The organism is Lutibacter sp. (genome assembly GCF_041562875.1).
Classification (GTDB): Bacteria; Bacteroidota; Bacteroidia; order Flavobacteriales; family Flavobacteriaceae; genus Lutibacter.
This window is the reverse complement of sequence record NZ_JBFFOE010000014.1, coordinates 1-43,096: the sequence shown is the minus strand read 5'-3', so window position 1 is coordinate 43,096 and position 43,096 is coordinate 1. Positions and strand designations below refer to the sequence as shown.

Below are 43,096 nucleotides of genomic sequence, written 5' to 3'. Positions count from 1 at the left end.
ATTTTTAAGATGAAAAGTTTTTGGTAAAATATTAGTTAAGCGTTGATAATAAGTTTCAGGTGAATCTGTAAAACGAGTAATCATTTTATTAAAGGTGTCTCCATCCCAAGTTTCAGTATTAAAAAATGTTTTCAGTTGTTTTTCTAATGCTTTTTTTGGTATTAGTAGTGCTCCAGCAAAATAAGAAGCTATAAAATTATTTAAAACCTGATCAAAAGATTCAAATTTAACCCAAGGAAATGTATATAATCTTTCATTTATTTTTAAGTAATTATAAGCTATTTCTTTAGCTAAAATAAATGCTTTTTGAGATTCATCAATTGTGTTATTTAATAATAACACCTTTGGTTTAGGTATAAAAATGCAACGTAATTCTTTTAGATTAGGATACAAATGAAGTTTATCATCTAAAATTTTATAATTAAATTCTTCTGTTAAAATTTCTTCTAAATCTTTTGAATTTATTTTTTCTTTTAAATTAATGTGATAGGCTTTTGCAAACTGTTCTACACTAAGTTCAATATCTTCAAAATAATTATTATGTGCTTCTTGGTAAGAGCGTAAAGCAGCTAAGAAGAAACTTTCACGAGAAAGGTTGTAGTTTTGTGCAATTTCAATTAGAGTACTTAAAAATGCACTTACCTTTGCTGGTGCATTTGAAATAATATCAATTAAATCAGCTTCTTGTATTCCAAATAAATCTAAAGGGATTTCTTTTAAAATTTTGGATTGTAATATTTCACCTAATGGTGCTAAGTTTTTATCTAATTTTAAGGAAACCATATTATCATAAGGAATATCTAATACTTGTGATAAAAGTGCAATTTTATCTGTTTTAGGATATTTTTTTCCTTTCTCAATCTCGTTAAGGTATGATTTTGAGATGTTTGTAAGTTTTGAAAGTCCAAATAATGACAAGCTTTTCTCTGTTCTAATTTGCTTTAGCTTCAATCCAAAGATCAATTTTATGTATTCTTCTTCGATATTCATAAAACAAAGGTATGTTTTTTAGCGAAATAATAAAAATTAGCATTATTTGTTTATTTAGCGAACGTTCGCTTGTTTTATAAAAAACTTTAATTTATGTTTGTCCTCATAAAAATAAGCCAATATGAAAAAATTTAACGAAACAACAATTCACCCAGTACATTTTTCAGAAGATGTTAAAAATTCTTATAATGATATTTTGACCAATGAAGCTATGGATTTTTTAGTGCAATTACACGAAAAATTTAACAGCGAGCGTTTGGAATTATTGGAAAGAAGAGTAATGCAACAAAATTATTTTGATAAAGGAAATTTTCCTGAGTTTCCAAGAGAAACATCTTCTATAAGAGATGAAAATTGGATTGCTGATCCATTACCAAAAGATTTGTTAGATAGAAGAGTAGAAATTACTGGACCAGTTGAACGAAAAATGATTATTAATGCATTAAACTCAGGAGCTAAAGTTTTTATGGCTGATTTTGAAGATAGCAATTCTCCTTCTTGGGAGAATTGTATGGAAGGTCAGCAAAACTTGATGGATGCTGTAAATAAAACTATTTCATTTACAAATGAAAATGGTAAGGAATACAAGCTAAATACAAATGTTGCCACACTTTTAGTTAGGCCAAGAGGTTTACATTTGAATGAAAAAAATGTACGAATTAATGGAGAAGAAATATCAGGCTCTTTAGTTGATTTTGGATTGTATTTTTTTCATAATGAAGAGCAGTTATTAAAAAATGGATCTGGACCATATTTTTACTTACCAAAACTTGAACATTATTTTGAAGCGCGCTGGTGGAATGAAGTTTTTGTTTTTGCTCAAAATTATATGGGAATTAAACAATCAACTATAAAAGCTACAGTTTTAATTGAAACAATAACTGCGAGTTTTCAAATAGATGAAATTATTTATGAATTAAAAAACCATATGGCAGGATTAAATTGTGGCCGTTGGGATTATATTTTTTCATACATCAAAAAGTTTAGAAACCATAAAGGTTTTGTTGTGCCAGATAGAGATCAAGTAACCATGGCATCACCATTTATGGAGGCTTATTCTTTGCGTGTAATACAACGATGTCACAAGCGAAATGTTCATGCAATTGGCGGAATGGCTGCACAAATTCCTGTAAAAAACAATGAAGAGGAAAATAGAATTGCCTATGAAAAAGTAAGAGCAGATAAAGAGCGTGAAGCTAAAAATGGACATGATGGTACTTGGGTTGCACATCCAGGATTGGTTGCTGTTGCTTTAGAAGTATTTGATAATTATATGCCTGAAAAGAATCAGATTTCAAATAAACGAGAAGATTTGAACATTACAGAAGAAATGCTGGTTGAGCAACCTAAAGGTACTATTACAGAAAAAGGAATTCGTAAAAATATTAATGTTGGGATTTTATATATGGAATCGTGGCTTTCAGGTAACGGAGCTGCGGCCTTATATAATTTAATGGAAGACGCTGCAACAGCAGAAATTTCAAGAACGCAATTGTGGCAGTGGCTACATAATAATTCAATACTTGAAGATGACAGAATTTTTACTGTTGAACTGTATATTGAATTGCTGGAGTCTGAAATTCAAATAATTAAAGAATTGGTTGGAGAAGAGGCCTTCAAAAACGGAAAATTTAACTTGGCCATCGAATTGTTTGATTCACTGGTTATTTCAGAAAAATTTGAAGAATTTTTAACCTTAAAAGCTTACAATTACCTATAAAAAAACCACCCAAAACCGCGAAATTAAAGGGTGATTCATATAAATAACTATAAAAATTAAATACAAGACAAAATTATGAAAAATTTAGCACAAAGTAATTATAGTTCTGCTTTACAAACTGTAAGAGATCTTAAAGCAAAGTATGGAAATACTTGGAACGCAATAAATCCTGAAACTGCAGCTAGAATGGTTGCTCAAAATCGGTTTAAAACAGGTTTAGATATCGCTAAATATACTGCTGCCATTATGAGAAAAGATATGGAAGAATATGATGCAGATGTTTCAAATTACACGCAATCATTAGGTTGTTGGCATGGTTTTGTTGCGCAACAAAATATGATCGCTGTTAAAAAGCATCATAAAACAACAAGTAAAAGATATTTATATCTATCTGGTTGGATGGTAGCTGCATTACGCTCAGAATTTGGACCATTGCCAGATCAATCTATGCACGAAAAAACAGCCGTTCCTTTATTAATTAAAGAAATTTATGATTTCTTACGACAAGCAGATGCAATTGAGTTAAATGATTTGTTCAGAAGACTTGAAAAAGGGGAAGATGTACAAGATCAAATCGATAATTTTGAAACACATATAGTTCCTATTATTGCTGATATTGATGCAGGTTTTGGGAATGAAGAAGCTACTTATTTGTTAACGAAGAAAATGATTGAAGCCGGCGCTTGTGCTATTCAAATTGAAAATCAAGTTTCTGATGCTAAACAATGTGGTCATCAAGATGGAAAGGTTACTGTGCCTCATGAAGATTTTATTGCCAAACTGAATGCTATTAGGTATGCGTTTATAGAATTAGGAGTAGATGACGGAATTATTGTTGCAAGAACAGATTCTGAGGGTGCTGGTTTAACGCAAAAATTGCCAGTTAGTAATGAGCCAAGAGATTTAGCTTCTCAATATTTAGCTTTTGTAGAAGCGGAAGAAATTGACATAAATGAAGCTAAAGAAGATGATGTATTTCTTAAAAGAGATGGTAAATTAGTGCGTCCAGTAAGATTACCAAATGGGTTGTATAAATTTAAAGATGGATCTAATATAGATAGAGTTGTGTTAGATTGTATTACGAGTCTTCAAAATGGAGCAGATTTACTATGGATTGAAACTCCAACACCAAATGTGAAGCAAATCGCTATTATGGTAAACAGAATTAAAGAAGTTGTGCCAAATGCTAAATTGGTTTATAATAACTCGCCATCTTTTAATTGGACATTAAATTTCCGTAATCAGGTATATGAAGAAATGCTTTCTGAAGGTGAAAATATGACAGACTATGATAGAAATAATTTAATGGATGCACAATATGATGATTCGCAATTGTGCTATCGTGCTGATGTGAAAATTAGAACGTTTCAAATAGATGGTGCAAGAGATGCAGGTATTTTCCATCACTTAATTACGTTACCAACTTATCATACAACAGCACTTCATATGAATGATTTAACTGAAGGTTATTTTGGCGAAGAAGGCATGTTGGCTTATGTAAAAGATGTTCAGAGACAGGAAATTCGTAAAGGTGTTTCTTGTGTAAAACATCAAAGAATGGCAGGGTCAAATCTAGGTGATGACCATAAAACATTTTTTGCAGGAGACAAAGCCTTAAAAGCAGGAGGCGAAAATAACACATCCAATCAATTTGAAGTTATTTCTAAAAACAATAAAGTTGAAGAAAAATTAGGTAGGGTTGTATAAAAAAATTAAACAAAAAAAACTGAAACAGCTCATTTTTAAGACACTAATTTTTAGTTTTTAATATAAACGCTCTCTTTTTAAGAGAGCGTTTTTTATGGATTTCATTTTAAATTTACGATATTTGCAGACTATAAATTTTTAGATAATTAATATTAAAGCAAATTAAGATGAATAAAAATACAGTATTGGCTTGGGCTACAGCAATTATGATAATTGTTGGGCTATCGCTTATAGCTCTAGGAGCATTTAGATATGATGATGTTGCTGGATGGGGGTTTGCAGCTGTTGGGATTGGTTTTTTTGCAATTGCGTGGGTATTTAATGCTTTAAAAGGAAGAGTTTAAAACTTTTTACATTACAAATAACAATTAACATTTATTAAAATAAACTATGGCTGACGATAAGAAAGTTATTTTTTCAATGTCTGGTGTAAGTAAAACATACCAAGACGCAAATAAACAGGTTTTAAAAAATATTTATTTAAGTTTTTTTTATGGAGCTAAAATTGGAATTTTAGGTTTAAATGGTTCTGGAAAATCAACCTTACTTAAAATTATTGCAGGCTTAGAGAAAAACTATCAGGGAGATGTGGTTTTTGCACCTGGTTATTCTGTTGGGTTTTTATCGCAGGAACCTCAATTAGATGAAACTAAAACTGTTTTAGATATTGTAAAAGAAGGTGTTGCTGAAACAGTAGCCATTTTAGATGAGTACAATAAAATAAACGATATGTTTGGCTTGGAAGAAGTATATTCTGATGCTGATAAAATGGATAAACTAATGGCCCAACAAGCCGTTCTTCAAGATAAAATTGATGCAGCGAACGCTTGGGAATTAGATACTAAATTGGAGATTGCTATGGATGCATTAAGAACTCCTGAAGGTGATACACCAATTAAAAATCTTTCTGGTGGAGAACGTAGAAGAGTAGCATTATGTAGATTGTTATTACAAGAACCAGATGTTTTATTATTAGATGAGCCAACAAACCATTTAGATGCGGAGTCTGTACATTGGTTGGAACATCATTTACAACAATATAGTGGAACTGTAATTGCAGTAACACATGATAGATACTTTTTAGACAATGTTGCTGGGTGGATTTTAGAACTAGATAGAGGTGAAGGTATTCCTTGGAAAGGAAATTATTCATCTTGGTTAGATCAAAAATCAAAACGATTAGCACAAGAATCTAAAACAGCTTCTAAGCGTCAAAAAACATTAGAACGAGAGTTGGAATGGGTGAGAATGGCTCCAAAAGGTCGTCATGCAAAATCAAAAGCACGTTTGGCTAACTATGATAAATTAATGAGTCAGGATCAAAATCAATTGGATGAAAAATTAGAGATTTATATTCCAAATGGTCCACGATTGGGAACTAAAGTTATTGAAGCTAAAGGAGTTTCAAAAGCATTTGGAGATAAAATTTTATATGAAGATTTAAATTTTAATCTACCACAGGCAGGAATTGTTGGTATTATTGGTCCAAACGGTGCTGGTAAAACCACAATTTTCAAAATGATAATGGGTGAGTTAGAGCCAGATAAAGGAGAATTTATTGTTGGAGATACTGCAAAAATAGCTTATGTAGATCAAAGTCATTCAAATATTGATCCAGAAAAAACTATTTGGCAAAATTTTGCCAACGAACAAGAATTGGTTTTAATGGGGGGAAAGCAAGTGAACTCTAGAGCTTATTTAAGTAGATTTAACTTCTCTGGAAGTGAGCAAAATAAAAAAGTAAGTACACTTTCTGGGGGTGAAAGAAACCGTTTGCATTTAGCAATGACGTTGCGTGAAGAGGGAAACGTTTTATTATTAGATGAGCCAACAAATGACTTGGATGTAAATACTTTACGTGCACTGGAAGAAGGTTTGGAAAACTTTGCGGGTTGTGCAGTAGTAATTAGTCACGATAGATGGTTTTTGGACAGAGTTTGTACACATATTTTAGCTTTTGAAGGTAATTCTGAAGTGTATTTCTTTGAGGGGTCATTCTCTGATTATGAAGAAAATAAAAAAGCAAGGCTTGGTGGTGATTTAATGCCAAAACGTATTAAATATAAAAAATTGATTAGATAAACTATTTAAAAAAATCCCAGAATATATTCTGGGATTTTTTTATTCACACTATACTTTAATAAACCATTTTCCATCTATATTTAGAAGATCAGCATTTTCATTATCTGTGTCCCCATTATTAAAATGAATAATGAATTTTACTTTTGCAGATTTTCCATCTTCAGCTATTATTTCTTCTGTTATTTCAACATTTTTAATACCATCTTTTTTCTCATGTTGCTCAAATGCCATTGCAACTAAACCTTCCATTTTTTTTACTTCTGCTTCTGTGAATACTTCACCTTTTTTACCAACGTATAATTTTGCAGCTTTTTCAAATTGTTTGTTATTCATGAAATTATAAGCTTTTACAATGGCATCACCAGGTGCTGAAATTCCACTTGAACAAGAGTTTAAATTAAATGCTATAGCTAATACTAAAAGGATTGCGTAAATTTTTAAATTTTTCATAATTACAGTTTTAAAATTAATATTTATTTAAATTAAATTATTCTAGTAAAAAATGGGGCTTTCGTAAATTCGGATGGAAAAATAATGAAGTGTTTCCCAATTATATAGTTTAATTCTTTTGACTTTACTTTTATAGTAGCGCCACAAGTATTAAATGCTTTTAAAACAAGTTCAGTGCAATACAATTTTGTGTTTGTGGTGAGATCATATTTGGTGTCAAATTTATATTTGTTTATATAATAGCTGTTAGCGGTCTTTACAACTTTATCTAAATAAACTTCATTGAAATTACTTCTATAGATGGCAAATTTGGAAGTGCTTTTTGAATTTATAAAGGTGAATAATACTTCTTTTTTAATTAAGTTTGTTTTGCTTGGAACTGCATGAATTACATAAGGTATGCCGTTTTCTATTGAAATAATACCAATATGTGTAAATTCAGAATTAGCATCAGCTAAATAAACAGCAAAACTTTCTGTAGATCGTCCACAACGCAAAATTAAATCGCCGTTGTGAAGATTCTTAAAATTACTAGATAAAGTTGCTTCGTTTTTAAAATTAAATTTCAAATAACTAAATACTACTAAAGTAATTATTGCTGGTAAAACGATAAATAAAATAGTGAAATATTTTTTTAAAACTAGCATTGTGTAAAAAATTAGTTGTTTATCCAATACTATTTGAGCTGCATTTTTTATTTAGAGAAAATAAACTAAAAACAATTGGAATGATTATTTCTAAAAGGGTATCATTTGAATTCTTAGATTTAGCAATAAGTACATTTAAAAATAAGGGAAGTTCAGCTAATATAATTACATTCTTAATCATAACACAGAGTTTTAATCTGGGGGCTGGTTTCTTCTTATGATTAATTTAGAAAGTAGTAATTCTAAATTTAATAAAAAATGTTGTTATTGGCAAGTTTAAAATGCAAAAAATATTTATAATAGTATAAATTCTATAAATATAATATTTTTTAAAATATTAATATTCAGGATTCTAATATTAATGATATTTAAATTTAAACAAAATTATCATTTATATTTTGCCTTTTAAAGTGTTTCTTAAATTTACTTTTTGGAAGACTATTCCTCAAATCATGAAGAGAATATAAACGTTAGTTTTGGAGTTGATTTACTGTAAGAACGTATTAAGTATAAAATAATCAAAGAAGAAATTCTGAGTTTATGTAATCCAAAAACAATCAATATAGTCGGTAAGCATGTGAAATAATAATCCAATAGCAATAATTCTTGTTTTTAAAGGAAAAAGAAATAGAGTATATAATAGAATGGCATAATAGGAGTGAAGTGGATGAAAATTAATGCTACATCGTGTTGCATCAAAAAGTGGTGTTGCAATTAAGTGATCTAAATCTACTAACATAGTTAAGATAAACAAAAGCCATACTTTTTTCCAATTGTTTTTAAAAAATAAATAGGCAATAACAGCAGGAACTAAAAAGTGCATTCCATAATGTGTTACGAATCTAATACTATCCAAAATTAAAAATTAATTTTTTGACTTTCTAAATAATTTAACGCATTAGGACCTTCCATAAATAGTAAGTCTAAAATACTTAAATTAGAAATAAAGCCATGATTTGAGTTAAATACTTGAAAATAGTGTTCTAAATTGAATACTTTTTCAGGTTTAGCAATTGCTAAACTGCGAGCATCTAAAAAATCGAATTCTTTATGATATTCTGTAGTTTTTGAAGTTGAGACTTCCAATTGTAAACAATCCATCACAAATTGATGGCACTTTAAATTTAAATCTAATAAATAGGTGCTTCTTTTTTTAAATATTGGTTGTAAATCATCAACGTAAAATTCAAAAAAAGGTGATGAACTGTAGGCTGTTTCTAATGTTTTTAATTGAATTTTATGCCAATCATCCTTATAATCTATTTTTATATCTTTTGTTTTTTGTTTGATGCCTTTACTATGTTGAAAGGGAACAGTTAATGAGTGTTTACCATCAGCTGTGTTAATATAACAGCGATTTCTATAGGTCTGTTTTTGAAAATTATCTTCAACTTCAAATATAATTTCTTTTGAATTTGCAATTGCAACATATTGAATTATTGGCGAAAAATATGTTGGTTGAAGTAAGGTCATTTCATATGATATTTAAAAATGACAAACATTATTCCACATTTTTACGTTTTCTATAAGAGCTATAGCCAAACCAAAGTACAAGGGCTCCTATAAAATAATACAAGTATGAAACAGGTTTTCCACTTCCATGAACCGTTGTAAAAACACGTTCCCATCTGATTTTTTCTCCTAAACCTTGTCCATTAGTATCCCAACTAAACCAAATAAATACGGGTTTACCAACCACATGGTCAAAAGGAACATATCCCCAAAAACGAGCATCTTCAGAATTGTGTCGGTTATCACCCATCATCCAATAATAATTTTGTTTGAAGGTGTAATTAGTTGCTAATTTCCCATTAATAAAAATTTCATCACCATTAATGGTTAAGTCATTATTTTCATAAACCTCAATAATTCGTTTGTAAAAAGGAATAGATTTAGCATTTAATTCAACAGTTTTACCTTCTTCAGGAATATAAATTGGACCATAATTATCTACTGACCAAGGGTATTTGTTATTGTGTGGAAATATTTTATTGTCAAAATTTCCTTTAGGAGTAAGATCTTTTATAACACTAATAACGTATGGATTGTTTTTAAGATTTTGTGCATTTTCATCAGTAAGGTTTACAGTAAAAATACCATTAGTACCACCACCTAATTCTGTAGATCCATATCTTGAGATTAAACTATTTGGATTAAAACCTTCTTTTACAGTTACAGTATTAAAATATTGTGGTTTAGCTCTGTCTGGTAAAACAGTTTGTTTCCCATTAATAAAAATATAGCCATCCTTAATTTCTAATGAATCACCTGGAATACCAACACAACGTTTTACGTAGTTTGACTTTTTATCAATAGGCTTATCTATATGAATATTAGAGTGATCTCTAAAAAAACGAACAGTATCTACTGGCCAATTGAATACAACAATTTCATTTCTTTTAATATCCTGAAAACCTGGAATTCTGAAATATGGAAGTTGAGGAGTTTTTAAATAAGATTTAGCCTTAATTAATGGTAAAGAATCGTGTACCATAGGAGCTGCAACTGTTGTCATTGGAACTCTTGCGCCATAATGAAACTTGCTTACAAATAGAAAATCACCTACTAATAAAGATTTTTCCAAAGAAGATGTAGGTATTGTATAGGGTTGCATAATATAAGTATGAACCAATGTGGCCGCAATAATTGCAAAAACAATTGAGCTTACCCATTCACCTAATTCAGTTCTAGATTTTAAACTTCTATCTTCAATATAATTTACGTTGGTTAAATAATTTATGTAGTAGGTATAAAACCCTAAAGTTAAAACAGCTAAAAATGAATCAATTGTAGAATTTTTACCAAAACTTCTAATAGTTTCAATCCAAACTACTGGGAACATTAATAAATTTATAATAGGGATAAATAATAAAATCACCCACCAAGCAGGTCTGTTTATTATTTTCATTAAAATAATTGCATTGTAAATAGGAATTATTGCTTCCCAAGATTTTCTCCCAGCTTTAATGTAAAGTTTCCAAGTTCCAACAAAGTGAATTACTTGAATTATTAAGAAAAATATAAACCATTGAGTCATTGTCATAATTAGTGATTTTTATATTATTTTAAACCTAAAACGTCTTTCATAGTAAAAACACCTGTTTTTCCAACTAGCCATTCTGCAGCTATTACTGCTCCTAAAGCAAAGCCATCTCTATTATGTGCAGTATGTTTAATATCAATTGTATCTACATTCGATTTGTATTCTATAGAATGAGTTCCAGGAACACCAGCGATACGTTTTGCGACTATAGGTAATTCGTTTTCGTTATTTGTTACATTTAAAGACCAATTATTTTTATTGGTATGTTTTATAATTCCTTCAGCCAGTGTAATAGCTGTTCCACTTGGTTCATCTAATTTTTGAGTATGATGAATTTCTTCCATTGAAATTTGATACTGGCTTAAGTTGCTCATCATTTTTGCTAAATATTCATTTAATTCAAAAAAGATGTTTACACCTAAACTAAAATTTGAAGCGTAAATAAAACCACTTTTTTTCTTATTGCAAAGTTCTATCGCTTCATTAAATTTATCTAACCAGCCAGTTGTTCCACTTACTACAGGAATATTGTTATTAAAGCAGTTTGAAATATTGGTAAAAGCTACTGTTGGAATACTAAAATCAATGGCCACATCGGCTAATGTAATATCATAATTTTTAGTGTTTTCATCAACTATTAATACAATTTCGTGACCTTTTTGTAAAGCAATTTGTTCAATTGTTTTACCCATTTTTCCATAACCTAAAAGTGCTATTTTCATTTTAAAATTTGAAATTAATTTGTGCCCCAACTATGGTTCTGTTATTAGTTGTGTTTTTAATTAATTTAGGATTAATTGTTAAACTATTGTCTACATTATGTTGTAAAAGATGTGCATTTGTACTTGCTTCAATTATTTGTAAAATATACAATCCGGCAGTTACTAATAATGCTAAATCTTTATCCTTTTTATAACCTTTTTGAGCTGAAATTAATGCAGCTTCAGATAAAAATGGTTTACCATCCAAACCATCAAATTCATCAGGCTTGCCATTTGTTCTTAATTTAAAAGCGGTTCTTGCTCTATTATAATTATTGTTATTTAATGTATAAATGTAAACTCCAGACCCTAGGGCTGCATAAACAAATGGAATTTTCCAATATTTTTTATTGTATGCTTGTCCTAAACCTGGTAATACTGCTGAATAGAATGCTGCTTTTGAAGGCGATAGTGGATTGTATTCTGCGGAATTTCCAAATACAGTATCTTTAATTTTTAAAACATTTTCTTGAGAAAAACCTCTAAAAATGGTTAAACCAATAACTAAAAAAAATATGTATAACTGTTTGTTTAACACTATTCTAATAATTTTTTAAGTCTATTAAAATCTTCTTCTGAATGAAAAGGTATTATAATTTTACCTTTATCTTTACCTGCTAATTTTATGTCAATTTTATGCCCAAAATATTCACTAAAAGTTTTTGCACCGTTTGAAATAAATTTAGGAGTTTCAATGGTTTCTGAAGTTTTTTTAGTTGCTATTGAAGGTCCTTCTTTCAAATTTTTAACTAATAATTCAGTTTCACGAACTGATAATTTTTGTTTAATAATCTTCTCATAAATACCTAATTGTTCTTCAGCATTTTCAACGTTTATTAATGCTCTACCATGACCCATTGATAAAAATCCATCTCGCATTCCTGTTTGAATAATTGGGTCTAATTTTAACAATCGTAAATAATTACTAATTGTTGAACGTTTTTTTCCAACGCGTTGACTCATTTCTTCTTGCGTTAAATCAATTTCTTCAATTAATCGTTGATAAGAAAGAGCAACTTCTATTGGATCTAAATCTTTACGTTGTATGTTTTCAACCAATGCCATTTCAAGCATTTCTTGGTCATTAGCAATTCTTATATAGGCAGGTATTGTAGTATTTCCTATTAATTTGGAAGCTCTAAATCTTCTTTCTCCAGAAACTAGTTGAAATTTATTTCCTTCTAATTTTCGAATGGTAATTGGCTGTATAACACCTAATTCTTTTATGGAGCTTGCTAATTCTTGTAGTGCTTCTTCGTTAAAGTAAGTTCTTGGTTGAAATGGATTTACATCAATTAAATCCATTTCTATTTCAATAATAGAACCTACAATTTTTTCTGCATTTTTATCATTTGCAGATGTAATATCTGAACTTGAATCATTTAATAAGGCAGATAATCCTCTTCCTAGTGCTTGTTTTTTAAATGCTTTAGCCATCCTTATTGTTTAATTTTAAAATTTCATTAGCTAAGTTAATATAATTAACAGCACCTTTACTTGTTGCGTCATATGCGATAATACTTTCTCCAAAACTTGGAGCTTCACTTAACCTAACATTTCGTTGAATGATGGTTTTAAAAACCATATTCTGAAAATGCTTTTTAACTTCTTCTACTACTTGGTTTGAAAGGCGTAAACGAGAGTCGTACATTGTAAGTAATAAACCTTCAATATCTAAATTAGTATTGTGTATTTTCTGAACACTTTTAATGGTATTTAATAATTTTCCTAAGCCTTCTAATGCAAAATATTCACATTGGATAGGAATAATTACAGAATCAGCTGCCACAAGTGCATTTAACGTTATTAAGCCAAGTGAAGGAGCACAGTCAATTAAAATATAATCATAATCATTTTTTATTTCTTCAAGTGCTTCTTTTAATTTATATTCTCGTTTCTCTTTATCAACCAATTCAATTTCAATTGCAACTAAATCAATATGCGCTGGAATAATATCTACATTTGGTGAATTTGTAGGTACAATTGCCTCTTTTGCGGTGATAGTATGTTCTAATAATTGATAACTTCCCATTTCTACTTCTTCAACTATAATTCCAAGCCCTGAGGAAGCATTTGCTTGAGGATCAGCATCAATCAATAATACCTTATTTTCTAACACACCTAAAGCGGCGGCGAGGTTAATAGTTGTTGTAGTTTTACCTACACCACCTTTTTGATTTGCAATTGCAATAATTTTACCCATGAAAGAATATAGTGTTAAAATAAGTTGTAAAAATACAATTATTTATGGTTTTAAAAAGGGAATAATGTTAACAAAGAGATAAAAAAAAAAGAGGTTGAATAATCTCAACCTCTTTTTTTTGTTAGTTTTTAGTAGGAATATTTTCTAATATTGAGAGTAAATATTTCCAGAATTTTTGAGCTGATTTAATATTAGCTCTTTCATCGGGTGAATGAGCACCTTGTATTGTTGGTCCAAATGAAATCATATCCATATCAGGATAATTTGTTCCTAAAATACCGCATTCTAAACCAGCATGACAAGCTACAACAGCTGCTTTACTACCAAATAATTTTTCATAAGTTTCAGTTAAAACATTTAATATTTGAGAGTTTACATTAGGTTTCCAACCTGGATATGAACCAGAAAGTGTTACCTGATAACCTGCTAATTCAAAAGCAGATTTTAAGGTGTTTACTAAATCTGATTTTGAAGTTTCTACAGATGATCTTGTTAAACACATAATTGTAATTACTTCATCTTTAACAATTATACGCGCTACATTATTTGAAGTTTCAACTAAATTCTCCATATCATTGCTCATTCTAAAAACACCATTGTGAGTTGCGTAAATAGTATTTAATAGTGTAATTTGGCTAATGGTAGTCATTACTTTTTTTGGAGCAATTGTTTCAGTAACGGTAATAGTTAAATTAGGATCAACTGTTTTAAGTTCCTTTTTAATTTGAGTTATAGTTGTATTTATTAACTTTAAAAAAACATCTTTTCGAGAACTATAAACTGAAATTAAGGCAAAACTTTCTCTTGGAATAGCATTACGTAAACTACCTCCATTTATTTCAGAAATTCTTAGATGTTCTTGAGCTACATATAATAAACGGTTCATTATTTTATTAGCATTTCCAAGCCCTTTATGAATATCCATTCCAGAATGCCCACCATTTAAACCTGTCACAGAAATTGAGAAGCCAATACTATTTATAGGTGTGTTAACTTCATGATACACATTTTTTGCTGTAATATCAATCCCTCCAGCACATCCAATATCAATTTCATCATCTTCCTCAGTATCTAAATTTAGTAATATTTCTCCTTTTAAATAACCAGCTTGTAACCCCATTGCACCAGTCATTCCTGTTTCTTCATCAATGGTAAATAAAGCTTCTACAGCAGGGTGTTTAATATCTTTAGATGCTAAAATGCTCATTATTGCAGCAACTCCTAAGCCATTATCAGCACCAAGAGTTGTACCATCAGCTTTAACCCAGCCATCTACAACTTTCATTTTAATACCTTCCGTATCAAAATCAAAATTAGTATCAGAATTTTTTTGATGAACCATATCCAAATGACCTTGCATAACAATGGTTTTGCGATTTTCCATACCTTTTGAGGCTGGTTTTTTTATAATCACGTTCCCAACAGGATCAATAATAGTTTCAAGGTTTAATTTTTTTCCAAAATCAACCATAAATTGTATTACTTTTTCTTCTTTTTTTGAACCTCTTGGAACTGCATTTAAATCTGCAAAATTATTCCAAAGTGTAGTAGGTTCTAGTGCTCTAATATCTTTACTCATTTCTAAATTATTTTTATTATTGTATTTCTAATACAGTTTCGTTAATAGGTTTTCTAACTTTTTTCATTCCAATCATAACATCATCTTCAGCTCTATAGCCAACAGGTAACATTAGAACAGATTTTAAATTTAGGTTTTTTAAATTTAATAATTCATCAATTTTTTCAGGCACAAAACCTTCCATTGGGCAAGCGTCAATTTTTTCTAAAGCACAAACAGTCATTAAATTTCCTAGAACAATATAGGTTTGATAAATTGCAGATTGCTGTTTTTCTTCTAGAGTTTTAGATTCATACATTCCAATAAGTTGCTTTCTGAAGTTAGAAATTACTTCTTCTTCAACTTCTCTTATGTCTTTTTCCAAATCGAAGTAAGCATTTATATTTTCAGTAGTTGTATCCTTTTCAATACATAAAACTAATAAATGTGATGCGTCAGCAACCATTCTTTGAAAGTAAGAATGTTCTACAAATTTTTCTTGAAGTTCTTTATTTGAAATCACAATCATTTTTATAGGTTGTAAACCAAATGATGTTGGTGTTAAATTGAAAGCTTTTTTAAGAGTTTCAATTTGTTGATTTGATAGTTTTTTTGAAGGATCAAATTTTTTCGTTGCATATCTCCATTCAAGGCTTTTAATTATATTCATTTACATAAATTTTTCCTTACAAAATTAATTCAAAAATACGGAAATAGACTTAAATTAAGGCTTGAATTTTCATAACTAAAAGATAATATTTACTTTTAAGGAGATTAAAAAAGCTATGAAAGAAAATTTACTTCATTTTATATGGAAACTTAAGCTGTTTTCATATAAAAATTTACAAACAACGAACGGCGAAAATATTGAAATAACTTCAGTAGGAATTGAGAACAGTAACACTGGGCCTGATTTTTTAAATGCTAAAATTGTAGTAAACAAGCAACTTTGGGCGGGTAATGTTGAAATTCATATCAATTCATCAGATTGGTATGCTCATTATCATGAAGTAGATGAGAATTATGATGCTGTTATATTACATGTTGTTTGGGAACATGATGTTGAAATTTTTAGAAAATCAAATGAAGCAATTGCTACTTTAGAATTAAAAAATTATATATCGAAGGATTTACTTAATAAACACGAACAGCTTTTTAGTATAACAAAAAATTGGATTAATTGTGAGCAAGATATTAATAAAATAGACACATTTGTTCTCTCGCATTGGTTTGAACGACTTTATTTTGAACGATTAGAACATAAATCTGAACAAATTCAGGAAATATTGACAAAAACTAATAACAGTTGGGAAGCTACTTTGTTTGTTTTGTTAGCAAAGAATTTTGGGTTAAAAATTAATGCAGATGCTTTTATGAGTTTTGCAAACTCCTTTGATTTTTCAATTCTAAGAAAAGTTTCATCTAGTAAGGAGCAACTGGAAGTATTATTCTTTGGTCAGGCAGGTTTGTTATCTAACAATTTTGAATCAGAATATTTTAGAAAATTAAAAGAGGATTATGATTATTTAAAAGTAAAATTTAAATTAAGTCCAATTTCAAATAATCAAGTTCAATTTTTTAGATTGCGTCCAAATAATTTTCCAACAATACGGTTGTCTCAATTAGCTTCATTATGTTATAATTATCAAAATTTATTTTCAAAAATTATTGAGATAAATACTATTGAGGAGTTTTATGATTTGTTAAATGTTTCAACTTCTAAATTTTGGGAAACACATTATACTTTTGAAAAAGAATCTAAAAAATCGACAAAGAAACTCACAAAATCTTTTATTGATTTATTACTAATAAATACAATCATTCCGCTAAAATTCATGTATTTAAAAAGCTTAGGGGAAAATGATTTAAGCTCAGTAATATCAATTGTTGAACAAATTAAACCAGAAAAAAACACGATTATTTCAAATTTTAATGAGTTAAAAATTAAGAGTAACAATGCTTTTAAAACACAGGCATTGCTTCAGCTTAAAAATGAATATTGCAATAAACAATTATGTTTAGAATGTTCAATAGGAAAAGAGTTGTTAAAATCTTAATTGTTTGGATACCATTTTAGTAAACGAACATCAATGGTGTTATTTTTTGAATTTACATTATTTTTAAATTCTTTCACATCACTAAACCCATCTTTCCCTCTGTAATGAAGCGGATACACAATTTTTGGCTGAAATTCTAAAACAGCATTTGCAGCTTGATTTATATCCATCGTATAGGGTAAATTCATACAAATAAAAGCAATATCAATATTTTGAAGCATTCTCATTTCTGGGATATCTTCAGTATCTCCAGAAATGTAAATACGTTTTTCGTCAGCAGTTAAAATATAACCATTCCCTCTACCTTTCGGATGTTTTGAATCTGCTACTTCAGGTAAATTATACATAGCAATGGCATTTATAAAGAAGCCTAATCTATGAATACCTTGTCCGTTGTTTAAAACTATTATTTTCGATTTGTATTTTTCAGGCAATTTTGAAGCAGCATCTTTAGGAACAATAAAAATAGCTTTAGAAGTATCTATTGAGTCTAATGTTATTAAATCTAAATGATCTCCATGAATGTCAGTTATAAGTATAATATCAGGTGATTTTAACCCTAGATATAATTTTTCTCCACCAGTTGGGTCTACATAAATTGTTTTATTATTATAAGTTAATATAAAACTACTGTGTAAAATTGGTTGAATTTTGATTTCTCCGTTTTTAGTTTTATGAACCTCAATTGTTGAATTTTGACACCAACTAAGGTTTGAAATTAGCAATACTATAAATATTGAAATTCTTTTTAATTTCATAAATAACTGATTATTAATAATAATTTAAATAATATTAATTTTGTTTAGATTTTAATTTCTTTATAAAAATCTTTTACCCAAGCAACCATTTGATTTTCGGTTAATAATTTTGAATTAGAAACTCCAATTAATTTATTAGCAAGTTGCATATTGCTTTTAAGTTCTTTTTCAAAAATAGTTTTCATTTTTGAAGGCCCAAATAAAACTACAGAATCACAATTTTCAACTTCTTTTAATAAATTTTTTACGTACTGATTAGTTTGTTCAATTTTACGATTTAATTTATTTTTTTCATAAGTCATAAACTGTCCTCCAAATCTACCGTATTTTTTTGATTCTCCATCAATACGTTCTCTAGTTTCAATATTTGATTCAATTACTTTAACAGAATGGGTGTCATTTAAAAGCTTAATAATTACAGCTTGTTTTGTATCAATCCAAATTCCAATGTTTTTTTTCATAATTGTTAATTTTAAGTTTTAAACAATAGAGGTAGAGGTAAGTGTTAATTATCTACTATAAAATTACAAAAAAAATCATCAAAATTTTAGTGATTAATAAAAAAAACTGTAACAATATTGTTACAGTTTTTTAATGAATACTTAAATAAAATCTAAGTTAAGTTTAGAAACAATATTTGTTTTCAGCAATAACTTTAGAAGCAATTATTTTACGTAGCGCAATTGGGTTTGGGTTATTCACGTATTTAGTAAATCGTTTTAAGCCCATAAGCATCATTCTTTGTTCATCACCTTCCGAAAAGTAAAGGACGGCTTCTTTACCAAAGCTAGTTGTTTTTTCTACAGCATTGTATAAATTTAATTTTGCCATTGCTATTTGAATTTCACCTTCTTTCTCTGAAGTAAGTTTTGCTATTTTTTCAGCTTTTAATAAAGCAGATTCAGCCATATAAATTTCAATCATTATTTCTGCAGCAGCCAATATTAATTGTTGGTGATTATCTAAATTCATTCCATAGGTTTGAACAGCTTTTCCGGCAATCATTAAAAAAGCATTTTTTAATTTAGTAATCATTGCTTTTTCTTCTGATAATAATTCAGAAAAATCAGGTGTGTCAAAAGAAGGAATTCCCATTAAACTATTTCCAACTTCTGTAGCTGGAGTTATTAGGTCAATTTCACCTTTCATTGCTTTTTTAAGCAACATTCCAACAGTTAAAAGCCTATTAATTTCATTGGTTCCTTCATAAATTCTAGTGATACGAGCATCTCTCCAGGCACTTTCCATTGGTGTGTCTTTGGAGAATCCCATTCCTCCAAATATTTGAATACCTTCATCAGATACAAATTGAGAAACTTCAGAGCCAAATACTTTTATAATGGCACATTCAATAGCATATTCACTAAAAGCAGTTAATTCTGCTTCTTGATGAGATTTACCTTCTGCTAATAACTCATCAATCATATTTTGTATGTCTTTAGCTGATCTGTAACAACCAGCATCAAGAGCAAAAGTTTTAGCACTCATTTCAGCATATTTTTTCTGAATAGCACCAAAATTAGAAATTGCTGTTTTAAATTGGATACGTTCATTTCCATAATTAACAGACTCAGTAATAATTCTTCTGCTAGCATCTAAACAAGCTGCACCTAATTTAATACGGCCAACATTTAATGAGTTTAAAGCAATTTTAAAACCTTCACCTCGGCCAGCTAACATATTTTCAACAGGCACTAAAGTATCATTAAAAAATACTTGTCGTGTTGAGGAAGATGTAATTCCAAGTTTGTTTTCTTCTTCACCTAATGTTACACCATTTGGATTGTTTTTATCAAAATCTAAAATAAAAGCTGTGATGTTTTTATCTTTTTCAATACGACCAAAAACAATGAAAATTTCTGCAAAACCTGCATTTGAAATCCACATTTTTTGTCCATTAATTTTATAGTGCTTTCCATCTGCAGTTAATTCGGCAGTTGTTTTACCAGAATTGGCATCGCTACCTGCTCCCGGTTCTGTTAAACAGTATGCACCAAATTTTTCACCAGATGTTAATAATGGTAAATATTTTTGTTTTTGTTCTTCAGTCCCATATAAAAAAATTGGCATAGTTCCAATTCCAGTGTGCGCACCAAAAGCTGTTCCTAATGATCCTGTAGCAGATGAAATATAATCAGTTACTAACATTGTTGATACAAATCCCATTCCAATACCTCCATATACTTCAGGAATTGAAACACCTAAAAATCCCATTTCACCAGCTTTACGCATTACTTCCTCAGTTAATGCATAATCTTTCTTTTCAAATCGTTCTTTATGAGGCCAAACTTCACGGTCAATAAATTCAATAACCGCATCTTTCATCATTTTTTGTTCTTCACTAAACTCTTCTGAAATAAAAATATCTTCAGATTTAATTTCTTTGATTAGGAATTCTCCTCCTTTTATTGTTGCCATTTTAAGTTACTATTTAGATGTTTTATTTTAATAATTCGTAAACTCCTGCTGCGCCTTGCCCTGTTCCAACACACATAGTTACAATACCATATTTGTTTTTACGTCTTCGCATTTCGTTAAATAATTGTACTGAAAGTTTTGCTCCGGTACAACCTAGCGGATGTCCCATTGCAATAGCGCCTCCATTTACATTTACAATGGCTTGGTTGATATCTAATTCTCGCATTACAGCTAATGATTGTGAAGCAAAAGCTTCATTTAGTTCAATTAAATCAATATCATTTAACGTTAAGTTTGCTTGTTTTAAAGCTTTTGGTATTGCCTTTACAGGTCCCATTCCCATGATGCGTGGCTCAATACCAACTGCAGCAAAAGAAACCATTCGAGCTATAGGCTCAATATTCAATTCTTTTACCATTTCTTCACTCATTACTAAAACAAATGCTGCGCCATCACTCATTTGAGATGAATTACCAGCAGTAACACTTCCTCCATTGGCAAAAACAGGTCTTAATTTAGCTAAAGCTTCAACCGACGTTCCTTTTCTTGGTCCTTCATCAGTAGATACTGTATAATTTTTTGTTTGTTTTTTACCATTTTCATCTAAAAATATATTTTCAACAGTAATTGGAACAATATCATCATTGAATTTACCTTGAGCTTGAGCTTCTAGTGCTTTCATATGTGATTTAAAAGAAAACTCATCTTGATCTTCACGAGAAACTTTAAATTGTTTAGCTACTGCTTCAGCTGTTAATCCCATTCCCCAATAATAATCTTCATGCCCTTCTTTAGCCGATTTATAATTTGGAACTGGACGATAACCACCCATTGGAATATAACTCATACTTTCTACACCACCTGCAATTATACAATCTGCCATTCCAGATTGAATTTTAGCAACTGCAATACTTACAGTTTCTAATCCTGATGCACAATATCTATTAACGGTCATTCCAGGAACATCTTCAATTTTTAATCCCATTAATGAAATTAATCGTCCCATATTTAAACCTTGCTCAGCTTCAGGCATGGCATTTCCAACAATTACATCATCAATTCTTTTTTTATCTAATTGTGGAAAATCTTTTAATAAATGTTCAATTGTTTCAGCAGCCAATTCATCAGGTCTTTTAAATCGAAAAACACCTTTTGGAGCTTTACCAACTGCGGTTCTATATCCTTGTACTATATATGCTGTTTTCATGTTTTTAGTTTCTTAAAGGTTTACCTGTTTTTAACATATGTTCAATTCGCTCTAGCGTTTTTCGTTCGCCAAATAAGCTCATAATTGCTTCACGTTCAATGTCTAATAAATATTGTTCAGATACATATGTTGGTTCAGACAAATCTCCACCAGCCATTACATAACCCAATTTGTTTGCTATTTTTTTATCATGCTCAGATGCATAATGTCCTTTTTCTAAACTGTCAGTTCCAACTAAAAACATACCTAAAGCTTGTTGTCCATATACCAATACTTTTTCAGGAGCTGGTTTAGTATAACCATCTTCAAGCATCAAAATTGCGTGGCGCTTTGCAGTTGCAATTTGACGGTCTTTATTAACAACAACAATGTCTTTGTGTTTTTTAAAGAAACCTAAATCGAATGCTTCGTGTGCAGATGTTGCAACATTAGCCATAGCTACATTTATAAAATAATCACGTAGTTTATTAAGTTTAACATCATCTTTCAATAAACCATCAGAAGCTCTTTTTGCCATTTCTTTTGAACCAGCTCCACCAGGAATAATTCCTACTCCAAATTCAACTAAGCCAATATAAGTTTCAGCAGCAGCAATTACTTTATCTGCGTGCATACTCATTTCACAAGCACCACCAAAAGTGTATCCGTGTGGAGCAATAATTGTTGGACATGATGAATAGCGTAAACGCATAACAGTGTCTTGAAAATATTTTACAGACATATTAAGTTCATCATATTCCTGCTCAATAGCCATCATAAATGCCATTGCTAAATTTGCACCAACAGAAAAGTTAGGAGCTTGATTTCCTAAAATTACTGCGTCGTATTCAGTTTCAGCTAAATCTATTCCTTTATTTATGGCTTGTAAAACTTCGCCACCTAATGTGTTCATTTTAGATTGAAATTCTACGTTTAAAACTCCATCACCTAAGTGTTGAATAGAAGCACCTGCATTAGACCAAATTGTTTTTGCTTCTCTAACATTATTTAGAATGATAAAACTGTCTTGTCCAGGAATTTTTTCTTGTTTTTTTGAAGGAATTGAATAATAATATTTTGCTCCTTCTTTTATAGTGTAGAAAGTCTTATTTTCACTTTTAAGCATTTCAGTTACCCAATTAGCAACAGGAATATTTTCGGCTTGCATTAGCTCAATTCCTTTTTCAATACCAATTGAATCCCAAATTTCGAAGGGACCATGCTCCCAACCAAAACCAGCTTTCATAGCATCATCTAAACGATACAACTCATCTGAAATTTCAGGAATTCTGTTTTGAACATAGCCAAACATTGCAGCAAAGTTCTTTCTATAAAATTCACCTGCTTTATCTTTTCCTTTTATAAGCACTCTAAATCTATCAATAACATTATCAATAGTTTTAGTCATTTCAAGTGTTGCAAATTTTGCTTTTTTATTTGGACGGTATTCAAGTGTATCTAAATCTAATGATAAAATATTTTTTTGACCGTTTTCAACAACCATTTTGTAAAAACCTTGCTTAGTTTTACTTCCTAACCAATTGTTTTCCATCATACTATTAATGAACGTTGGTAGTTTAAATAAATCGTGAGCTTCGTCATCAGGACAGTTTTCATATATTCCGTTAGAAACATGTACTAAAGTATCTAAACCAACCACATCAACAGTTCTAAAAGTTGCAGATTTCGGTCTACCAATCACGGGTCCTGTTAATTTATCAACTTCTTCAACCGTTAATCCTAATTCTTTAACTTGATGGAATAAACTCATAATTCCAAAAATCCCTACTCTATTTCCAATAAACGCAGGTGTATCTTTTGCTAAAACCGATGTTTTCCCTAAGAATTTTTCACCATACATCATTAAGAAATCTGTGACTTCTTGTTTACAGTCTGGCCCAGGAACCACTTCAAAAAGTTTTAGGTATCGAACTGGATTAAAAAAGTGTGTTACTGCAAAATGTTGCTTAAAATCATCACTTCTGCCTTCACTCATAAATTTTATAGGAATACCAGAAGTATTTGAAGAAACTAAAGTACCAGGTGTACGATATTTTTCAACTTTTTCAAATACTGATTTTTTAATATCAAGACGCTCAACAACAACTTCAATTACCCAATCAACATCTTTAATTTTAGAAATATCATCATCTAAGTTCCCAGTGGAAATTCTACTGGCAAATTTTTGATTGTAAATAGGTGACGGTTTAGATTTTAATGAAGCCATTAAACTATCATTAACTATTCTGTTTCGTACCACCTTACTTTCTAGTGTTAGTCCTTTTGTTTTTTCTACTGTATTTAATTCACGAGGAACTATATCCAGTAACAAAACTTCTACACCAATGTTTGCGAAATGACAAGCAATACCTGATCCCATAATACCGGAACCAATTACAGCTACTTTTTTTATTGATCTTTTCATTGTTTTGAGTTTATATTTTTATTTAGTCGAATTAATTCCAAAAATCATTTTGTTACTTATTAAATCATTTATTGTTTCAGTAACTTCAAAAAAGTTTTTTATTTTTTCAGCAGAAATATGTTCATTAACAGTTTGGTTAAACTTAATAACATATTGTTTTGATATATTTCTTTTCTCAATACCAAAATCTGTAAGTTTTATAAGAACTCCACGCCCATCTTTAGGGTTTTTTTCTCTATATATAGCTCCTTTTTCCTCCATGCTTTTTAAAATACGGGATAGACTTGTAGGTTCCATTCCCATTAAGGGACCTAAGGAAGTAGATGGCGTTCCTTTTTCTTTATCAATGTTTAACAGCACAAAAGCCATTGCCATGGTACTCTCATGTTTTGCGGCTTGTTCATTATACATTTTTGCTACCATTTGCCATGTTGCTCTTAATGTGTGATCGATGGTTTTTTCCTTTTGCATTCCCAAATATATATAAAAATACTATGCACGCATAATAAATTTTAAAAAATTATGTTGTTCTGTAACTTTTGTTTGTTTATTATCAAAAAAAAGAATAAGTTTAAAACATCAAACAAAATGTAAATATTATGGGAACCAGAGAGCTTATTGGAAAAATTATTATACAAGAGAATATTGATACCGTTGATGAAAATAAAATGCCTAAAACATTTGTTATAAATGTTCCTGATCCTTATAAAAATTATTATGGAAGATTTACAGAGGTAGAGAAACCAAACTCCATAATCTTTGTCACTAAAACACCTAATTCATTTGAAAAAATTTTACGTGTAACAAGTAAAATTAATAAAAAATATAATTTACAACTTCATGGAGCTAAATGTGAGATAACCATAAATGATCGTAAATTAAATGGAGTACGAGTAAAAGGAATAAATAGATATCCTGATATTGCTCAAATTCAACAATATTATTTTGATGAAGGCTATGATTTTGCTAAAAGTGAGAAATTTCATGATGTTGATGCATTAATTAGAATTAATAGATTTTTTAATATTGAAGAATTAGAAAAAGGAATCTATCATTCTAAAGATGAAGATAATACGTATTATGTTGAAGTTCCAAAATATATGACTTGGGAAAATTTTAGAAAAATAACTTTTGAAGTTAAAAATAATATTGCAGATAGAAATTATGATATAGCTAAAGGAATTTTATATGAAAATGATGGCATTACGGAAATATTACGTATTGTAAAACCTAAGGCAACAATTGAATTGTTAAAAACAATTCAGCAAAAATATATTGATAAACTTTAATAATTTTAGTAAAAGTTTAGCCCATTTCTAATAAATTAAAATTATTTTCGTTCACTGAATCAAAAGCTAAAGAATGAAAAATATTTTAACCGTTGAAAATGTATGTAAAAATTATGGAAATTTTGTAGCATTAAACAACGTTTCAATTTCAGTTCCAGAAGGAAGTGTATTTGGATTATTAGGTCCAAACGGAGCTGGAAAAACTTCTTTAATTAGAATAATTAATCAAATTACTCTGCCTGATAGTGGGACTGTATATTTAGATGGTGAAAAACTGCAACCGCATCATATTCAGAATATTGGATATTTACCAGAAGAACGTGGTTTGTACAAAAGTATGAAAGTAGGTGAGCAGGCATTGTATTTAGCTCAACTTAAAGGAATGTCTAAAGCCGAGGCAAAAAAGAAACTTTCATATTGGTTTGAAAAATTTGAAATCACAGATTGGTGGGGCAAAAAAATACAGGAACTTTCAAAAGGAATGGCACAAAAAGTGCAATTTATTGTTACTGTCTTACATGCTCCTAAGTTGTTAATTTTTGATGAGCCCTTTAGTGGATTTGATCCAATTAATGCAAATTTAATTAAAGATGAAATTTTACAATTGAGAGATGAAGGTGCAAGTATTATTTTCTCAACACATAGAATGGAATCAGTTGAAGAGTTATGTGATAATATTGCATTAATAAACAAATCCAATAAAATATTGGATGGTAAATTAAATGATATAAAGCAACACTATAAAACCAACCAGTATGAAGTTGGGCTTTTATGTGCCGATAAAGAAGCTGTTTTTAACCAAATTAATTCTAAATTTATTGTTGAAAACTCAAAATCACCTTCGTTTAATAATGATTTAAGACTTTTAATAAGTTTAAAAAATGGTGAAACTTCCAGTGATATGATTCAATTTTTAAATAATAAAGCACAAATAACACATTTCACGGAAGTTATTCCAAGTGTAAATGATATATTTTTAAAAGCAGTTGCCAATAATGGATAAATTAAAATTAATTATAAAAAGAGAGTTTTTAGCAAAAGTTAAAAATAAATCGTTTATCATATTAACAATTTTGAGTCCGCTATTGATGGTAGGATTATTTTCGTTAATTGTTTTTTTGAATGAGAAAAATAGTGAAGAAATACGTACTGTTGCTTTTGTAGACGAATCACATCAATTGGCTTCAATTTTTGATAATTCAGAATCTACAAAATATATAGATTTAACAGCCTTAGGATTAGAAGAAGCTAGAGCAAAAACAAAAGAATTTTACTACGGATTATTATATATCCCACAAAATGATAGTTTAGTGGATCTTTCAAGAGGAATTTCTTTTTTTTCTGAAGATACACCAAGTTTAAATTTATTAAGTGAAATAGAAAATAAGCTTGAGAAGAAAATTAGAGACTTAAAGATTGAGCAACTTCATTTTGATATTGATAAAATAAAAGCGACAGAAACTAATGTTGATATTGTTACTGAAAATTTTTCAGGAGAAAAATCATCAAAAATTGGTAGCCTTTTAAGAATGGCAGCTGGAGGAGGTTTTGGTTACTTAATTTTTATGTTTATTATTATTTATGGTACCTCAGTAATGCGTAGTGTTATTGAAGAAAAAACAAGCAGAATTATTGAAGTAATTATTTCTTCAGTAAAACCTTTTCAACTAATGCTTGGTAAAATATTAGGAAATGCCTTGGCAGGTGTTTTACAATTTGTTATTTGGGCAATTTCAGCAGGTTTAATATTAACTGCAATCACTTATATTTTTGGCATTGAAGCAGCAAGTTCAGGTTCAGCAATGTCTAAAATGAATCCAGAGATGTTGCAACAAGTACAAGAAACATCAACCAATGATTTACAATTAGTACTTCAAGAAATAAAGAATTTACCAATTCTTACCATGTTTTTCTCGTTTATCATTTACTTTTTAGGTGGTTATTTAATCTATAGTTCAATTTACGCAGCAATTGGTGCAGCTGTTGATAGCGAAACGGATACACAACAATTTATGATGCCAGTTTTAATGCCACTAATTATTGCTATTTATGTTGGTTTTTCAGTTATTGAAAATCCACATGGGCCAATTGCGTTAGGGTTTTCACTATTTCCATTAACATCACCAATAGTAATGTTAATGCGTATTCCATTCGGAGTTCCTTGGTGGCAAATAGTTTTATCTATGTTTTTGTTAATAATTACTTTTATTGCAATAGTTTGGTTTGCTGCAAAAATCTACCGAGTTGGAATCTTAATGTATGGTAAAAAGCCAAGTTATAAAGAATTGTATAAATGGTTAAAGTATTAAAAGATGGAAAAACTTAAGGAAATATTAAATTATTCGTTTCAGTTTAGTGACGATATTAAAATTTCATTGAAGGTAATTCTAGTTTTAATTTCAGGAATCATAATTACTAATTTTTTAATTAAGTTAACTAGAAAAATTGTTAATAAAAGATTAGAAGAAGAAGATAAAGGAAAGTTTAAATCTGTTTTCACCTTTCTAAGATATTTAATATATGTTTTTGTAATTGTAATTGTATTTGAGTCCTCAGGTGTTAATGTAAGTGTTTTTTTAGCTGGTTCTGCGGCTTTACTTGTTGGTATTGGTTTAGGGCTTCAAACGTTATTTCAAGATATTTTATCAGGAATATTTATTTTATTAGATAAAACATTGCGATTAAATGATATTATTGAAATTGATGGTAAAATTGGTAAAGTTTTTGAAATAAATTTAAGAACGACAAGGGCTATCACTATTTATGAAAAAGTTTTAATTATACCTAATCATGTATTTTTAACACATAGCTTATTCAATTGGACACAAAATGGGAAGTTAATTATAGAAACGGTTGATGTTGGAGTAGCTTATGGGTCAGATGTTGAATTGGTGAAAAATACACTTCTTGAAATAGCCAAAAAACATCCAAAAGTTTTAAATTCAAAAAGAATGGAAGTTTTATTTATAGATTTTGGAGATAGTGCTCTATTATTTAGGTTGTTATTTACAATTAATGATAGTTTTTCACATCCTAAAATTAAAAGTGATTTACGGTATGCTATTGATGAAAAATTTAGAGAGCATAATATTCAAATTCCTTTTCCACAAAGAGATGTGCATTTATTTCAGCATAAAAAATAAAAGATAAGATGTCAAAAATATTAATAATAGAAGATGAAGCTGCAATTCGCAGAGTATTAAAAAAAATAATTTCTGAAGAAAATGAAACCTATGAAGTTGAAGAAGCTGAAGATGGTTTGGTTGGAATTGAAATGATTTCAAAATCTGATTTTGATTTAGTATTATGTGATATCAAAATGCCAAAAATGGATGGTGTTGAAGTACTTGAAAAAATTAAAAACTTAAAACCTGAAATTCCAGTTGTTATGATTTCAGGTCATGGTGACCTAGATACGGCTGTTAATACAATGCGTTTAGGTGCATTTGATTATATTTCTAAACCACCAGATTTAAATCGTTTATTAAATACCGTTAGAAATGCGCTTGAAAATAAAGAGCTGGTTGTTGAAAACAAATTTTTAAAGAAAAAAGTAAGTAAAAAATATGAGATGATTGGCGAAAGTGAAGCCATATCTCATATTAAAGCAATGATTGAAAAAGTTGCACCAACTGATGCTCGTGTTTTTATTACAGGTCCTAATGGAACAGGGAAAGAGTTAGTTGCACATTGGATACACGAAAAAAGCGAAAGAACTAGAGGACCAATGATTGAGGTGAATTGTGCAGCAATTCCATCTGAATTAATTGAAAGTGAGTTGTTTGGGCACGTTAAAGGTTCGTTTACAGGCGCTAATAAAGATAGAGCTGGTAAATTTGAAGCAGCAAACGGAGGAACTATTTTTTTAGATGAAATAGGAGATATGAGTCTTTCAGCACAAGCTAAAGTTTTAAGAGCTTTACAAGAAAATACCATATCACGTGTTGGTAGTGATAAAGATATAAAAGTGAATGTTAGAGTAATAGCAGCAACTAATAAAGATTTAAAAAAGGAAATTTTAGAAGGAAATTTCAGAGAAGATTTGTATCATAGGCTTGCTGTAATTTTAATAAATGTTCCTGCCCTAAATGAAAGAAGGGAAGATATTCCACTCTTGATTGAATTTTTCGCAGAGCAAATTGCAAGTGAACAGGGAACAGCAGTAAAATCTTTTTCTCCACAAGCAATTAAATTACTACAGAATTATGATTGGACTGGAAATATACGAGAATTAAGAAATGTGGTTGAAAGACTTATCATTTTAGGTGAAAAACAAGTTTCAGAAAACGACGTGAAGCTTTTTGCAAGTAAATAATAAATAAAAATCCCGTCTTTACGGGATTTTTTAATTAGTAATTCTTAATACAATTTTTTGTATTTCATTGGATTTACTTCGTGCATAATAGCGTAAATACTTTCAAAAATATCTTCAGCATTTGGTTTAGAAAAATAATCACCATCGGTTCCATAAGCAGCTCTGTGTTCTTTTGCTGTTATAGTAATAGGCTTGCTATCTAAATAATCATAAGCGTTTTGCTTTTCTAAAATTTCATTTAGCAAATAAGCTGATGCTCCTCCAGAAACATCTTCATCAATAATAATAAGCCTATTTGTTTTTTGTATACTTTTTACCACATCATGATTATTATCAAATGGAAGTAAACTTTGAACATCAATAATTTCAATATCAATATCAACTTGTGCTAAATCATTTATAACATCTTGTACAATTTTTAAAGTTGAACCATAAGAAACAACGGTAACATCATTACCATATTTAATAGTTTCAACTTCACCAATAGGTGTTTTAAATTCCCCAAAATTGTTCGGTAATTTTTCTTTTAATCGATAACCATTCAAATTTTCGACAATTAGTGCAGGTTCGTCACATTCTAATAATGTATTGTAGAAACCAGCTGCTTTCGTCATATTTCTTGGAACTAAAATATTCATTCCTCTTAATGAATGTACAATTGCTCCCATTGGTGAACCCGAATGCCAAATTCCTTCTAATCTGTGCCCACGTGTTCTTATAATTAGTGGTGCTTTTTGTTTACCAGCTGTTCTATAATGAAGTGTCGCTAAATCATCACTTAAAATTTGCAAACCGTATAGCAAATAATCTAAATATTGAATTTCAGCAATTGGGCGTAAACCTCTTAAGGCCATTCCAATACCTTGCCCAATTATGGTTGCTTCTCTAATACCTGTATCTGTAATTCTTAGTTCTCCATATTTATCTTGAAGACCAACTAATCCTTGATTTACATCACCAATATTACCAGCATCTTCACCAAAAATAAATACATTATTATATTTAGAAAATAAAGTATCAAAATTATCTTTTATAATAATTCTTGCATCAACTAGCTCAGCATTTTCACTATAAGTTGGTAGCACTTCTTTTGAAAGACTTACTCTTTTATCAGTTTGGCTATATAAATGAGAGCTATAAGCTGGTTGTTTTGTTTTTATATAAGTAGTAATCCAATTTTGTAATTGAGTTTTTTCAATTAAATTTTCATCTCTAACATACACAATAATTTTTCTAGCTGTAGATAAAAGGTCTTTTCTTGAAGGTTCAAGAATTGAAATTAAGTCATTTTTAAGTTTCAATATAAAAGCTTTGTTTTTGCTTTTTTCTGAAAGATTATTAAGAACATTAATTAAAGTATTTTTTTCCTCTTTTATAGGATTTAAAAAAGCATTCCACGCATCTCTTCTAGCCTGACTTACTTCTTTTTTAACTTCTTTTTCAATTTTAATTAACTCTTCTTCAGAATCTATAAACTTTAGGGTATTGTTATTTTCATCTTGCAAACTAAATTCAATAATCCAATCACGCATTTTAACAATGCAATCATTTTGTTTTTCCCAAATTAAACGTTCTTTAGTTTTGTAGCGTTCATGTGAACCTGAGGTAGAATGACCTTGAGGTTGTGTTAAATCTTTTACGTGGATTAATACGGGAACATGCTCTTCACGTGCTATTTTAGAAGCTTTGCTGTAAACATCAATTAATTTAGGATAATCCCAACCATTAACTACAAATATTTCATAACCATTAACTTCATTTTCTCTTTGAAATCCTTTTAAAATTTCAGAAATACTCTCTTTTGTAGTTTGATATTTTGCTGGTACAGAAATACCAAAATCATCATCCCAAACATTAATAATCATAGGAACTTGTAATACACCTGCAGCGTTTATGGTTTCAAAAAATACACCTTCCGAAGTACTCGCATTTCCAATGGTTCCCCAAGAAATTTCATTTCCATTGTTAGAGAACTTACTGTTTTTTATTTCCAAAAGATTTCTAAAAAGTTTTGAAGCATATGCCAATCCTAGCATGCGAGGCATTTGTCCTGCTGTTGGAGAAATATCACTACTTGAGTTGTATTGTTCTGTTAAGTTTTTAAAATGTCCTTTTTCATCTAAACTATGTGTTGCAAAATGGCCTCCCATTTGACGTCCACCAGACATTGGATCAGCATTAATATCAGCATGTGCATATAAACCGGCAAAGAATTGTTGAGGTGTAAGTTCTCCAATAGCCATCATAAAAGTTTGATCACGATAGTAGCCTGATCTAAAATCACCTTTTTTAAAAGCTTTTGCCATCGCAAGCTGTGGGACTTCTTTTCCATCGCCAAAAATACCGAATTTTGCTTTGCCTGTTAAAACTTCTCTACGACCTATTAAACTACACTCTCTACTTAATACTGCAGTTTTATAATCTTGCAGTACTTCTTTTTTAAATTGAATAAAAGAAAGTGGCTCGTTTATCTTAGAAGGTATAACACTCATATGTTTTTGATTTTTTTAGTTTTGCAAATTTACAATTTTTAAATGAAATTTAAAAATAACTCTTAGAAGTTGAATTAAATTTAAAATTTAAGTTAAAAACATTAATAATTTTGAGAATTATTTAATGATATTTCAAAAATTGAATAATAATCTTTAATTTAATAAAACCCTCTTTTTACAAAATTAAATATTCTTTTGGGGTTTAGTACCAGTACAAATCTTATTTTAGAACTATAACTTGGTTGAGATACTTCCCAACCTAAATTAGAATGTAAGGGGAAATAGACTTCTAAGATATCTTGTATAAAATTAAAACGTATTCCATTTTCATGAGCAAAATAAACTTTTTGATTTCTGTTTTTTACAAAACCTACATCATTATAAACTTCAAGCCATCTCCATAATCCAATACTCGTGTTTATAGTACTTAACCATTGATTTCCGTAGGCGACAGGGAGTTTAGATTTAAAACCACCTTCATTAATAATAACTTGTTGGCTAAAAAAACCTGAAGTTTCTGATCTTCCTAAATAATCATATTGAAATAAATAATCACTAGGTCTATCAAGTGCAAAACTAAAAAAATCTGATTCAGTATTGTTACTTAGAAATGCACCAGCAAAAATTCTAAAATCAAATTGTCTATTTGTGTCAGTAAGTTTTCGGTAATGACCAGTTAATGAAATTTTACTGAATTTATCGGATACTTGAAGGTCAGTTGAAAACCTTATATCTTCAATAATTTCTGGTTTTGCATATCCATAACTTAAATTAAATACGTTGTATTTGTTTGATTCATTGTGTTCTATTTGATTTGGAGATTTTTTACGATCTACAAGTGTATAAGATGTTGAAATAGCATTACTACCTACATCTCTTAAACTTTTTCTTTTAAACTCGAGCAATGCAAAAGGTGTAACAGCAGTATAAGTTAAGTTCTCAGCATAATGAAAACTACTACCAGCAATTCCAGCTATTAATTTATTTACTTTTTCATTTTCTGGATGGTATTCATATTTTAAAGCAAAAGTTCCAGAAAGTGTTTTACTGGTTGTACCGTAGGAGGGTGTTAGTTTATAATTGAAGTTTTTATCTAAGATTGTTTTATTTGATAAGGCTAAACCTAAAACGGCTCCATCATAATAATTATACCTAAATACAGGCGTGTAAAAAAACTGATTGTAATATGGGTTCTCAATATCTTTCATAAATTTTAATTGAAAAGGTCTATTGAATAACTTTTTTTCTACGTTTTTCCAATTATTTCTCAAATTAAACTCAGGTAAAAGGGATTCATAATTTAGAGAGAGTTTATCAAATCCATCTTTAGGAATTGTAATTTTTGAAATTGAATCTATTCCCGTAAGCCATTTTGTAAATTTAATTTCTTTATCTTTAATTCCATAAAGTTGAATGGGAGTAGTGAAATTTCTTTTATTCAAGATAGTTACATCTAATGAGTCGTTATTTTTAGTTATTTTTTGAATTGTATAATCAACCTTTTTAGTTGTTTCTAAATACTCATTTTCAAACCAAGAAATATCTTTGTTTGTTATTGATTTAATATAATCAATAAACGATTTACTTTTAACTTTATTTCCAGAATTTTTACTAGAAAAATTCCAAATAATTGAAGACATAGTATTATCTTCTAAATAAGTTTCTAAATATTTAATTCCTAATCCAGCTTTATATTTATTAACAATTTTTCTATTAAAATTAGAAAGTGAATCAGCTTGTGTAGTTAGAGCTTGATCTATGTTTTTCCGTGCAGCAAACTGATAAACAAAAGGATATTTTTCATTAAATTTTATTTTAGCTAAATTAAAGCCTTTAATACCCCAAACCTCAGAAATATTACCAATTGCCTTAACTTCAGGATAATACATTTCTACATATTTAATCATTAAATAAGATTGTAAACCATCTGCTAACCAGTAATCTTCTCTTTTGTTAAACAAAAAAAGCTCATCAATATATTTTTTTGAAAGCACTTTAAACAGTTGAATGTCCCATTCAAAAGCATCACTATAGGCGGTTAAAAATGAAGGGAGTTGATTAAAGCCATACACAGGGTTTTTATCATATTCAATTTTATTAATCAATAATTTTTCATTCGGAAATTTTCCTAAAAAAGATTGAATAAAATAGAATTCTCTTTTTAAAATACTGTGTTTAAGATTGTAATCTAATTTTTCAGAATCTAAGTTTGTTGATATTAATGTTTTTTCAAAATTAAAATCAATAAAATCATTATTTTTAGTAATATTTAACTCAATATCTAATTTGTTTTTACCAACTAAAATATAATTGTTAAAATCATTTTCAGGCTTGTTTGAAGCTGTTAAGTTGCAATTTACAACATAATCTATAGGAACTTTAAGGTCAATATGATAGTTTGTAAAATCTATGTACAAATCATCTAAGTCTAAGTTATTATATGTTTGCCATGAGTTACTGAAGTTAGCTGGAGCTAAGTACCAATATCTTAAATTATAACTAAAATAGCTTGCACCATAATTAGTAAATTTATCATTGGGTATTTTAACAATATACGTAGCATTTATAATAACAGAGTCATTTGGATATAATGATTGATTTAAATTTACTTTTAAAATATCAGGATTTTCATCCGTAATTTCCCAAGTGGTATTATCATAATTTACAGAAATGTTGTTTATAGTTGTGTTCCCTCTATTTTTATTATTTGTAAAATGAAATGTTTTAGAGTAATTTTCTATAAAACGTTTAGCTAAAGGTGTCTTTTTATCCTTGTAAGCATTCGCCCAATTATGAAAATAGACAACATTTAAAATACTATCTGATTTATTATAAAAAGTGGTTTCTTGTTGAATTTTCAGTTCGTTTGTTTCAATATTTAAAGTTGCAGAAATATTTATATTATTAGTTTGTGCATACGTGTACAAACTAATAAAGTATAATAATAAAAGTATAAATAAATTCTTTTTCAAACGAATTATATTAGAAATTAGGACTTAAATTGTATTTTTTATAGAAGTTGTTTATAACCTCTATAACTTCTGATTCTGTATCAACAATTGAGATTAAATCTAAATCTTTTGGACTAATACTTCCTTCTTCAAGCAATGTATTTTTAATCCAATCCATTAAACCAGTCCAATACTTTCTTCCAACCAAGACAATAGGGAATTTTCCTATTTTTTTAGTTTGAATTAGTGTTATTGCTTCAAAAAGTTCGTCCAAAGTTCCAAAGCCTCCAGGCATTACAACGAAACCTTGAGAGTATTTTACAAACATTACTTTGCGAACAAAAAAGTAATCAAAATCTAAGCTTTTATCTGAATCTATATACGGATTGTCATGTTGTTCAAATGGTAATTCAATATTTAAACCAACTGAAATACCTTTCCCTCGTGCAGCGCCTCTATTACCGGCTTCCATAATTCCTGGTCCGCCACCAGTAACAACTCCATAACCATTTTGGGTTAATTCATAAGCAATGTTTTCAGCCAATTTATAATATTTATCATCTGGCTTTGTTCTTGCAGAACCAAAAATACTAACACAAGGGCCAATTTTACCTAAGCGTTCAAAGCCTTCAACAAACTCAGCCATAATTTTAAATATAGCCCAAGAATCGTTGGTTTTAATTTCGTTCCACGTTTTTTGCTTAAACTTTTCTCTTATTTTTTGATCTTCGTTGGGAGTCATATAATTTTAAATATCAATTTTGGTTGCTAAATAACAGTTTTTTTTATTAGTTTTCTAATTTAATTCTTTCTTTAAGAATTGTGCTGTATAACTTTTTTTATGTGTACTTACTTCTTCGGGTGTTCCAAAGCAAATTAATTGACCTCCATTTTTACCACCTTCCATTCCAATATCAATTACATGATCTGCTAATTTTACAACATCTAAATTATGTTCTATAACGAGTATGGTGTTTCCTTTATTGGTTAATTTGTTTAAAACTTCCATTAAAACCCGAATATCTTCAAAATGAAGCCCTGTTGTTGGTTCATCTAAAATATAAAAAGTATTTCCTGTATCTCTTTTAGACAATTCCGAAGCTAGTTTTATGCGTTGTGCTTCACCACCTGAAAGCGTGGTAGATTGCTGGCCAAGTGTAATATATCCTAAACCTACATCGTGAATTGTTTTTAGGCTTCTGTAAATTTTAGGGATGTTTTCAAAAAAATCAACAGCATCGTCAATGGTCATATTTAAAACATCGGAAATAGATTTTCCTTTGTATCTAATTTCCAACGTTTCTCTATTAAAACGTTTGCCTTGGCATGTTTCACATTCAACATGAACATCAGGTAAAAAGTTCATTTCAATAACACGAACACCGCCACCTTGGCAAGTTTCACATCTTCCACCTTTTACATTAAACGAAAATCTTCCAGGCTTATATCCTCTTATAGAAGCTTCACTTGTTTTTGCATATAAACTTCTAATTTCACTAAAAACACCAGTATAAGTTGCTGGGTTTGAGCGTGGAGTTCTACCAATTGGCGATTGGTCAATGGCAATCACTTTATCTATGTGTTCTAAGCCTTTAATAGATTTATAAGGCATTGGTTTTTTTACGCCTCTATAAATATGTTTATTTAATATTGGGTAGAGCGTTTCATTTATTAAAGTAGATTTTCCACTGCCTGAAACACCCGTTACACAAATAAGTTTTCCTAATGGAAAATCAACGGTTACATTTTTTAAATTGTTTCCTGTTGCGCCTTCTAATGTAATTGTATGTCCGTTTCCTTTTCTTCTTTTTTTAGGGACTTCAATTTTTTTAGTACCATTTAAATAATTCGCGGTTAATGTATTGTGCTGTTTCAGTTCTTCAAAAGTTCCTTCACTAACAATTTCACCACCATGATGCCCGGCTCCTGGGCCTATATCTATTACATAATCAGCATGTTCAATCATATCTTTATCATGCTCAACAACAATAACAGAATTTCCAACATCACGTAAAGCAATTAATGAATTTATTAATTTTTGATTGTCTCGTTGATGTAAACCAATACTTGGTTCATCTAAAATATAAAGAACACCAACTAGTTGAGATCCAATTTGCGTTGCTAATCTAATGCGTTGTGCTTCTCCACCAGATAATGATTTTGAGCTTCTATCTAAGGTTAAATAATCCAATCCAACATTTAATAAAAACTGAATTCGGGTTCTAATTTCTTTTAATATTTCTGAAGCTATTTTTAATTGTTTATTAGTTAATTTTTCTTCAATGGAAGCAAACCAATCTGCCAATTCTGAAATGTCTAATTGCGCCAATTCAGAGATGTTTTTTTCGTTTATCCTGAAATATAAAGCTTCTTTTTTAAGTCGTTTTCCGTTACAAGTTTCACAATCTATTTCATCCATAAATTCTTTTGCCCATCGTTTTATGGAAGTAGATTCACTTAAATTAAATTGACTTTCAATAAAGCTAATAATTCCTTCAAAATCAATTTCATAAGTACGAGTTACACCCATTACTTTTGAATCTATTTTAAATTTTTCACTTCCACCATTTAAAATAATTTCTAAGGCTTCCTTAGGAATTTTTGAAATAGGATCGGTTAATTGAAACTTATAGCGATCAGCAATTAATTGAAGTTGTTTAAAAATCCAACTTGTTTTTTGTTCACCAATAGGAACAATTCCACCACTTTTTATAGAAATAGTATTGTCTGGAATTATTTTTTGAAGATTAACTTTATTTATTTTCCCTAATCCGTTACATGTTTCACAGGCTCCTTTTGGAGAATTAAACGAAAAATTATTAGGTTCAGGATTTTGGTAAGAAATACCAGTTTCAGGACACATTAATTCACGACTGAAATAGCGAGGAGTATTGGTTTCGTGTTCTAAAACCATTAAAATATTTTCTCCTGAATATAAAGCTGTTGTAATGGTTTCTTCCAATCTTTTTTCGGAAGAATTATTTATCAATAAGCGATCTATTACAATTTCAATATCATGCATTTTGTAACGATCTAAACGCATTCCTTTTTCAATTTCTAAAATTTCACCATCTACACGTACTTTAACAAATCCTTGTTTGGCAATTTGTTCAAAAAGTTCTCGATAATGCCCTTTTCTTGATTTAATAATTGGGGCGAGTATTACAATTTTTTTTTGATCAAAATCTTTTAAAATAAGCTCTTTTATTTGCTCATCACTGTAACTTACCATTTTTTTATTGGTGTTGTATGAGTAAGCATCTGCAGCACGCGCATATAGCAAACGTAAAAAATCGTAGATTTCTGTAATAGTACCAACCGTAGAGCGAGGACTTTTATTAGTGGTTTTTTGCTCAATTGAAATTACTGGCGAAAGGCCATCAATTTTATCAACATCAGGGCGTTCTAATCCACCTAAAAACTGACGTGCATAAGCTGAGAAAGTTTCAATATACCTTCGCTGTCCTTCAGCATAAATGGTATCAAAAGCTAATGATGATTTTCCACTACCGCTTAAACCAGTAATTACTACCAGTTTTTCTCTAGGAATACGAACATCAATATTTTTTAAATTATGAACTCTTGCTCCAAGAACTTCAATATATTCTTCGTGTTTTATCATTAGATTTTTGGAAAGTTGCAAAGTTAAAAAAATGTAACTACAATTTTGGTAAAGAGGTATATCTTATTTTGGAAATTAGTATATTGCATAAAAATAATAAGTTAAATATGTGGATTGATTCTTTACGACATTATTTTGAAAAACACGGGTTTGCGGTTTCATCAAGATTTGCAGATAGATTAGGAATGCGTGTGTCTAATGTGCGCTTATTTTTTATTTATATTTCGTTTGTTACTTTTGGGTTTTCCTTTGGAATATATTTAACGCTCGCTTTTTTACTTCGATTAAAAGATATGATTTACACCAAAAGAAATTCAGTTTTTGATTTATAATAAATTATGGTTGTAAAAGCAAAATTATATATATCTTTAATTTTATTGACTGTTGTGTTAACAATAGGGGTCGTAGGGTTCTTAATTATTTCTAACGAAACATTTGTTGATTCATTGTATATGACCGTAATTACAATGTCTACTGTTGGTTTTGGGACGCTTCATGAATTAAATCAATCAGAAAAATTATTTACCATTGTTTTAATAATTTTAAGTATTGGGGTTTATGGGTATTCTGTAACCGCTTTAACCGAATATTTAGCAAATGATAATTTTTTTCAACTTCTAAAATATAAAAAGATGCAAAAAAAAATTCAGAAACTTCAGAATCATACTGTGGTGTGTGGATATGGACGTAATGGCAGACAAGCAATTATTAAACTCAAAAAGTTTAATATGCCTTGTTTAGTTATTGAAAAAAATAAAGCAATTATTGAAGAATTAGAATTGAACAATATTTTATATGTTGAAGGAGATGGAACAGATGATAAAACGCTGAATGAAGCCGGAATTATAAATGCAAAAAGCCTAATTACAGCTTTGCCTTCTGATGCTGATAATTTGTTTGTAGTATTGTCTGCCAGACAAATAAATAAACATTTTACTATTATTAGTAGAGCATCAAGTGAATCTTCTTTCAAAAAACTTAAAATTGCGGGAGCTACAAATATAATAATGCCCGATAAAATTGGAGGTGAACATATGGCATCGTTAGTTGTGACACCAGATTTAGTTGAATTTGTTGATAAATTAACCATATCAGATGAGTGTGAAACAAATTTAGAAGAAATTGCAATTAATGATTTGTCTCCTGAATTTTTAAATAAAACTATTTTAGATTTGGATTTACGTAAAAAAACAGGTTGTTTAATCATTGGTTTTAAAACAGCAGATCATAAGTATATTATAAATCCAGAAGCCAATACTATATTAGAGCCAAATTCTAATTTAATTGTATTAGGTAGGCCAAATCAAATTGAAAAATTACATCAAATTTTATAGGGCTCATAACTAGCTAATTAGAAATAAATAAATAAGTTTTCTATTAAAAATTTGTGGCAAGCTAAATTTTTTAGCATCTTGGGGGGGTTAAAAGAGATTATAACCAACTAACAAACTATGAATTCAAAATTTATAATTCCAATACTTCTGCTATTTTCTACAGTAGTATTTTCCCAGAATTTTATTGTACATGAAAATATTGTAAATCCATCTGAGTTAATCAATGATGGAATTATGGAGGTAAACGTTTCTGGCGGTTCGGCCCCATATACTTATAAGTGGAGTAATCAAAGCACTTTGTTAACTTCAAATAAGGCTTTCGGATTGGTAGAAGGTGTTGCTTATAGTGTTGTAATAACGGATGCTACTGGAAATACAGTGACAAAAGAATATACGGTTCCCATGCAGAATATCTCTGAACGATTTAACGGAACTTTTACACCTATTGTAAATGGTATTGCCTTGGTTTTGTTCTGGGATCCATTTTCAGCAGTTGGAATTTATGACCCAAATATTTATGTAGAAAAAAAGAACATTCCTATTCCTGGTTGGAGTCCTGGAATAAAAGGAGAATTTTTGATTAAAAAATGGACAGTTGAAGATGGTACCCAAGTTAAAGAGGGTGATACAATTGCTCTTATCTCTAAAGGAGGAACTGAAATAGTAGGGAGAGCATTTGTTAGCGGTACTTTAAAACACCTTGCAAAAGAAGGTGAGTCTATCTATAATTCTGAAAATAAGGGAGACGTTATAGAAGAAGGGGCCCATATTTATGCGGCTGTTATTTATGATGAAAAAATTGCCTTACTCCATCCAAACGGTGATATTCAAAAAAAGAATATTCCATTTATTGTGATTTGGCTGTCTATTGGCGCCCTATTTTTCACTATTAGAATGGGCTTTATAAATATAAAAGGATTTAGACATGCCATTGATTTGGCTCGCGGAAAATATGATGATCCAAATGCTCCTGGACAAGTTACCCATTTTCAGGCACTTGCCACTGCGGTTTCAGGAACTGTTGGTTTGGGAAATATTGCCGGAGTTGCCGTTGCGATTTCTTTAGGGGGTGCCGGAGCTACTTTTTGGATTATTCTTGCAGGATTATTGGGAATGTCTTCAAAATTTGTGGAGTGTACTTTAGGTGTGAAATATAGAGATATAGCTGCTGACGGAAGAGTTTTTGGAGGTCCAATGAATTATTTGCGTAACGGACTAGAAAAACAAAATAAAAAAGTGTTAGGAAAAGTTTTGGCAGGTGTATTCGCCGTTTTATGTGTTGGAGCTTCATTTGGTGGTGGTAATATGTTTCAGGCCAACCAAGCATTTGAAGCGGTTTCCGGACAAATTCCTGAATTGGTTGGTTATGGATTTTGGTTTGGAGTGATTATTTCTTTGCTTGTAGCTGCCGTTATTGTTGGAGGTATTCAAAGCATAGCAAAAGTTACAGAAAAAATAGTTCCTATTATGGCCTCTATTTATGTAGTTGCTTGTTTAGCGGTAATATTTATAAATATAGAAAACATAGGTCCTGCATTTGCAGCAATTTATGAAGGAGCATTTAATCCATCAGCATTAAAAGGAGGTATTATAGGAGTATTGATTGTAGGTTTTCAAAGAGCTGCATTTTCTAATGAAGCAGGTGTTGGATCTGCCGCAATTGCACATAGTGTTGCAAAAACGAATAATCCGCCTTCTGAAGGATTTGTTTCTTTATTAGAGCCTTTTATTGATACCGTTGTGGTTTGCACATTAACGGCTTTGGTATTAATTTTTACCGGTAAGCATGAAGTTTCTGGTATGGGTGGCGCACAATTAACTTCAGATGCTTTTGGAACCGTAATCTCATGGTTCCCATATGTATTAACTGGCGCAATATTTTTATTTGCTTTTTCTACTATGATTTCTTGGTCTTATTACGGAATGCGTGCTTGGACTTATTTATTTGGAAAAAGTAAAAAAGCAGAAATGATTTATAAAATGTTCTTCTTGGTATTTGTTGTTATAGGTGCATCTGTAAGTTTGGGAGCTGTTTTAGACTTTTCGGACATGATGATTCTCGCTATGGCATTTCCAAATATTATTGGATTGTATTTAATGTCAGGTGAAGTAAAAGAAGATTTAAATGAATATTGGCGTAAACTGAAGGCAGGACAACTTTACAAAGCGCAGAGGTTAGCTAAAAAATAAGATACGTAATTAATATAATTTTTTTTAAATCCTATTTCGCTCTTATAAGAGTAAATGAAATAGGATTTTTTTTATTTTAATTATACTTTTTAAGTTGACTTGTTTTTTTAATTTTATAAGTGAAAACACTCACATACAACTATGCAACTTAAGTTGCATAGTTGTATGTGAGTGTTTTATGACAATTTATTAATTAAATAGCGCAATCCGTTTAAAACACTAATTAATCTTTAATTATTTATAATAAGTTTAATATATTCGTACACTAAATTATAAAAATCTAGAATTTATAATTTTAACTTTGCGATATCAAAAGTTTATTTAAGTTTAAACCTCATAAATTGTTTTATACCTCACTTTAGTTTATAGTATAATTATATTGTAATTATAATTCTTGTTTAGCAATTGTGTTAAATTTTATTTTAATTTCAAAATAAATTAAATAATGTTATGCACTAAATTATTTTAACTACCCCCCAAAAAATTGTAACCTCAATTTATCACTCCTTATTATAAAGTAATAGAACTTTATTAGACATATATACTATGTTTTGTCCAATTTAATTGGTTCAACTGTTGTTAAGTCTCATAATTGGTTCAGCATGCTTATACATTTATAATAAGATTTTATTAACTAATTTTTAAAACTATAATTATGAAAAATTTATTTAAAATCCTTTTAGGGTTATTTTTAATAGGCTTTGCGGTATCTTGTAATAAAGATGAAGCAACTGAAATTATACCAGTACAACAATTACAAGATGTTGTATTTGATATCAATAATTTTATACCAGATGCAAGTAAAAGTTTATTTGCATCAAAAGAAAATGGAGAGAATGACCCAGCTATACCTGACTGTTCTGATGCAGAGCCTGATTATGTTATGTTAAGCATAGAT

The 43,096-nt window shown here is 29.6% G+C and carries 37 protein-coding genes; 14 read left to right on the top strand and 23 right to left on the bottom strand.

Annotated features, from left to right (window positions below):
* On the bottom strand, positions 1-990 hold a 990-nt coding region (locus ABY863_RS03665; protein WP_372792910.1), incomplete at its 3' end, for a helix-turn-helix domain-containing protein.
* Positions 991-1,111: 121 nt separating this feature from the next.
* Here ABY863_RS03665 and aceB point away from each other — a divergent pair.
* The 4 genes from aceB (at position 1,112) to ettA (ending at position 6,499) form a co-directional block, all read left to right on the top strand.
* Entirely contained in the window at positions 1,112-2,710 is a 1,599-nt protein-coding gene (gene aceB, locus ABY863_RS03660; RefSeq protein ID WP_372792909.1) for a malate synthase A, read from the top strand.
* Between the two features lie 75 nt (positions 2,711-2,785).
* Positions 2,786-4,417: an isocitrate lyase gene (locus ABY863_RS03655; RefSeq protein ID WP_372792908.1), complete on the top strand. Its 1,632-nt coding sequence runs from the start codon at positions 2,786-2,788 to the stop codon at positions 4,415-4,417.
* Positions 4,418-4,584: 167 nt separating this feature from the next.
* The gene (locus tag ABY863_RS03650) at positions 4,585-4,761 is read left to right on the top strand and encodes a CAL67264 family membrane protein (protein ID WP_372792907.1); all 177 of its coding nucleotides are present in this window, start codon (positions 4,585-4,587) and stop codon (positions 4,759-4,761) included.
* 46 nt (positions 4,762-4,807) lie between these two features.
* Positions 4,808-6,499, top strand: a complete 1,692-nt coding sequence (gene ettA / locus ABY863_RS03645; RefSeq protein ID WP_372792906.1) for an energy-dependent translational throttle protein EttA — start codon at positions 4,808-4,810, stop codon at positions 6,497-6,499.
* A 48-nt stretch (positions 6,500-6,547) separates the two neighbouring features.
* Here ettA and ABY863_RS03640 read toward each other — a convergent pair whose 3' ends face one another.
* The 12 genes from ABY863_RS03640 to ABY863_RS03585 all read right to left on the bottom strand — a co-directional run bounded on the left by ABY863_RS03640 (position 6,548) and on the right by ABY863_RS03585 (position 15,831).
* Positions 6,548-6,949 carry a hypothetical protein gene (locus ABY863_RS03640; protein ID WP_372792905.1) on the bottom strand — a complete coding sequence of 134 codons (402 nt, stop codon included), beginning with the start codon at positions 6,947-6,949 and terminating at the stop codon, positions 6,548-6,550.
* A gap of 32 nt (positions 6,950-6,981) precedes the next feature.
* The gene (locus ABY863_RS03635; RefSeq protein WP_372792904.1) at positions 6,982-7,596 is read right to left on the bottom strand and encodes a YiiX/YebB-like N1pC/P60 family cysteine hydrolase; all 615 of its coding nucleotides are present in this window, start codon (positions 7,594-7,596) and stop codon (positions 6,982-6,984) included.
* 19 nt (positions 7,597-7,615) lie between these two features.
* Positions 7,616-7,777 carry a hypothetical protein gene (locus ABY863_RS03630; protein ID WP_372792903.1) on the bottom strand — a complete coding sequence of 54 codons (162 nt, stop codon included), beginning with the start codon at positions 7,775-7,777 and terminating at the stop codon, positions 7,616-7,618.
* Between the two features lie 357 nt (positions 7,778-8,134).
* Positions 8,135-8,452, bottom strand: a complete 318-nt coding sequence (locus ABY863_RS03625) for a DUF6122 family protein (protein WP_372792902.1) — start codon at positions 8,450-8,452, stop codon at positions 8,135-8,137.
* Positions 8,453-8,454: 2 nt separating this feature from the next.
* Positions 8,455-9,069 (bottom strand): WbqC family protein, encoded by a 615-nt coding sequence (locus ABY863_RS03620; RefSeq protein WP_372792901.1) that lies wholly within the window; start codon positions 9,067-9,069, stop codon positions 8,455-8,457.
* Between the two features lie 28 nt (positions 9,070-9,097).
* A complete protein-coding gene (lepB, locus tag ABY863_RS03615) occupies positions 9,098-10,639 on the bottom strand; it encodes a signal peptidase I (protein WP_372792900.1) in 1,542 nt (513 codons plus the stop codon).
* A 17-nt stretch (positions 10,640-10,656) separates the two neighbouring features.
* Complete coding sequence (gene dapB, locus ABY863_RS03610; RefSeq protein WP_372792899.1) at positions 10,657-11,361, bottom strand: 4-hydroxy-tetrahydrodipicolinate reductase; 705 nt, start codon at positions 11,359-11,361, stop codon at positions 10,657-10,659.
* A 1-nt stretch (position 11,362) separates the two neighbouring features.
* Positions 11,363-11,938 carry a DUF5683 domain-containing protein gene (locus ABY863_RS03605; protein ID WP_372792898.1) on the bottom strand — a complete coding sequence of 192 codons (576 nt, stop codon included), beginning with the start codon at positions 11,936-11,938 and terminating at the stop codon, positions 11,363-11,365.
* Complete coding sequence (locus ABY863_RS03600) at positions 11,938-12,837, bottom strand: ParB/RepB/Spo0J family partition protein (protein WP_372792897.1); 900 nt, start codon at positions 12,835-12,837, stop codon at positions 11,938-11,940. Before ABY863_RS03600 ends, ABY863_RS03605 begins: the two co-directional genes overlap by 1 nt.
* Positions 12,830-13,603 (bottom strand): ParA family protein, encoded by a 774-nt coding sequence (locus ABY863_RS03595; RefSeq protein WP_372792896.1) that lies wholly within the window; start codon positions 13,601-13,603, stop codon positions 12,830-12,832. Before ABY863_RS03595 ends, ABY863_RS03600 begins: the two co-directional genes overlap by 8 nt.
* 121 nt (positions 13,604-13,724) lie before the next feature.
* A complete protein-coding gene (locus ABY863_RS03590; RefSeq protein ID WP_372792895.1) occupies positions 13,725-15,182 on the bottom strand; it encodes an aminoacyl-histidine dipeptidase in 1,458 nt (485 codons plus the stop codon).
* 16 nt (positions 15,183-15,198) lie between these two features.
* Entirely contained in the window at positions 15,199-15,831 is a 633-nt protein-coding gene (locus ABY863_RS03585; RefSeq protein WP_372792894.1) for an NAD(P)H-dependent oxidoreductase, read from the bottom strand.
* Positions 15,832-15,946: 115 nt separating this feature from the next.
* Here ABY863_RS03585 and ABY863_RS03580 point away from each other — a divergent pair, with 115 nt between their 5' ends.
* Entirely contained in the window at positions 15,947-17,218 is a 1,272-nt protein-coding gene (locus ABY863_RS03580) for a DUF2851 family protein (RefSeq protein WP_372792893.1), read from the top strand.
* On the opposite strand, the gene ABY863_RS03575 is transcribed toward ABY863_RS03580, so the two are convergent.
* From ABY863_RS03575 to ABY863_RS03550, 6 genes are all read right to left on the bottom strand, one after another.
* Entirely contained in the window at positions 17,215-17,976 is a 762-nt protein-coding gene (locus tag ABY863_RS03575; protein WP_372792892.1) for an MBL fold metallo-hydrolase, read from the bottom strand. The two genes, ABY863_RS03580 and ABY863_RS03575, sit on opposite strands and share 4 nt — an antisense overlap.
* Positions 17,977-18,020: 44 nt before the next feature.
* Positions 18,021-18,437, bottom strand: coding sequence for a hypothetical protein (locus tag ABY863_RS03570; protein ID WP_372792891.1), 417 nt, complete (start codon positions 18,435-18,437; stop codon positions 18,021-18,023).
* Between the two features lie 163 nt (positions 18,438-18,600).
* On the bottom strand, positions 18,601-20,394 hold the full coding sequence (locus ABY863_RS03565; protein ID WP_372792890.1) for an acyl-CoA dehydrogenase family protein: 1,794 nt from the start codon (positions 20,392-20,394) through the stop codon (positions 18,601-18,603).
* Positions 20,395-20,416: 22 nt separating this feature from the next.
* A complete protein-coding gene (locus tag ABY863_RS03560; RefSeq protein ID WP_372792889.1) occupies positions 20,417-21,601 on the bottom strand; it encodes an acetyl-CoA C-acyltransferase in 1,185 nt (394 codons plus the stop codon).
* Positions 21,602-21,605: 4 nt separating this feature from the next.
* On the bottom strand, positions 21,606-24,005 hold the full coding sequence (locus ABY863_RS03555) for a 3-hydroxyacyl-CoA dehydrogenase/enoyl-CoA hydratase family protein (RefSeq protein WP_372792888.1): 2,400 nt from the start codon (positions 24,003-24,005) through the stop codon (positions 21,606-21,608).
* 18 nt (positions 24,006-24,023) lie between these two features.
* Entirely contained in the window at positions 24,024-24,476 is a 453-nt protein-coding gene (locus ABY863_RS03550; protein WP_372792887.1) for a MarR family winged helix-turn-helix transcriptional regulator, read from the bottom strand.
* A gap of 128 nt (positions 24,477-24,604) precedes the next feature.
* Here ABY863_RS03550 and ABY863_RS03545 point away from each other — a divergent pair, with 128 nt between their 5' ends.
* From ABY863_RS03545 to ABY863_RS03525, 5 genes are all read left to right on the top strand, one after another.
* Positions 24,605-25,294 (top strand): hypothetical protein, encoded by a 690-nt coding sequence (locus tag ABY863_RS03545; RefSeq protein ID WP_372792886.1) that lies wholly within the window; start codon positions 24,605-24,607, stop codon positions 25,292-25,294.
* Positions 25,295-25,367: 73 nt separating this feature from the next.
* Positions 25,368-26,297: an ABC transporter ATP-binding protein gene (locus ABY863_RS03540; RefSeq protein WP_372792885.1), complete on the top strand. Its 930-nt coding sequence runs from the start codon at positions 25,368-25,370 to the stop codon at positions 26,295-26,297.
* Positions 26,290-27,603, top strand: a complete 1,314-nt coding sequence (locus ABY863_RS03535; protein WP_372792884.1) for an ABC transporter permease — start codon at positions 26,290-26,292, stop codon at positions 27,601-27,603. The genes ABY863_RS03540 and ABY863_RS03535 overlap by 8 nt, the downstream gene beginning before the upstream one ends.
* A 3-nt stretch (positions 27,604-27,606) precedes the next feature.
* Positions 27,607-28,437: a mechanosensitive ion channel family protein gene (locus tag ABY863_RS03530; RefSeq protein ID WP_372792883.1), complete on the top strand. Its 831-nt coding sequence runs from the start codon at positions 27,607-27,609 to the stop codon at positions 28,435-28,437.
* A gap of 8 nt (positions 28,438-28,445) precedes the next feature.
* Positions 28,446-29,609 (top strand): sigma-54-dependent transcriptional regulator, encoded by a 1,164-nt coding sequence (locus ABY863_RS03525; RefSeq protein ID WP_372792882.1) that lies wholly within the window; start codon positions 28,446-28,448, stop codon positions 29,607-29,609.
* Positions 29,610-29,653: 44 nt separating this feature from the next.
* Here the strand turns inward: ABY863_RS03525 and ABY863_RS03520 are convergent, their stop codons facing one another.
* The 4 genes from ABY863_RS03520 to uvrA form a co-directional block, all read right to left on the bottom strand.
* Positions 29,654-32,101, bottom strand: coding sequence for a thiamine pyrophosphate-dependent enzyme (locus ABY863_RS03520; RefSeq protein WP_372792881.1), 2,448 nt, complete (start codon positions 32,099-32,101; stop codon positions 29,654-29,656).
* 158 nt (positions 32,102-32,259) lie between these two features.
* A complete protein-coding gene (locus tag ABY863_RS03515) occupies positions 32,260-35,073 on the bottom strand; it encodes an aminopeptidase (protein WP_372792880.1) in 2,814 nt (937 codons plus the stop codon).
* Positions 35,074-35,083: 10 nt separating this feature from the next.
* The gene (locus ABY863_RS03510; RefSeq protein WP_372792879.1) at positions 35,084-35,794 is read right to left on the bottom strand and encodes a TIGR00730 family Rossman fold protein; all 711 of its coding nucleotides are present in this window, start codon (positions 35,792-35,794) and stop codon (positions 35,084-35,086) included.
* A 54-nt stretch (positions 35,795-35,848) separates the two neighbouring features.
* Positions 35,849-38,674, bottom strand: a complete 2,826-nt coding sequence (gene uvrA, locus ABY863_RS03505; protein WP_372792878.1) for an excinuclease ABC subunit UvrA — start codon at positions 38,672-38,674, stop codon at positions 35,849-35,851.
* Between the two features lie 107 nt (positions 38,675-38,781).
* Between uvrA and ABY863_RS03500 the strand changes: the two genes are divergently transcribed.
* The 4 genes from ABY863_RS03500 to ABY863_RS03485 form a co-directional block, all read left to right on the top strand.
* The gene (locus ABY863_RS03500) at positions 38,782-39,006 is read left to right on the top strand and encodes a PspC domain-containing protein (protein ID WP_372792911.1); all 225 of its coding nucleotides are present in this window, start codon (positions 38,782-38,784) and stop codon (positions 39,004-39,006) included.
* A 6-nt stretch (positions 39,007-39,012) separates the two neighbouring features.
* Complete coding sequence (locus ABY863_RS03495; protein WP_372792877.1) at positions 39,013-40,008, top strand: TrkA family potassium uptake protein; 996 nt, start codon at positions 39,013-39,015, stop codon at positions 40,006-40,008.
* Positions 40,009-40,125: 117 nt separating this feature from the next.
* Positions 40,126-42,198, top strand: a complete 2,073-nt coding sequence (locus tag ABY863_RS03490) for an amino acid carrier protein (protein WP_372792876.1) — start codon at positions 40,126-40,128, stop codon at positions 42,196-42,198.
* Between the two features lie 655 nt (positions 42,199-42,853).
* The coding region (locus ABY863_RS03485; protein WP_372792875.1) for a hypothetical protein at positions 42,854-43,096 on the top strand (243 nt) is incomplete at its 3' end.

What these genes read in the sequence shown, in the direction of transcription:
- aceB (WP_372792909.1), top strand. Translation starts at nt 1,112, where the DNA reads ATGAAAAAATTTAACGAAACAACAATTCACCCAGTACATTTTTCAGAA.
- ABY863_RS03655 (WP_372792908.1), top strand. Translation starts at nt 2,786, where the DNA reads ATGAAAAATTTAGCACAAAGTAATTATAGTTCTGCTTTACAAACTGTA.
- ABY863_RS03650 (WP_372792907.1), top strand. Translation starts at nt 4,585, where the DNA reads ATGAATAAAAATACAGTATTGGCTTGGGCTACAGCAATTATGATAATT.
- ettA (WP_372792906.1), top strand. Translation starts at nt 4,808, where the DNA reads ATGGCTGACGATAAGAAAGTTATTTTTTCAATGTCTGGTGTAAGTAAA.
- ABY863_RS03640 (WP_372792905.1), bottom strand. Translation starts at nt 6,949, where the DNA reads ATGAAAAATTTAAAAATTTACGCAATCCTTTTAGTATTAGCTATAGCA.
- ABY863_RS03635 (WP_372792904.1), bottom strand. Translation starts at nt 7,596, where the DNA reads ATGCTAGTTTTAAAAAAATATTTCACTATTTTATTTATCGTTTTACCA.
- ABY863_RS03630 (WP_372792903.1), bottom strand. Translation starts at nt 7,777, where the DNA reads ATGATTAAGAATGTAATTATATTAGCTGAACTTCCCTTATTTTTAAAT.
- ABY863_RS03620 (WP_372792901.1), bottom strand. Translation starts at nt 9,069, where the DNA reads ATGACCTTACTTCAACCAACATATTTTTCGCCAATAATTCAATATGTT.
- lepB (WP_372792900.1), bottom strand. Translation starts at nt 10,639, where the DNA reads ATGACAATGACTCAATGGTTTATATTTTTCTTAATAATTCAAGTAATT.
- dapB (WP_372792899.1), bottom strand. Translation starts at nt 11,361, where the DNA reads ATGAAAATAGCACTTTTAGGTTATGGAAAAATGGGTAAAACAATTGAA.
- ABY863_RS03600 (WP_372792897.1), bottom strand. Translation starts at nt 12,837, where the DNA reads ATGGCTAAAGCATTTAAAAAACAAGCACTAGGAAGAGGATTATCTGCC.
- ABY863_RS03595 (WP_372792896.1), bottom strand. Translation starts at nt 13,603, where the DNA reads ATGGGTAAAATTATTGCAATTGCAAATCAAAAAGGTGGTGTAGGTAAA.
- ABY863_RS03590 (WP_372792895.1), bottom strand. Translation starts at nt 15,182, where the DNA reads ATGAGTAAAGATATTAGAGCACTAGAACCTACTACACTTTGGAATAAT.
- ABY863_RS03585 (WP_372792894.1), bottom strand. Translation starts at nt 15,831, where the DNA reads ATGAATATAATTAAAAGCCTTGAATGGAGATATGCAACGAAAAAATTT.
- ABY863_RS03580 (WP_372792893.1), top strand. Translation starts at nt 15,947, where the DNA reads ATGAAAGAAAATTTACTTCATTTTATATGGAAACTTAAGCTGTTTTCA.
- ABY863_RS03575 (WP_372792892.1), bottom strand. Translation starts at nt 17,976, where the DNA reads ATGAAATTAAAAAGAATTTCAATATTTATAGTATTGCTAATTTCAAAC.
- ABY863_RS03570 (WP_372792891.1), bottom strand. Translation starts at nt 18,437, where the DNA reads ATGAAAAAAAACATTGGAATTTGGATTGATACAAAACAAGCTGTAATT.
- ABY863_RS03565 (WP_372792890.1), bottom strand. Translation starts at nt 20,394, where the DNA reads ATGGCAACAATAAAAGGAGGAGAATTCCTAATCAAAGAAATTAAATCT.
- ABY863_RS03560 (WP_372792889.1), bottom strand. Translation starts at nt 21,601, where the DNA reads ATGAAAACAGCATATATAGTACAAGGATATAGAACCGCAGTTGGTAAA.
- ABY863_RS03555 (WP_372792888.1), bottom strand. Translation starts at nt 24,005, where the DNA reads ATGAAAAGATCAATAAAAAAAGTAGCTGTAATTGGTTCCGGTATTATG.
- ABY863_RS03550 (WP_372792887.1), bottom strand. Translation starts at nt 24,476, where the DNA reads ATGCAAAAGGAAAAAACCATCGATCACACATTAAGAGCAACATGGCAA.
- ABY863_RS03545 (WP_372792886.1), top strand. Translation starts at nt 24,605, where the DNA reads ATGGGAACCAGAGAGCTTATTGGAAAAATTATTATACAAGAGAATATT.
- ABY863_RS03540 (WP_372792885.1), top strand. Translation starts at nt 25,368, where the DNA reads ATGAAAAATATTTTAACCGTTGAAAATGTATGTAAAAATTATGGAAAT.
- ABY863_RS03535 (WP_372792884.1), top strand. Translation starts at nt 26,290, where the DNA reads ATGGATAAATTAAAATTAATTATAAAAAGAGAGTTTTTAGCAAAAGTT.
- ABY863_RS03530 (WP_372792883.1), top strand. Translation starts at nt 27,607, where the DNA reads ATGGAAAAACTTAAGGAAATATTAAATTATTCGTTTCAGTTTAGTGAC.
- ABY863_RS03525 (WP_372792882.1), top strand. Translation starts at nt 28,446, where the DNA reads ATGTCAAAAATATTAATAATAGAAGATGAAGCTGCAATTCGCAGAGTA.
- ABY863_RS03520 (WP_372792881.1), bottom strand. Translation starts at nt 32,101, where the DNA reads ATGAGTGTTATACCTTCTAAGATAAACGAGCCACTTTCTTTTATTCAA.
- ABY863_RS03510 (WP_372792879.1), bottom strand. Translation starts at nt 35,794, where the DNA reads ATGACTCCCAACGAAGATCAAAAAATAAGAGAAAAGTTTAAGCAAAAA.
- uvrA (WP_372792878.1), bottom strand. Translation starts at nt 38,674, where the DNA reads ATGATAAAACACGAAGAATATATTGAAGTTCTTGGAGCAAGAGTTCAT.
- ABY863_RS03500 (WP_372792911.1), top strand. Translation starts at nt 38,782, where the DNA reads ATGTGGATTGATTCTTTACGACATTATTTTGAAAAACACGGGTTTGCG.
- ABY863_RS03495 (WP_372792877.1), top strand. Translation starts at nt 39,013, where the DNA reads ATGGTTGTAAAAGCAAAATTATATATATCTTTAATTTTATTGACTGTT.
- ABY863_RS03490 (WP_372792876.1), top strand. Translation starts at nt 40,126, where the DNA reads ATGAATTCAAAATTTATAATTCCAATACTTCTGCTATTTTCTACAGTA.